The following is a 45,247-nucleotide window of genomic DNA, read 5'->3' on the forward strand; positions in this document are numbered from 1 at the left end:
GTCTTTCGCTAATTTTATCACCAATGCCTTGAGTGCTATCGCTGCTTACTGCTTTTTCCCAAAGAAACCGTCTATCTCTTTGGAGTTTGTGACAGATAACCAGCTAACTTTGTTCTGATTGCTTATATCGAACTCACGTTATTTATATTCATCAGGAAGATAGACCGCGAGTGCCATCTGCTTGTTTAGGTAGGTACTGTCGTATGAAATATGTCGAATTTCACTCATTTTTCCAACGCTTAACCATTAGATAATCATCTTCTCTTTCTTCCAATATCTCAAAACCGGCTTTAAGATACATGCCTACGGCATAATTGGATTTATCGACCGACAATGAGACTTTTCCATATCCTATTTTATGAATAGCATCCAATAAGGAAGAAAGAAGCCTTGTGCCGATGCCTTTGCCTCGGTATTCGGGATAAACGGAGATTGCCAATTCAGGCGTTGAGTCATCAACCTTGCCGTATGAACAGCCGAGCCTCGACCATGTCGCCCCGACAATCAGACCGTCAACAACAGCCACCAGACATATATCATCCGGCAATTTGCCGAAATCTTTTACATACGCCCATATCATGGGTTGTTGCAATACAGTGCGAGGCACTTTCTGAGTTCCTTCCGGCTGATATATGGCTTCATAAAGGAATTCGGTCAAGAGCATTGCTTCGTCGGATTTAATTATGCGTATTGTAATATTATTCTGGTATTCCATTTCAATACAATTCCATGTTTCACCAAGACATCTGTAACTCTCAGTTTCTTGCCTGCCAACACGATGGAATCCAACCGATTTATAACAACGTATTGCAGCCGGATTGTTTTCAAACACGCCCAATGACACTTTTGTGGCTTCGAGTTTGCAGAATGCATAATCAACCGCCATGCTGACAAGAGTTTTTCCCAATCCTTTGCCACGCTTTGAGTCATCAACAATAACAAAACCAAGACGTTGTTCGGATAAATCATCTGCCGGAGTGCGTAGAGTAATATACCCGACAATCTCTTCACCGTCAACCATAGTCAGAGCAATAGAGTTATGTCCGTCAATGTATTGCTGATGATATGAGTTCATATTTTCCGGCGTGACAGGAAACCTCTCATATCGGTCAGCGCACCATTGGCGCATAAGATATTCGCTTTTAAGCCAAGTGGCGATTACGTTGGCATCCGTGGGCTGATATGGTCTGAGGATAAGGCTCATGGCTTGTGGTTGCGTTTGATTTCATCTATTGACTTGCCGCCTATACCAAAGTTCTCATCCGGCAATTCCTTGATTGTGACCGTGAAGAACTGTGCCGGAATATTGGTTATCTTGGAGGCAGTCGCTGTCAATCGCTCGATAAGTTCTTTCTTTTGTTCGGAGGTTAATGCTCCGCTTTCAACTGATATGTAGGGCATAATTCCAATTTATAAAGTACATGAGGCTTCAATTTATGACCTTCAGGCAATGAGGGATGAGTGAAAAAGCACACTCGACTCATTCCGATTTTCTGCATCACTCGTTCCGAGCGATGGTTGCCTACCGTCGTGAATGAATAAATTTCATTGAACAAATGATTTATCCGCGCATAATCAAGACAGGCTTTTGCGGCTTCGGTAGCGTAACCTTGATTCCAATATTCTTTAGCAAGTCTCCAACCAATCTCAACCCCGGGAGAAAACCCCGCATCAAAATCAAAATGATGGAATCCGACATAACCGATAAAGAGGCCATCGCTTTTTGTTTCCACCGCATAAAGTCCGTAGCCAAACCTATCATGCTCGGCAACTATACGATTATAAAACTGCACCGTTTCTTCCAAAGAAAGACATTTGGGCAGATATTCCATAACCTCCTCGTCACTGTTGATTGCAGAAAATGGAAGTATATCATCCTTCAGCCAAGGGCGCAGAATAAGTCGCTCAGTTTCAATCATAGTAACATCGACTTTAACTCCTCCGTTATAAACATCGTCGGAGTAAACTCCACAATCTGATAATCGGCAATGCCGTTTATGTGAAACGGATCTTCGGCGATGATAGCATCGACCGCTTCACGGCTTTCTGCTTTCATCATTATCACGCCACCGACACGCGGATTCTGCGGGCCTGATGCGATGAAATCTCCGTCGGCATAGTGGTTGGCGAGATATTCACGGTGCGCCTGAAGAAATTGGTCAACTTCGTCCAGCGGCTTTTTGTATGTGAGAATTGCAATAAACATAACGAGTCTATTTTTTCCAGCGTTTAAGGTGAGGGAAGAATTGACGCATCATGTCTTTAGCCTGTTCCTGTGTCAAGTTCTGTCCTGACTGCTTGTTTATCTCATCAGTGAATTGGGCGCAGTGGTCAATCATCTGCTCCATAGTCATATCCTGCGCAAACTTGCCATCTTTGTAGCAGTAGATGCAATAATCTTCATTGAGTGTGCCATCGGTATTCGTACCGAGGATTTCGTTTGTTAGCGGCATACCACAGCTTTGACAGAATTTTTGTTCCATATCGTTTTTCTTTTTGCCCATCAGTCCAACAGGGCAGGTTATTAAAATACAAAAGCGCGGACTGCAATGCCACTTCTTTATTCGGAGGTCGTAGGAAACCTTGCATACAGATGTAGTAATAGCAGCCCACGCTATATGCGTGAGAACCACTATGCCATCTGAGTATGCAATTTGAAAATTTCCTACGTTTCCAAATACTTGATGAGCATAACGCTTCTTTTTCTTATGTCTTGGAAAAAGTTGCCCCTATCCGAATGCAAAATTAGTTATTTTATTGATATTTTGCATTATATAGAGCGGAATTATAACTTGAATCCTCTACTTTTTCTTGGCTCTTCCGCTGATTGTCGTAAACCTTGCCGAAGTTTCTCCCATTGCTCTTTGAACCATTCGCCTATTGGTTGCCTGTTTATTGTAAGCACCAATTTATTATTATCAACCGAACTTTTCTCAATCTTGAAAATATCGTTCTTTATGTCAAACTTTCGTCTATGCTCTTCGGAATAGATTTTCCCATTGCATCTGATTGCTTCCTTTTTTGTCAAAAGACTGTTTATCATATCTTTGGTAAATCCGATGGCATAGCAGAGTTTTTCCATTCTCAACATCTCTTTGAGTAAAGGGAACCAGTTGAACGCTTTTTCAAGAATGGTGTTCAATCGGGATATTTCCTTGTCTTTGGTTTCAAGCTCTTGATTATGTATTCCTTGTAGGTTCCGAATCTGCTTGCCGTGCTGTTCCTGCATTTGTTGCATCTTGGCTTTTAATTCATCAATACCCTTGTCACGCTTGGCAATTTCATGACGTAAATTCTCATTGGTTTGTTCCAAATCTTTCAATTTTCCGCTTCCGAAAAGAGAACCGACACCGCTTGCTATGGCTGTGGCTGCATCGGTAGCTACACTTTTGAGTTTGTCGGTGCGTATTTCCGATTTTACTTGTTTGAGTTCCTGCTCGGCAAGGCTTACTTGTTGTTCCTTGTGTCGCTTGGTTTCCTCTATACGTTGTAGTTCGGCTTTCTGCTTCTCAATGATGAAGTCATTTCGTTCCAAATGCTCCTTACCAGTAACATTTTTTGATTGCCCACGTTCCATCATTAGAATGTCTGATGCCAAAGTCTGCATTTTTGCCATATCCTCGTCATTGAGTTTACGGCTCTTTCCTGTATCGTGGTTCATCCAGTCAAAAACAATATGGGCATGATAATTCGGCTTAAACCATTTTTCACCCACTTGAAAACTCTCTTTGTCTTCTGCGTCAGGTTTTTCACCCAGCCAATGTCCTTCGTCCTTATGCAGGAATATTTGGAGTGGCGTGATGCCCCAGCGTCTTTGGCACTCTTCGCCAAATTCACGCACATCAGCCAGTGTGGTTTCCGGTCTGATGAGCAGTACACCCTCACGAATGGGGGAACATCCTGCCACCTTGATTATTTTACCATTTTTTCCTTTGCGTTCCCGCTCTTTTTCCTGCATGGCACGTCCGGTCTTTTCCTTGACCATCCGTTTGATATTGTCGTAGTGCGTTTGCAGTTCGGGAGTGCCGAAGTTCGGGTTTATCCATTGTTCGTTGTCGGCAGAAAGTTCGGACACAACATAGATTTTGGACATCCCGATGTTTCGTATATACTCGGCAGTCCTTCGGTTGTGTGCCTCGCTCGATGCGATGTTGCAAGGCTTGATATGTATGCTTGATTTTGTTGCCATAGTTTTTTTGTTTACATTAGATTGCTTTGTTCGCTTCCGCAGTGGGGTTCTTAGGGGTGCAACCCATAAGCGGTGATTGCAAAGAGAGGGTCACTCTTTGCTCGGGGTTCTCAGGGGTGAACGCCCTGAGTGGGTTATTAGGGCAAAGCCCTAATCCCCTCGGGAGAGCCCACAACTACGAAAGTGGAGCGTGTAGTTATAGTGGGCTATAACCGAAAGCCGTTCTTCTTTTTCGGTGGCTGGGTGTGCGTCTCTCTTACGGACTGGATTTGCCTGTTTCTTTCAGCCTGTTTTTGTAGGTATTCGTTCAAGTCCTTGCATCCGCTGTAGGTCTGCGAAGCGTCACGGATGTATAAATCCCTGCCGTATTCCATACGAATTTGCCGGAGTGCTTCCATCCCTGCACGGTCATTGTCAAAGAAACAATGTATGCGCTCGTAGCTACCCAACGGATAGAGAGCCTTGCTCACATTCGATACGGAGTTCAATACAATGTAGTCCTGTCCCTCCAACTCCGGATAATTCGGGCAGCTCTCCTGTCTCAATGTCAGAAAGGAGAGGTAGTCCATAAATCCCTCGAACACATAACACGTTTCCCTCGCTTTTCCCGCCTGTCTGATGTGGGAGATTTCCTTAGGGGCAATACAGCCCTTGAAATAGCGGTTGCGAATCTCATAGCCGCCCGATACATTAGGAAAGGCAATGGCGAAATACCGCCTGCCGTTGTTGGTGAAATGAGCTTCTCTGCATTCTCTTTTTGCCAGTTCCGTATTTATTCCCCTTTCCTGCAAATAGGAGAGCAGGGCAGGAGAAGAGAGCGGTACAATCTCCAGTTGCTGGAAACTTGGCTCGGAAAATGATTGCTTGCCAAAAGAGAAAGACACTGGGCGGATGTGTGGTGTCTGTTCCTCAATTTTCTGTAAGATGTAGGAAATGCAGGTGGAACAATAAAGCTCCTGTGCCAGTTCGATGATGCCGCCACCTTTGCCGAGTGCAAAATCATACCATTGGTTACGCTCGGTATTTACCTTGAACGAGGCTTCGGTTTCTTCCCTTAGCGGTGATTTATACCACAGGTTGATACCCTGCCGTCTGACGGGAGAATATCCCAAGCTGTGCAGATAATCCGCTATCTTGATTTGTTTCGCTGTCTGTATATCCATAAAATGATTGTTTGAGTAGTTGGTGAATTGGTTTGTTTTTCTTTTCGCCCGTACCATTTTAAGAAGTACGGTTTGTATAACCACTTCACTAAATTGTCGTATATATAGAGTACGGCAATAAAGTGAAGCGGTTTTGTTACATTCCGCAACCACTTCGCTTTATCCTTAATATATAGACCCTCGGAATAAAGTGAAGCGATTGCAAGGTGTGGCTAATAGTGGAAGTCGGGCATGAATGTGTATTTTCTGCCGTTCTCCTGCACTATCATCCGTTTGTTGCGAAGCATGGTGATGAGCGGTACCGCCTTTTGATGGTTCATCTTTACACCTACTGACGTATAGCCCTTGATTAAAGCATCTTCCAGCTCCTTGTAACCGTATCTCTCTTTCAGCCCGAAAACGGCTTCCAATGCGATGCGGTGCTGTTGTTCGGTGATATGCCTGTAAGGGTCGAACTTCTCTTCTTCCGGTCTTCCCGGTTTTTTGACTTCGGGTTTGTAGCCCTCTATAAGTTCGGGCAAGGCATTTTCATTGATGCGAAAGGCAAACGGTTCAAGATCCATTGCACGTATGTGCATGGCTGAAACACTGCTTATATCACCGTTGCCCTTGTCCTTTTCCACCAGCAGGACGGTTTCCGCTTTATTGTTCAACTCCGTGCCGATATGCCCTCTTGCATTCTCATCCCCTTTGTTTTGGTGCAGTATCGTATGGATGTGTATCTGCCTTTCATCCGTCCATTGCATCAGTTTGGAAATTATGCGTGTCGATTCACCGGGGCTGTTGATGTCATATACCATGTCACGGATGCCGTCTATGATGACAAGACCAATGTCGGGCGTATTACAGATAGCCTGTTCGACAATCTTTATGCGCTGCTCGGGCGTGTATTTCCTCAAGGCGAGAAATTCAAGGTTCTCACTGTCCCTGTCATCAGGCAAACCGGCCATCCGCAAAATGCGTTTCATGACTTTCAGACAATGGTAAGGGCTTTGTTCCGTATCTACATAAAGCACTTTCCGTTTCTCTTCGGGGAGTTCCGCCACATACCGCAACACTGTACCGTTTTTCAATGCTGCGGCTACGATAGCCGACACATTGAATGTCTTTTTACTTTTTGCTTTGCCGATGGATGCGCTGAAATTGCCCAATGTCCCAATGACAGAACCATGCACTTTGAGGATTTCAGGTGCTTTCTCATAACTTTTCGACAGGCTCAAACGTGAGGCTTGCCAAAGGATTACGGCTTCTTCTGCCGATATGTCCTTAAATTCTTTCATATAGTCCATAGCTATTCCTCCCATTATTTCCGTCTTCCGGTTTTCTTTCCTGCCAGTTCAAGGGCAAGCTCCACATCCACGATAATCTTGCGTCCTATCTGGGTGATGGCTTTGTCAATCTTTCCGCTTTTCTTGATGCGGTTGGCGGTTGGCAGGCTGCACCCGAACAGTTTGGCTATGCCCAGTATTCCGTACACATACTTTCTTTCTGTGTCCGTAACGGGTCGTGGTTGCACTTCCGTTTGACCGGAAGCGTGTTTGCTCAGGAATATGAACTCTTCGCCTGTCATCTGCCAGACGGGTTTTAATAATAACTCTTGAAGATTTGTCATCGTTCAATCTATTTAGCCGTTAAACAATCAGCCCTGCGCACTGGCTGTTATCTCTGTTCTCGAACGATGCAAAATTAGGTAGGGGAGTGAGTGGTAAGGATGTGGTTGGCGTAAATAGAATATTTTATTATTTCTCTGAATATCAGACAATAAAAATACCACTCAAAAATTAATTTGAGTGGTAAAAGTGGTAATTTCGTAAAATATCAGGGCATATCACGGATTATCGGAATATTGCGTCCATTTCTTTGGCGAACTTCTGGTTACTGTCACTTGGAAAATCGGAAACCGGCTCTTTGTACTTTGACTTGTAGTAGTTCTCGTCAATATCCAGCTGTTTCAGGATTGTATTCTTCCATTTGTCCCTGTCCTTTTTGGGCAGTCTTTCACTCATCAGGAATATCAGGTAACACACCCGTACCTTTTCCCTTGCCTTTATTTTTAGTTCCTTTTCACCGGGGTACAGGTTCATGTTGGCATAGAAGTCCTGCGTTGCAATATCTTCAAACTGTTCCCCCACACAGACTTTATGAATAAGCGAAAGTAATTCTGCATCGAAAAATTCGGATTGCTCCTTTGGCGCATCCTGCTGTTTCTCTTGCTTGCTCGGTTCATCCGGCTTGTCTTTTGCAACGGGAATATATTTTGCCAGTATTTCCATAAAATGGAAACTCAGTTTATAAATATCTCCGCAACAGTTTTCAATATATTGGAAAGCTTCCTTCCTTGCCTGCCGTTCCAATTCATAAAGCCTGTCCAGTTCTTCTTTTTCCTTCTCATATTCAGCCTTGCAGCGTTCATACTCCTTCTCGGCTTGCTTTTCTTCTGCTGCCGTATGTTCCCTGTAGCCAATGGAATCATACCTGTTATACGCTTCATTCAAAGGCTTGCTTAATTTTTGTGTAACCTCCAATTGTGCCTTTATATCAGTGTCATATCTGCCAGCGAAGTTGTAACACACACGAGAAATTATCTCATCATCAAACAATGGATGTTTTTCGTAAATCAATATGTTTTTCTCTATCTCGCTTCTCAGGCTGTTGAGGACCAGAGTATATTGTTCTTTCGGTTTGTCAAGCACCAGTTCAAGGATGGCGGCTTCAAAAGATTTTGTGTCATTGTATTGCTTGTAGAAGTCCGTGATGAATTTCTGCCTTTCAAAAGAGAAAGCATGGCTGATTATAAAGTCGCTGTATATCCGGTTGAGTTCGCCATATTGGGGAATCATAATCAGTATTTCTCCTGCCATATATCTTGGGTTTATGGATTTTTGTCTTTATCAAGAAAGGAAGCCAGTTCTTCTTCTACTTCTTCTATACTTGGCAGAGCCGATTTTAAGTTTTCAGGTATAGCCTTGCTCAACTGGTAATCGCTGATGCCTATCGGCTGGTCATAGCCTGTCAATGCGTATTGTGCTACAACTTCGTCTTTTCCCTTGCACAGCAACAACCCGATAGTCTTGTTGTCATTCTCTCCCCTCAGTTTGTCATCCACCACATTGATGTAGAAGTTCAGTTGTCCCGCATACTCCGGTTTGAATGGGGTAGCCTTTAATTCTACTACAATGTATGCGTGTAAGGGAATGGAATACAGAATCAAGTCTGCATAGAAATCGCTGTTACCAATTTGAAAATGCTTCTGTCGGGCAACGAAAGCAAAGCCATTTCCCATTTCCAGCAAGTAACGTGTGACGTGCTTAACCAGTTGTTCTTCTATGTCCCTTTCGTCCGCCTTTTCCTTAGTTCCAGCCAAGTCAAAGATGTATGGGTCTTTTAGAAGGTAATTGGCAAGGTCGCTTTGCGGTGCAGGAAGCGTGGCAGTGAAATTATTAACCTTGTTGTTGCTGATTTGTCTGCTATACAGATTGGTTTCAATTTGTATTTTAAGAACATTGCTGCTCCAGCCCATTTCCACGGACTGTTTCATGTACCAATAGCTTACACCCAATGGAAGCGAACTGTTAAGCATAATCACATGGCTCGCCCAATTGGTTCTTGCAACAGGTGATGCCATAAATATGTTTTCTATATCCTTAATTTCCATACGGTAAATGTCGGATACGGTTTTGGCAACATTATGAATTTGTGCAAGAGGTTCTTGCGTGATTATAATTTCTTTGTTATCAACGGATTGAATTTGCGCAAGAGGCTCTTGCGTAAATTGCGAATCATTTAAGTAGTGTACTTCATCTTCAATTTTCTTCACGCTTGGAGCTATCAGCTTTGCATCCGTATCAATGAAATTCTGCAATGCTCTCAATGGATATGTTCTTGCAAACTGACACATATAGGTAAGGTTGCGTTCCGAATAACCTTTCTTTTCGGGATAATTGAATCGGATAGCCTTTGCCAGTTGCTTGATGATTTTACTTCCCCATCCATATAAGTTTTGATAATAGAGGATATAGTTGCCCATTTTCCAATAATGGAACAACATTTGCGCATTGGCTGCGGTAATCAGCCGGACTTGCGCCTGTTGTATTTCCGAACCGACAGCATTTATAAATGCGTCAAAGGTCGTCTTTTCTATGTTATGTCCGTTGTTGCTCATCTTATGATATTTTCAGAATACAAATATACTTCAATGGTGGTAATTCATGAAACTAATTGATACTTTTATAGTTGATTAAACTTGTTCATGGCGTTTGCTCTGATGTCATCCGCTATGTCAATATAGGGTTTCATGGCTTTGTAATCGCTGTGTCCCGTCCATTTCATGACCACCGGTGCCGGAATTCCGAGTGCCAACGCATTACAGATGAAAGTCTTTCTTCCGGCATGGGTACTTAACAATGCGTATTTGGGGGTGACTTCATCTATGCGCTCATTTCCCTTGTAATAGGTTTCCCGTACAGGCTCGTTGATTTCCGCCAGTTCACCCAGTTCTTTCAGATAATCGTTCATCTTCTGATTGCTGATGACGGGCAATGCCATGTGGTTCTCGAAATGAACATCCTTGTATTTTTCAAGAATGGCTTTGCTGTGGTCGTTCAGTTCGATTATCAGGCTGTCCGCAGTCTTGACTGTGGTGACTTCAATGTGGTCGGGCTTAATATCACTTCTTTTAAGGTTACGGACATCCGAATATCGTAAGCTCGTGAAGCAACAGAACAGAAAGACATCCCTGACACGTTCCAAATACTGTTTGTCATGCGGTATCTGATAATCTTTCAGCTTGTTCAGTTCATCCCATGTCAGGAATATTACCTTTTTAGGAGTTGTTTTCAATTTGGGTTTGAATGCGTCGTATGCAATGTTCTGATGATACCCTTTTTTGAAGCTCCAGCGCAGGAACCATTTGAGAAACCCCATTTGTTTACTGATGGTGCTGTTTCTCATGTCCTTTTTGTCACGCAGGAAATTGACATACTCGTTCAGCCCGAACTCGTTGAAGTATTCAAAGGTTACATCTTCCTTGAACTCTTTGAGGTGATTTCTTACCGCTGCAAATTTCTCGTATGTGGATGCCGTCCAATTATTCTGGTTGCCACACTCTTTTACAAACTCATCAAACACTTCCCAAAAACTTATCTGCGCTTCTTCCTGCTGTTCTTCACTGCTGTCTTTCATCCGCAGATTGAACGCATCCTTTAGCTGTTGGGTGGTGGGCATGATTTCCTGTACCTCAAACTCCTTGAACACGTTTTGCATATCGGCATAGTATTTCAGCAAGTCCGCGTTGATTTCGGATGCGCTTTGTTTCAGCTTGTTGGTGCATCCGTTCTTTACCCGTTGTTTGTCGGCATCCCATTTGGCTACGTCAATCCGGTAGCCTGTTGTAAACTCGATGCGTTGGCTTGCGTATATGACACGCATACGGATAGGCACGTTCTCCACGATTGGCACACCGTTTTTCTTCCGGCTCTCCAATGCAAAAATGATGTTACGTTTGATATTCATAATTGGGTGCGTTTGAAATTCTACACCCAAATATACACCCAAAAATTGAAATAGCAAAAGGCATTTAGAAAGATTTAGATTTACTCTGCATTGTAGATAGTATATGATTATCAGTGATTTGCAATTTTATGATATTTTCTGAAAGCGTAGGTTCGGGAGCCTCTCTCTCTCTCCGCTTTTAACATTGAAAATCAATGTTTTAGCGAATAAGTATCCGAAAAAGTACCCAAAAACGGACTTTTGAGGGTACTTTTCTTTTATCCGGGGCCAATATAAAGCCGGAAGCCCCGCCCGGCTCCCGGCTCTATTAGGGGGCAGCGGATTTTTCGGGTCGGCGGATTTTTCCGGTGGGTACAAGGGGATGTCAAGAATATAGTGTGGCCAGTCTGAACATGAAGAATTTGATGTCGCCGACACCCCGGAACTGTGTTCTGAACGCCTTGATTTTGGCATTGAAATAGTTGATTATTGTGGTGTTGTGGTTCTCGAAGGTCTCCAGGACCTTGTTGAATTCATTATTCCCGAAGGCCTCCACTTCGTTGTACCATCTGGCGAGATTCAGTCTGGCAACTTCTGCAGAAATCTTCTCGTTAAATATGTCCACAAGCTTTAGAAACAGCCTGTATGCACAACATACCGTCTGACGACACCCGGCTGCGTGGCTTCCTCGCCGATAAGAATATTGTGCTTATTAACAGGTAGTTTGAGATGGTTTTGCCTTTTTGGCTTACTTTTTATACATGAAATACATTGAGAAGAGTCATTCACATTTCACTGAAATATCTGACGGCATGAGTCCGTCGCCGGAAACGGTGAGAGTCACAGGACCTTTGCCGCCGTCGGATTGCAGCAATATCTGGGCAAGGCAATTGAATGTGCTGACCTCATACGAGCGGGCTCCGCGCTCCGACGGACGCTCTGAAGCCTGATAGGCCGGATCACCGTTGCCTACGCCAAGTATTCTCGCCGGTCCGTCCACCGAAATAGAAAGACCGACATTGGCATCGGGCACAAACCGGCCCTTTCTGTCGACCAGTCTCACAGTGACGACTGCCACGTCGCGATTGTCGGAAGCTATCGCATTGCGGTCACATTCAAGTTGCAGTTTCTCAGCCTTGCCGGTTGTCTCCACTACCTTTGTGAGAATTTTCCGGCCGTTTTTATATCCGACCGCCTTCAGTTTGCCCGGACGATACACCGTCTGCCATTCAAGATGTCCGTTTTTAGGCATGACTTTTCGTCCGACACTTTTCCCGTTGACAAACAGTTCTACTTCATCGGCGTTGCTGTAGGCCCATACGCTGACATCCTCCCCTTCATGACCGGCAAGATTCCAGTGAGGGAATATGTGCAGTGTAGGCTCGTCGGTCCACCATGATTTCAGATAATAAACCTCGTCTTTCGGGAAACCGCAGTAGTCGAGAATGCCGAACTGCGAGCCTGTCGCGGGAAATTTCATAGGATTAGGCTCTCCGCGGTAGTCAAAGCCGGTCCAGTAGAACACTCCTCCGAGCCAGGGACGCTCGTCATAGAATTTCCATCCGCGCTCAATGACGTTGTATGTGCTGTCACGATGGTCTTTGCCTCGGTTGAGGGCCACCATGTGTCCGCGGTCATGAGCGGGATAATATATTCCGCGGGTTCCGCAGCCCGAAGTCTCCTCGCTCCCGACGGCCTTGCGGTCAGGATAATTCAGGCGGTGCTCTTCCACCGGATTCTGCATGATGTAGTTGTAGCCGGCCACATCGACGGGGACAACGACGTTAGGGCCGCCGCTCGTAGCCGCACTCATCATTCTCGTGGGGTCGATGCGGTGGCAGTATTCACGCATGGCTTCCGCGATGAGGTTGCCCTTCTCATTCCATTCGATGCCCCACTCTTCGTTGCCGACACTCCAGAGGATTATCGACGGATGGTTGCGGTCGCGCTCGATCATCGTGCGCAGTTGACGTATATGTTCGTCATTGACCCCCATCAGACGGTTTTCTTCGATGACGAGTATCCCGAGGCTGTCACATGCATCGAGCATTTCGGGAGTCATAGGATTGTGACTTGCCCGATAGGCATTTACACCCATCTTCTTAAGCTCGCGAAGTCTGAAAGCCTGCAGAGCGTCAGGTATGGCCGCTCCGACTCCGGGATGGTCCTGGTGCATGTTGACACCTTTGAGCTTCACCCTGCGTCCGTTGAGCACAAATCCGCTGTCGGCATCAAATTTCACATCCCGCAGACCGACCGTAGTCGAGTATTCATCCACCGTCTTGCCGTTGACAAAGACTGAGGTGTTGACTTTATAAAGACGGGGATTTTCAGTATCCCAAAGTTCCGGATTGGTTACGGTCACACTGCCTGACGCGACCCGGCCCTCTTTAGGCAGCAACGCGCCTTCGGGCAAAGCGACCTCGGCCACAGTCTCACCCGAGGGAGACACCATCTTGTGAAGCAGGCTGTAGGAGGCCGGAGTCACCCCTTTGTTGTCGACCTTACACTCGATGTCAATACGGGCCTCCGACATGTCGGGCGTCAGAGTGGAGGAGACAAATGTCCCGAAAGGAGCCACATGCACCGGGTCGGTCTTGTCAAGCCACACATGGCGATATATGCCTGCTCCTTCATAAAACCAGCCCTCCTCGAGAGTGGCGTCGGCTCTGACTGCCACCACATTGTCGCCGTCATAATTCAGATATTCCGAAATGTCATAGACCTGAGGGATATATCCGCTCGGCTCGTTGCCGAGATAGAAGCCGTTGACCCAGATGCGGGCATCGCGGAAAATTCCGTCAAACTGCAGCGATATATGCCGCCCCTTGTCCTCGGGCGACATTTTAAAAGTCTTGCGATACCATCCGACACTCGTCTCGGGATACTTATAACCCACAGTCTTGTATCCGTGGCTGTGGCTTGCTTCGTTTGCAAAAGGCAGATCCACCACCCAGTCATGCGGCAGGGTTACGGACTTCCATTCCGCGTCCCATTTCGACTTGTCGAAAGCAAGACTGTAGGGGCCTTCGTTGTGTTGTGAAGCAGCTTTTGTCAGATAGTTGAAGTATTCTGTGCCACATCCGAAATCCTTAGCGGGATTAGAGGCGTTGCCAAAGGCAAATTCCCAATTGTCGTCAAACAGTATATGCTCGCGGGTCTGAGCGTAAAGGCCTGAAAAAGCTGTAGCAAATAGCAATGCGAATAATTTATATCTCATATAATTTAGGCTTGAAGAATTGAATGCAAATTCACCATTTCATTCCTTTTGTTGCAAGAAAATTAGTTGTAAAAATGGTCAAAAATAATCATGTATATTTTGAAGCAAAATCGTGATATGTCGATTATTCTTCGTATATTCGCGGTATTACCTTAATACCATTATAGAGACCATATGACAGCTAAGATATTATTGGCTATTCCCGCGCTGATGTTCGGAGTCGCCGCAGCCGATGCTATGCCGGCTGCTGTGTGCGTGGCCGACAATACGGCCAATGTCCGCACCGACAGATACTCAGCCACGCTACGGCCCGCGCAAAACGATCGTCTTTTCGCCAGCAAAGCCGTGGAGAGGGAGATAAAACGTGTCAAGGGCATGCTGAAGAACCCTAAACTCGCATGGATGTTTGAAAACTGTTTTCCCAACACCATCGACACCACCGTCCACCACCGCATCGGTGATGATGGCAAGCCCGACACGTTTGTATATACGGGCGACATACACGCCATGTGGCTCCGCGACTCCGGAGCACAGGTATGGCCCTATGTACGGCTTGCTGAGAACGATGCCGAATTGCGGGCTATGGTCGAGGGGGTGATACGCCGTCAGTTCAAATGCATACTCCTTGACCCGTATGCCAATGCGTTTAATGACGGACCGGTCGGTGGGGAATGGCAGTCTGATTATACCGACATGATACCCGAAGTGCATGAGCGTAAATGGGAAATCGACTCGCTGTGTTATCCCATACGTCTTGCTTATGAATACTGGAAGATGACAGGCGACGACAGCATCTTTGACGACGTGTGGCTTCAGGCCATCGTCCGTATTCTTGACACCTTTCTCGCCCAGCAGCGCAAGGATGGCAACGGGCCTTACAAGTTTCAGCGTAGGACCGAACGTCCCTTCGATACTCTCAGCAACGACGGATATGGAGCACCCGTCAAGGGATGCGGACTCATCGTATCGTCGTTTCGTCCGTCTGATGACGCCACTGTGCTGCAGTTTCTTGTGCCCTCCAATTTCTTTGCCGTGACCTCGCTGCGCAAGGCGGCCGAGATACTCCGTGAAGTCAACGGGGATACCGCCCTTGCCGCCCGATGCTCGTCACTGGCCGATGAAGTGGAGGATGCCTTGAAGCGATATGCCACATACGAGCATCCCGAGTATGGCACGGTTTATGCCTTTGAGGTGGACGGTTTCGGCAATCATCTGTTGATGGACGACGCCAATGTTCCGAGTCTCCTGGCTATGCCTTATCTGGGAGATGTGGATGTCAATGACCCCGTCTATCAGAACACCCGCCGCCTTGTGTGGAGCGACAGCAATCCTTACTTCTTTAAAGGCAAGGCAGGCGAAGGCATCGGCGGCCCGCATATCGGCTACCAGATGGCATGGCCTATGAGCATAATGATGAAAGCATTCACCTCGCAGGACGATAACGAGATCAGGACGTGCCTCAAAATGCTTCTCGACACTGACAACGACACCGGTTTCATGCACGAGTCATTTGATGTCGACGACCCGTCACACTTTACCCGCGAATGGTTTGCCTGGCAGAACACACTTTTCGGCGAACTCATATTGAAGCTGGTCAACGAAGGTAAAATCGACCTCCTTAATTCGATATAAACCAATACCCAATGATGTGATGCCGTCGCCGACGACATCACATCATTGGATTATATTTTATGGCGTATTGACGATTTTTGCGTAGATTGTTGTGGCAAGGAAAGAGGAGTTCTGCAACACCCTCATTTCGGGTCAAGCCGAAATGGCGGTGCATGGATTTTGAGAAAAGTGTTAAATTTGCGGTATGAAAACCGCAGATGCAATATGGATGTGCCTGCCCGAGGGCATGGACGAACTATTTGAGATGGTGCGCTTCGAGCGCACGGAACAGTCCTATGACATATGGCTTGACGAAAAGAAGAAACTGTCTGATGAAGACTATCGTAATCCGCATATCGTAGCGCGAGGCTATACGGATTACGTTACGATACAGGACTATCCGATGCGAGGACGGCCTGTGTTTCTTCACATGCGCAAGAACAAGTGGTGGGACAAGCAGACCAACGAAATCTTCAGCTACAACCTCGAGCTTCCCAACGAGGAAAGGACACGACTCAGTGCCGAGTTCGTGGCTTTTTTAAAAGATGAAGGTGGAGACGACAGCCCTGTCGATTAAGCATATAGCGCAGATGTACTGCGTCAACGGCAAACATTTTGCCGACTTGTACCGCAATAAGATAAGCGGTTACGCCGACTGGTGCGAACAGGAGCTTGGCTGTGGGTTCTATTTCAACGCCGCTAATATCGGCCCTTACATGAGCCTTGACGAGACGTGTCTGAGCAACGGCGAGGTATGGACGTTCCTGACCAACAAGGACGGCCACGGNTTTGAACAGTATGTTGACGCGATGGCACTGTATTTCAGTCCATTTGTTCTGCGACATCATCAGAGTGTGTTTGCTGCGGGCCAGTATCTGGCGCATGGTCTCTCCGTTGGAGTACGTTACCGGCGGTTCGGACTTGTCGCGGTTGTTTTCCTCTGCGATGAGCTGTCGGCGAATGTCGATGCGGATTTCGTCAACGGCCTCATTATAGACCTGTTGTACATGAAAACGGTCATTGACCACATGGGCGTTATAGAATACTTCACCTGCTATCAGCATCATTGACGGCGACAGATTGCAGGTAACCTCTTTTACTTTGCGCCTGACTGACTTACTCATAGGTGCTATGGGGAAATCAATCAGACGCAGGGTCAGGGAAGTGACCTGCGATCTTTCGCCATCAATGATGCTCATAGCCGCGGAAGTGTTCTATAACGCCCATGTTGTCAACGACCGTTTTCATGTCCAGCAGGTCTATAATGAGGCCGTTGACGAAATCCGTATCGACATACGCCGTCAGCTCATTGCCGAGGAAAACAACCGCGACAAGTCCGAACCGCCGGTAACGTACTCCAACGGAGAGACCATGCGGCAGATACTCGCCCGCAGTAAGCACACCCTGATGATGTCGCAGAACAAATGGACAGACATTCAGCGTCATCGCGTCAATATCCTGTTCAAGTACCATCCGATTCTAAAAAGTGCCTATACTCTTGCGATGGAGCTGCGCAAGATTTTCAACGCTAAAATCTCACCGACAAAAGCCATGGGGCGGATGAACAGGTGGTATGAAAAGGTAATGGCTCTTGGTAACAACAACTTCCGCTCGGTAATCAAAACATTCAAGAACCACGCTCCAACTATCCTGAACTACTTCCGCCGTCGTGCGACCAATGCCTCCGCCGAGGCATTCAACTCTAAAGTCAAAATATTTCGCTCACAAATGCGCGGGGTTCGGGACCGAGACTTCTTCATATTCCGACTGGTCAAACTCTACGCCTAAAAATTTAACACTTCTAACTGCCAAATTTAACATATGCACCGCCATTTCGGCTTGACCCGATATTCTTATCTTTGATTAAAGCAGGAAAGAGTATCTCAACATATGCCTTCATTCCAATGGCTTTGATAAGGCACGTTAATTCATCGTTATCGATAGGTGTCATAAATTTAATTACGTTATATTTGTTATTTGCTTATGCAAATTGCAAGGAAAGTTGCGCGGAATATTTGAATTTTGCCTGTAATTTGCCTGTAGAAAATAAAAGAAGCGACTTAACTTAGTGATTATCACTTTGTTAAATCGCTTTTGGGGTGCCCAGAACAGGAGCATTAACTATGAACTGTATTGAATAGTGCTTATTTTTGAGTGAATGTCGATATTTGCGTAAAATGCTGTATTTCAATCACAATGAATTGAATTAAATCGGTTCAAATTTCAATCAGACTCGAACTCGATTTGTTAAAATTCAACCTTCGCTGACAATTTGCTGACAAAAATTGTTGTATCTTTGTAGTGGCTTTAGAGCCTAAATATCAGTGAAGTAAACAAAGTTGAATTTAAACGAAACTCTCCAATGGCGACAATTAAACGCGCTTTATCGGCGAAGACAAATCCTTCGGGCAGGGCTGAAATCATGCTCCGAGTGTCCGTTTCCCATAGTGTATCACACCGTATCAAGAGCGGTCTCTTCATCAAGAAAGAGCTGTTCAAGGATAACAAATTCTCTAATCCTCGTGATCCGGAATTGAAGAAGGAAGTCCGCGATATTCAAGACCGTCTTGACGAAATCGAGAAGTTCCTTATTCGTATCTGTGAGGACACGCCTCTCAATAAAGTGACGAAGGACTTTCTTCTCACGCAGCTGGACTTGTTCCTTAATCCCCCTGTGGAGGACGCGCCAGTTGCGCCCGAAGTGACCTTCTTTGACATCTTCGAGGACTACATCACAAAGAAGAATATCTCTGAATGGAGAATCAAGCATCTGCGCGTTCTCAAGCGTGCGCTGATGCGATATGAACTCTATGTGCGCGCCAACGGCAACCGCCGGTATAAAATCAAGCTCGATGACTTCACGGTTGATGACGTGAATGACTTCGAGAAGTTCCTCCGCAACGAACATAAGTTCTATAAAAAGTATCCGAAAATCTACGAAGCTGTACCGGCGGATACGCACTCTCAGCGCAAAAAGCCGAAGCCACACCCCAAGGGCGATAATACCATCGTCGGACTCTTCGGTTTGATGAGAGCTTTCTATCGCTGGTGCAGAGACCAGGAACTAACGACCAACGATCCCTTTGCCAAATATAACGGAACGACAACAGAGGTGTATGGCACTCCCTACTACATCTCCCTTGAAGAGCGCGACAAGATTGCCGACTATGACCTTTCGGCAAATCCATCGCTGGAGGCACAGCGTGACATCTTCATCTTTCAGTGCTTGATCGGTTGCCGTGTGTCCGACCTTATGGCTATGACTCCGGCAAGCATCATTAACGGAGCCATAGAATATATGCCGCAAAAGACCAAAGGAGAGCGTCCTCAGGTTGTCCGTGTACCGCTCAATGCACGTGCGAAGGCTCTGGTAGAGAAATACGCGGGGCGCGATGATTTGAAAGGTAAACTGTTCCCGTTTATCAGTTCGCAGAAATACAACGTGGCTATCAAGAAGTTTTTCACCGTATGTGGAGTGGACCGTATGGTGACTGTTCTCAACCCAACGACCGGTGCGGAAGAGAAACGCCCCCTCAACGAAATCGCAAGCAGTCACCTCGCTCGACGCACCTTCATTGGCAATCTCTACAAGAAAGTCAAAGACCCCAATCTCGTCGGCTCCCTCAGCGGTCATAAGGAAGGCAGTAAAGCCTTCGCCCGTTACCGCGACATCGACGAGGACATGAAGAAGGAACTTGTTGATTTACTTGATTAAACAGTTGAAAGTTACTGATAATCGAAGAATAATGTGTAAATTTGTATTATGACACAGGATTTGACACTCTCTCAGAATAAAGAGTACCGTAGCTGGGTTAAGGAACTTAAGCAACGGTACCTTTCCGCCCGTCTTAAAGCATCCGTAGATGCCAACCGCACATTGTTGGAATACTATTGGAGCGTGGGGCGCGACATAGAAGACAAACAGTATGCCAACACATACGGCTCCAAATTTTATGAGACATTGAGCCATGATATGAGGTCTGAAATGTCCGGAGAGAAAGGCTTTTCAGAAGGTAACATACGGTATATGTATCGCTTCTACCAGCTGTATAATCAATTAATTGTAAAACTTCCGCAGAGTGCGGAAGATTTCAGCCAGACAAATCTTCTACAGGGTGTAGACGATTCAGACATAGCAAATCTTCCGCAGCTTGCGGAAAGATTATACAATGAGGTCTGCTCTATCCCCTGGGACCATCAACGAAGGATAATTGATAAGTGTAAAGGTGATGCGAAAAAGGCTCTTTTCTTTGTCCGTAAGGTTATAGAGAATAGCTGGGGCCGCGATGTGTTGCTGAATTTCCTCGGCACCGACCTGTACGAGCGTCAGGCGAAAGCCCTCACCAATTTCAGCAAAACGCTTCCAGCACCACAAAGCGATCTTGCCCAGCAAACCACCAAAGACCCATACGTATTCAACTTTCTGGCGATGACGGAGGACTATAACGAGCGGGAACTTGAAGACGCTCTTGTCGCCAACGTGACGAAATTCCTTGTGGAGTTGGGCACCGGATTCGCTTACATGGGAAGACAGTATCGACTGCAAGTAGGCGAAAAAGAAATCTTCATCGACCTTCTGTTTTACAACACCCGCATACACGCGTATTGCTGCGTGGAATTGAAGACTGGCTCATTCGAGGCATCCCATCTTGGACAGTTGGGTCTGTATGTTACGGCAGTCAATCATCAGCTGAAGACTGAATACGACAATCCAACCATCGGATTGTTGATTTGCAAGGACAAAGACAATATCGAGGCTCAGTATTCATTGGAGGCATACAATCTTCCTCTTGGAATATCTCAGTATGAGCTGTCCAAACTTATTCCCAAAGAGATAAAGAGTTCTCTGCCCTCTATCGAGCAGATAGAATCAACGTTGGAGCAATTATCGGAGAATGACGAGGAGTGATATTTTCAACTCCAACCTACATTTTAGAATTTGATAGTCCCGATTCATCACGAGTCGGGACTATAAGTATGTGTCTGCCCCTAATTGAGAGATCAGATTTCCATTCTATGCCCTTTGGATTAAAAATGGTGCTAAAACGGTGCTAAAAATGGTGCTAAAGCATCCTACATAAGGCAAGCTGAGAAAAGCGAAAGTTGATGTCGGTAAAAATGTCGCTAAAAAAGTGTCTTTGACCCAGATGAAGGTAGAAATGAGGGTAAAAATGAGGGTAAAAAGAGGATTCAACTGTAAATTCAGCGGTAATTGTTCCTTAAACTGTAATCTATTTACACTTCGATGAAGGCGTCGTTTCGGAAGGTCGTATGCTCATTGTTGAAAACATACCCGAGCTGATTGGAAATACAGAGAGTGTTCCCAATCCTAATATCCACATTATAATGGGAATGACCATATATCCAATATTCTATATCACTGTCTTTTATAAAGTCTTCTAATTCGACAATGAACGCTCCATTCGCCTTACTGTCCTTGAACTTCGGGCACTGCATTCTGAATGAGGGGACATGGTGGCTCACCACAATCTTATGTCCGGCATTACTGGCGGCTACTGCTGATCTTACAAAATCAAGACACTTCCTGTGCTCTCTGTTGAAATCCGCGAATGTCAATAAATCCGCCCCATACATTATGCGTCGGAAATCGGAGACTACCCGCTCTGTGAAAGCAGCTTCTTCCCGGGAAATTTCCGACCAGAGAGTCGATACTATGATGTCGGTGTCTTCTATGGAAATGACACTGTTATAGTACGCTGCGACATTATGGCGTATTTGATGTATGTATCCATTGTCCAGTGTCGTAATATCAAAATATTTGTAGAACTCATGGTTGCCCATCGCAACTATGACCTGTCTGTAATTCTCGGATGCCCAGTCCCAAAAAGGATGTTGGCTGTAGTTCTGATCTCCTAAATATCCTATATCCCCGGCAAGGATAAGAATATCACCCACTACTTTGAGCGGATTATGTTTGAGATAACTTGCATTCTCGGCAAATTCAAGATGCAGGTCTGATGCGTATTGTATCTTCATTATTCCTCCACAAATAGAACTTCCAACTGTTCGAGCAGTTGCCCGACAAGCACAGGCTCTGCATCGAGAGCTTTTGCCAACGCCGGAGCGAGATTATCATAATCGCTTCTGATCGCTGCAACAAACTCCCTTACACATTGCACAACGGACGAGGGCGCAGAAACACTGCCATCTTCCACTATGACCATGCTTTTCATTACGTCAGAGCGATGTTTCTTGATATTGCGTGTATTCACATGCAGTCCCCGCGCTTTGTCCGAAAGCAGGTTCAGATACGCCTTGGTTTTTAACGCAATCAAGGCTACGGGAGATGCGTGTCTGATTCCATCTGTGAGCGTACTGTTGGCTACTGTGAAATTATAGAAATCATCATCCATTATGATTGCGCTTAGGCTCGATATGTCACCGTCTATCGGCAGCGGTTCAATCACCAGACCGTGAGGTTCACCAAGCACGTCGGGATGTCGTGAAAGAAGTTCTATCATCTCAGGATAATCAGGCTTGCCTTCGACAAAACGATACAGCTCGTATTTTGTCGGTTCTCCGGCTTCCGACCTGCGTCGTTCCGGACGATAACCGGCTTCCTTGATAAAATTCCAGAATCTTTGACCAAATTCGGGAGTCATGTTCTCAACGACAACAATCATGTCGATGTCGTGAGTGGCACGGGGCCTGACCACCGTGCCGGTCATGGCTATGTCGCAGGCGGTGCCGCCTATAATCACATAGTTTTCCGAAAATTCGGCAAACGCCTCTTTGAATTTGTCTAATCCGACCATTTCACTTGCTTAATCAGTTGTTCTACTTCTTCCTCTACTCTCGGATCCTCGTCATGGTTCAGCGACAACGCCAGCGACAGTCTATCCACATATATTTCGGAATCGCCTTTGCGACATACCGGCGGATATTTCCATATCTCAATTATTATATTGCCGTCGAACTCATTGGGGTTTACCACCGAGCCGTCAGTATCCATCTCTTTGAACTCTTTGCCTGTCATCATAACCCATTGCTCCGCATCCGGGTTAAGAGCGGTATAATGAGCCAGTGCGTTAATACCGCAGACCGGAAACTTCCTTTCAGTGTTCAAGGCATCACAATAAATTCGTCGGTCAACAGGATTGACAACATACTTTCCAGCCGCCTCCCATAATTCTTTTCCACTGTGCTTGAAACTGACAGTTTTGCTTCTGGAATCCAGTGCTGCCTTAACGCATAATCCCAAATCTGACAGGCAAGTAAGACCAAGAGATACACTTTCGTATGAATACGGCATCAGTGATGCAATGGCTTTAGTCGATTTGCCCGCGATGCTCTCTACCTGAAGATGATACAGAAGCAGGTATTGTGCCACAGGTGTAAGCTGAGAGGGAATCTTCCTTGACGATACCTTCTCCATAGCCACCAACATCGGAAGATTAGCATATTTTTCAGACATCACGAAATAGACATCCTTCTCCATAAGACGTTGACGCTCATAAGTCATTGCCGGAGCAAGGATAAAGACAACAGGCATTCCGAACAACTGTGTCAGCCGTTCGGAAATGATTGCACATTTGCGAGGCGTAGGGTTGGCGCCTTTTGGCTTTACGAACAATAGCCGGGCATCTCTGAATGTCCCGTCATAAAAGTCATACGAGAGTTTCTCTCCCATATTAAGACCGCTCAACTCATCTGCGGAACGCTTGACGAGCTGAATCCTCTGTCCGATTATGTCGAGTTGAATATCCTGCATTGTTTTTGCTACATTTTAATAGTATATTAAAACGATGCAAAAATAGCGATAATTTATGGAACTGCAAAATTATATGCCTCAAAATGGTTTATAACAACATGATGAAAGCGGCAAGAGGCTGGGCGGTCTGCATTGTTGGCGGCGGTTATGCCGTCAAAAGGTGACGGTGCGGAGCACTGACACCTTTCGACCGCATCGCGCCTACGGGCAACTGCGGAACACCGAGAATCGGCAACGCCTCCGAGGATTGGCAACGGCTTCGCTGATGCCACCTCTGAGACTTATTGCCGTTCCTCCGTGTTCTTTATCGCCGTTGCCTGATAAGGACTTTTACGACCGCCCCGCCACTTGACGCTTGTTTCAGCAGTCCACGGGTCGAGACAGTGATAATCCGCCTTCCTGTGTTGCCGGCTTATCACAGACTCGCCCTGCCGGGACTGGTCAGTTCCATTTTTTTCAGTGCATTATTGTTTTTCCAGATAAATCATGTCACATAATGTTACCCCTTCCTCAATAATAGGAGTGGGGTAATTATCTGTGAAGAAATTTGGAATACGATGAGAATAGGAATAGCCACAAGATTTATAGAACCTCAATGTTGAGGGTGTTTCTCCAGTTCCAAGAATGATCTTTTTATTTGAATGTTGTGATTCGGCATATTCAAGCATCCGATGACCGTATCCATGCCGCCTGTATTTTTCTTCAACGGCAAGATTTTTTATTTCGACAGTATTAGGGTCAAGATTTAAGGTTACGCAAACGGCTATCGGCTTACCATTAAATAAGCCGACATAAAGTGTTCCCGAATCAAGATAACGATCAATCATTATCTCTGATTCATCTCCAATTAGAAGTAGAGGAAGATATTGTTTTTTGTTTTTATCGACCTTGGTGATTATAAAGTTGTCATCAGTTGCCATATTACAAAATTAGCAATTTTTCACGGGATTTCGGTGCCAATATGCTGTCATTCGTTTTCACCGTCACGGAGTCTTAGCTCCAGATCATGCGATACTATCAACTCAGGAAGCCTTGCTTGCTCGGATTCAGAAACGTGCGGAGCAGGGCTATTCTTTTGCCTTTTGGCTGAAAAATCTCCACACTTACAGGTAGTATTTTTAACCCAAAGGGCGAACAGCCCTTCTTTGCCTCCGCACGCGGCCGTGTCAACGAGCAAGCAAAACTTCGATAGTCGATAGACGCATAAAAAAATGTCGCACGATGAAAACGAACAACAACATATCAAACAGACGAGGCAGAGCATCCATCTCCAGTCTCAACCGCATAAAAAGGGTTCTCCTCTGGGCGGTGGGGATAATCGGGGCAATACTCGGATTGGTGTTGTGGGTGTTTCTCCGACCGATATTCCGAGGCGTAGGCTGGGTCATCAGTCTTATATCTGCCCTAATGATAATCTATTGGTTACTTACCCTTTAACAAATTACTGATATGGCTACTATGAAATCAAACAATGCTGCAATCGCAGCTATGCAGCAGATGCTCCAAGAGCGTTGCATCGCAGAACCCACATTCGCTATCAAAATGGCGAACCCGAATAAGAGTATGGAAGGAGCTATAAACTATCTGTGCTCACAAATCCAAAAGAGCGGAATGTGTTGCGTGGACGACACTACCGTGATGAACATATTGGTCCACTACTTCGACGAGAACGAGATTGAGGACTGCGGAAAGGTCAACTGCAACATCGTAGTATCGAAGCCGGAACTCTCTGATGAGGACAAAGCCGAACTCAAGGAGCAGGCTATGGAGCAGTACAAGCAGGAGCAACTCAGAGAAATCAGACGGCAGTCAGCTCCGAAGGCTCAACCCAAGCCTACCACGGCACCCAAAGCCGGAGAAGAAATCAATGTTCAACCCAGTCTATTCGACTTCTAAAATCCCAGTAAGATGAAACCGAGAAACAAGAAACAACAGCATATAGTGGAACTGAGTGGGCGACTCCGCCCGCTCACCACCGCCCAAAAGAAGTGGGCATTCAGTCACACCATCGACCATTATGCCTATCGTCTCAAATCGGGCAAGGCGGTCTGTATGGACTGCGGTCATGAATGGCAGGAGGTGGGCTTCGGCATCTATCGTTGTCCCAACTGCGGAGAGAGGGTCGAGATACGCAATACCAAAGAGCGTGTACGCCGAGACAAATCCTATTTCAACGTAATTACCACTATGGAAGGCTATCAGGTAATCCGTATGTTCCTGATGATAGTGGAAATGCGCAAAGGAATGAAGGCGAAACCCGCCTATCTTGAAATCGGTCAGTATTGGATTGACCCCAAGGGACACGCAACAGTAGTAGGTCTTCAGCGCACACTCGGCTATTACATTGACTCCTTTGCTTTCGGCTCTCCGTTGGAGATAAGGGTCGACAACGATGCCTTCCGCCACATCGCAGGGCAATGGGTATATCCACGCATCAAGGCAACCGACACCATAAAGCGCAACGGGTTCAAGGGTTGTTGCCACGCAATGCACCCCGTGACACTCTTTCAGCAGTTGCTCACCAATCCCAAAGCCGAGACACTGATGAAATCCGGAGACATCGAAATGCTACGCTATCTCTGCCAGCATCCGCAGGAGGTTGACAAGTATTGGAACTCCATCAAGGTAGCCAAGAGAGCCGGATATACATTCAAGGCACCGAGTATGTGGTTCGACTACATCAAGATGTTGGAGCGTATGGGCAGAGACCTCCATTCCCCGTCATTGGTCGCCCCCAAAGACCTCAAACACGCCCACGATGAATATGTGGAGAAGGTCAACCGACAGAGAGTGAAGGAGCAGAGGGAAGCCAACCGCAGGAAAGCGGAAGCCGACCAAGCCAAGTTTGAGGAACTCAAAGGTCGCTTCATCGGACTGACGATGACAGACGGAACAATCCGGCTCCATACCCTCGACAGCATAGCCGACTACTATGAAGAAGGCACCAAACAGCATATATGCGTAGGTTCAGCGGGCTACTACCTCAAAGACGACACGTTGGTGTTCACAGCCACAATGGGAGGCAAAACCATCGCCACCGTTGAAATCTCGTTGAAGGACTATTCAATAGTTCAATGCCGAGCCTTCGCAAATAAGGTATGTGAATATACCGAGCAGATAGCCGGCATCATCAAAGCCAACAAGAAGATGATTGCCGAGCGCAAGAGAGCATAAGTTTAACACGACCACCGCCAACTCCGGCGGTGGTCACAACACCCCACAAGACCATGACACGTATGACCCAAAACGGAATATCAACCACCCAAGCCGGACAGGAACAGTACGAGACCTTTTACTCAGCCCGCCGAGGAAAGAAGATTAGCAGAGTAATGTACGACTACCGCACCCATGACGGAGACCTCTTTTCGGTAGTCGCTCCGACCGTCAGAGAGTGCCGTCACAAACGTGACGAGTGGCTCGCCAAACGAAACAAGTAACCATAGCCATATCAGTGAAGAAGGCGGTGAAGCGTGATGCTCCATCGCCTTCGATTTGCCAAAAATTTCGGCCGCCACTGGCGGCGTTTGGAGAGATCCTCATACGGTGTAAATATTATCGTCACTCGATTTATTTCTGATTCTCTCTTTTAAGAATTTTATTGATTGTCACAATCATTGTATCGTGAAGAACGACTTTTAGACTGTTGTCATCTTTCAAAGCTATCTCTCCCCGATCTATGAATATATCAAGAAGTTCCCTCTTTATTTTAGAGTATGGTTCACCAAATGGTATCAGTCGTTCATCTTCCCAATATCTGATTACAATATCAATCCACAATTCTTTCAATGCCGCCTTTTCCTCCTTGTTGAGTTTATCGTATTTCTTGTGCTCCGGCTCGATGGGAGGCATAATATCAATATCCGGATTGAACATGTCGTATTCTATTTCACCTAACACATCTTCATCATCTATGACCGGGATTTCGGGGTCGAATTCGACCCCTTTCTTTTTACGGGACATACAATCCTTGCATACATGGAGTGCGTGTCCCTTGCCACTGAATTTCTCATTGGCTTTGTATTCACCGCATATTCGGCAGTAATGTCCTTGTTGCTTCTTTTTCTTTGCCATATGCAAAATTAACAATTTATTAGAATACCGCCAGTCGCTATGTGTCCGGAAATATTCACAACTGCGAGATCCATCATATAGTGGTTCTCGCAGTTGTGTGAAACTGAGACAGTCTTGTTCAGACTGCAATGTCTATATGCTGTGGATTTTTGATAGTGCTTCTTGATACACGGAATACCTCTGGATTCTCAAATTCCACATCATCGGGAGAATAATGTAACCCGATAGCTGTTGATTCTCCGCAATGAGCGCAACGGCCTATTACGATCCCTGAGGCTATTTGCTCCATTTCATCTTCGGTATTTGGGAAGTCGAACTCGATTCCTTTATCAGATCCACACTCGGCGCACTTACTTTTCTGAGAGTAATACTTGGCTTTGCCAAGGTGAAAAACAGTGAGAGAGATGAGGGACACTTTGTACTGAAGCTCCTCATCGTGGTTTGAGGCTGGCTCTGTCTTATTTTTAGGGTCAGTCATTTTTAGTTTTTTATTGTGTTAATAGTATATCTCGCTTATGCCGACAATCCCGGCCTGAGCAACAGGTTGTGTCTGCTCGCAGACGCTCCATTCACCAAAATAGGCATTCCCGGTGATGTTTTCACGGATATTATTACAGATATTCAGAATAATATGGGAGTATGGGAAGTATGTCAGCATAGAAATTTTTTATTTTTGTTAAACATTCGATATTCCAAACACACGTTTCCTATATAAGGTTCAGAGGAGTATCGAAATTTTTTATTACCTTTGTAATCTAAATTTCCACCATATAAAACTGATAACAATTATGACTAAAGCAGAAATAGCGACCGAAATCGCAAAGACTACCGGCATCGACAAAGCCGCAGTTCTCTCGGTAGTTGAGCAGTTCATGGCTGTTGTAAAAGACAGTCTCGCCCATGGTGAAAACGTCTATCTTCGTGGTTTTGGCTCATTTATCGTCAAAACCCGCGCCGAAAAGACGGCTCGAAACATCAGCAAGAACACAACCCTCATAATTCCGGCTCACAATATTCCGGCATTCAAACCCGCCAACACCTTCAAAGAAGAAGTTGCAAAATAAGATGGATAACAAATATAATGAAAATGGCGATAATCCCGTTGATGATATGACGGTTGATTACGACTATCATGTCAATACAGGGGATTTGCCCGAATTGTTTGATGAGGCATCCATAGATGACTTTATCGCCAATCTCAATTACTGGGATTGAAACGCTGATTCTCATAAACAAGAATACTAATACCATCGGAAGACATGACCCATAAAGAAATAACAGAGCAATCGCGAAAACTTTTGTTGCTGGCCGGAATTAAACTATTCGGTTCCAAAGGCTATGATGCGACATCTATTGCCGATATAGAAACCGAACTACATCAGACTCGCGGAGCCATAACGTATCATTACAAGTCGAAACTCGGCATGTTTGAGGCAACGGTCAACAAATACTATCTCAATCGTGTCATGCCGTCTTCCGTTTCAGAAGAATACCGTAACAGTCTCAAAGACTTTTATATCAAATATGTCTCGATGCTGGAGGAAGAATGTCTGGAACTGACGAATGCCGGAGTTTGTAATGTTGCAGGGACATTCCTCAATCTTGAAACAGATGCACTGAGAAGTATCCCTGATTTCAGAGACAAGTGTGCGGAGCTTAATGAGAGACAAATATTAGTTCTTGAACTTGTGATAAGGCGGGCCATTCAGAGTGGAGAGATTAAGGCAAATATTATTCCGGCAGTAATCGCTGAAATGTTTATGAACGCGGTCTTGGGTCAGACACACCGTTCTAATGTCGAAGGGTTCTTGTACTACACAGATGGAATGTTACGCCAGTTCAACAGCCTTTATCGGTTGATTTCCAATAATTAGCCTGCAAATATTATGTCAGACAATACGACCATTATAAGCTGGAATATCAACAGCATTGGCAGACGTTTCGACGAGCTGAAACAACTCGTTGAAAAATATAACCCTGACTATATTTGCCTGCAAAAAGTCAGGAACAAGACCTCCCTTGACAAATTCACGATTCCGGGTTATCACTCGTTGTTCACATTTGATGATTATGGTTCGATGAGCGGGGTCTTGCTATACACAAGAATAATAGACGGTATCGATTCTATTCTTCAACTTGACTCAATGCCTAAACGCATACAGACTCCCGCTTTGAGTGCCGAGGGACACTTGCAAGTCTATAACTGTGGAAAGTTCATTCTTGCAAATGCCTATGTGCCCTTTGCCAATCCACAACTTGAAGGTTCTATAGAGTACCGCAAGGCATGGGACGAACAATTCCGCAAACTTATAGTGGGACTGTCGGATGAATTGCCGGTCATCATTTGTGGCGATCTGAATATTGTGCATACAGACAAAGATGCCTGTGAAGAGAAACATATCCAGAACCGACCATGTTTCTCGACATGGGAACGAGCTGATTTTGATTCATTGTTATCAGAGGCGAATCTTGTAGATGCTTTCCGCCACCTGCATCCGGAAGAAAAGAAACCGTCATTCTACGGCAATTTCAGATTCTTGGGAATCGGCAACCGCATAGATTATTTTCTCGTCAGTCGCTCTCTGCTACCTGAATTGATTGATTCCGATGTGTTGACTGACTTCGGAACAGGGCAGAGCGCACCCATAATACTTACTCTCAGGGATAATGGTTAATCTACGGTGCGTCGTCGAGCATATCACTTACCAGAATCAGGAAAACGGCTGGTCGGTGATGAAAGTCAAGGTCAAGGGATATGACAATCTCGTGACCCTGACCGGTTCTTTGCTTGACGTGCCAGTAGGGAGTGTTCTTCTAGTTGACGGAGACTGGCGTGTTGACCCGAAATATGGTCAGCAGTTTGTGGCTCAGTCTTGGACCGAGGTAATGCCTGCCACTCTTTATGGAATTGAGAAATACCTCGGCAGCGGTCTGGTGAAGGGTATCGGACCGGCATACGCAAAGGCGATAGTCAGTCGTTTCGGTCTTGAGACTATCGACGTGATAGAAAACGACATCGAGAGATTGCTTGAAGTTCCACGTCTCGGGAAGAAACGCATGGAGAAAATCCGCGAGAGCTGGGAGAAACAGAAAGACATCAAGGAGGTGATGGTATTCCTGCAAGGTCATGGAGTCAGTACGGCTTTCGCCGCGAAGATTTATCGTAAGTACGAAAAAGAGTCTATCGCCAAGGTAAAGGAGAATCCGTATCAGCTTGCGGATGACATCTGGGGCATAGGGTTTAAGACCGCAGACAGCATTGCCTCCAAGATGGGTTATGTGAAGAATGATCCCCGCCGGTGCCGCAGCGGAATACTTTATACCCTCAACGAACTGGCGGAAGACGGTCATGTTTATGCCGAGCCGGAACAGTTGGTAGAAGCCGCTGTCAAACTGTTGGATGCAGAGGAAAATCCCGTGCGTCAGGCTCTCTCCTCGATGATGGAAGCGAAAGATGTTATCGCTGACAACGACGTGATATATCTGCCTCCCTTCTATTATGCCGAGAACGGTTCCGCAAAGAGGTTGCAGACTCTCCTTTCTGATACATCGTTATTCAATTCCGATGTTGCTGCGGAACCGGAAGCAGAGTATGGCTCTAAAGCCGATGGTATTGTCTATGACGAGGTGCAGCAGGCAGCAATTCAGAAAGCCCTCGATTCTAAAGTTATGGTGCTGACCGGCGGACCCGGTACGGGCAAGACTACCACCACACAGGGAATAATCGCTGCTTTCAAAGCCCGTCACATGAGTATTCTTCTCGCCGCCCCCACAGGTCGCGCCGCCAAGCGAATGTCGGAGGCAACGGGTATGGAGGCTAAGACAATACACCGTCTTCTGGAATATAATCCGATGGACGGATATAAGCGCAATGACGAAAATCCATTGGAGGGAGACGCTCTGATTGTGGATGAATGTTCGATGATTGACATTCTGCTGTTCTACAACCTGATGAAAGCAATCCCATCGAATATGCGTCTGATACTCGTCGGCGACATTGACCAGCTGCCGAGCGTCGGTGCGGGAAATGTATTGCGGGACATAATCGACTCCCGGCAGATTCCGGTGGTAAGGCTGACGCGCATTTTCCGTCAGGCACAGTCGAGCCGTATCGTTATGAACGCCCATGCCATAAACGCCGGGCAGTTCCCGAATATCAGGAACGGTCTTGACACCGATTTCTTCTTCATAAATCAGGAGGATGCCGATGAAATGGTAAAACTCATCATCGGACTTGTGCGCGACCGGTTGCCGAAGAAATACGGCTATCCGCCGAAAGAAGTGCAGGTGCTGACGCCGATGCAGCGTGGCACGGTCGGAGCAGGCAACCTCAACATCGAATTGCAGAATGCCCTAAACCCAACGGGCCCGTCACTGGCTCGTGGCGGCTATACTTTCCGTCTGGGCGACAAGGTAATGCAGATTCGCAACAACTACGACAAAAATGTCTTCAACGGCGATATCGGCTATATAACTGCGGTTGATACGAATGAGCGGACACTGACCGTTACTTTTGATAGTCGCCTTGTCGAATACGACATAACGGAACTTGACGAGATTGTGCTGGCATACGCCATTACAATCCACAAGAGCCAAGGATCAGAATTTCCGGTGGTTGTGATGCCAGTGACGATGAAACATTTCGTCATGCTCCAGCGCAACCTCATCTACACCGGCATAACCCGCGCCAAGAAAATCTGCGTACTCGTCGGCACCACCAAGGCCCTCGCATACGCCATAAAAAACCAGACCGTTTCTAAACGCAATACCAAGCTTAAGGAGCGGCTAAACGAAAAATTATGAAAGCATCTATGATGTATAATATTATAGCAACGTTATCTATCGCTTTGATTGCCTGCTCAACAAATCATCGGGATAATGGTTGGTACCCTGTTGATAATTCCAATATTATAGAAGGGGACGCAATCGCCACGACAGCAGACTTTGAGGTAGTTTCTCTTGATACGGTTATGACTCCGGGGGTTGCATTTATTCAAGGGAAATTGAAACAGGACAAAGTTGATAGCTGGACAGATGCTACCGAACGAAGAATAGGCAAACGCATTGGATTTGTATTCAATGATTCTGTGATTATGGCACCAACAGTCAACTGCCGTATAGAAAGCGGTAGTTTTTCAATCAACAGCGCAGACAAGAAACTGATTCTTGAAATCTACAATTCTTTGGACTGTGAGAAAAAGGAGGTTCCCGACATAAAATCTCAGAAAAGCTATGCGACTGCGGATGGAATGACTATGAGAATTGTAAGTCCTGACCCGATTACAGTTCCGGTTGATTCTCTTATCGTGGAATTTATAAACAGCCGCAATGTGGACGGAACGATCGGAGAATGGTTCAGAATCGATAAACAATCGGCTGACGGGAATTGGAATGAAGCACCTTACTCAGGAAAATATCTTGAACTAAAGGCAAAAGGGACTGAAGTCTGTTTCAATGACATTGGATATGTCGTGCGGCCTGATGGCGCGTTCAAGATGACAGTAAAGCCGTGGATCTATGACCTTAGAGATAAATCCGCTAAATATCGACTTGTGAAAACGTTTAGCTATCCGCCATATCCAACCCATAAAAGCGACACGGCTTATGTCGAATTCCAAATCAGATAAATCGTTGTTTATGCTGCAAATTGGTAAATATAAAATTGGATTCGCACCGGCATCAGTGATTATAGTTTTCATTGTTTTGTCGGCATGTGCTGTCATAGCCGCTTTTCATCAGGCAAAACCGGAGTATCCGATTCCGTTGTCAAGACTCATCGTAATCAACGAGGGGATGGCATTGCTGGCTACACTTGTATATGGAATTTTCGTCCACTTCGCTATCGCAATCATCAATCGACTGAAGAAATGAACATCGAGGAATTGAGAGAGTATTGTCTTTCGATGGAGAGCGTGACCGAAAAGATCCCTTTCGGGAAGTTTGCGCGTCGCTTTGACTCGGTTCTCGTGTTCTATGTGCTCGATCACATGTTTTGCATGACCGATATGGACGATTTTACTTCCGTGAATGTCAAGGCCGATCCGGAAGTGATTGAAGAACTGAAGATGACTCGTTTATCGGTCGGAAGCCATCGCAACATGAGCGAACGCCACTGGATTCAGCTCAATCTCAACGGCGACATTCCTGACGGGGAAATCTATGACCTTGTCAGGCGGTCGTATGAAATCGTCAAAGCGAAATATACCAAGAAACTGAGGCGCTAAATCAATCTGGAAATATTGCCACTTTGATTACGCCGTCGTGATGGTTCTCAAAGAGGTCGTAAGCTTCGGCGATGCGCGAGAGAGGATAGCGATGGGTAATGAGTGGTGTCGTGTCGATTTTTCCTTGCTCGATGAGCGATAGAATTTCCGCGCAGTCGCAACCGTCGACACCACCGGTCTTGAATGTGAGGTTCTTGCCATACATATCGGGCAATGGTAAAATTTGCGGTTTGTCATACATCGCCACAACAGTGACTACCGCATTCGGACGGGCCATTTCCCATGCCATGCGGAACGTGTCATCGGCACCCGCCACTTCAATCACGCGGTCGGCGCCCCGGCCATGAGTCAACTGGCGAACAACGGCTGAACATTCCTCCGGCGATACAACAATGGCCTCGGGATAATGTCGGAGGACAAAATCGCGCCGCCCGGCATCTTTCTCGCAGATAATGATATGTTGTGGATCTTTCAGCAGAACACAAGCGAGGGTGCATAGTCCGGTCGGTCCGGCACCGATAATAAGCACAGTATCGTCGGGTGATATTTCCGAAATCCTTGTAGCCCAGAAACCAGTGGCGAGAATGTCACCGACAAAGAGTGCTTGTCCATCGCTGACGGTATCCGGAATGCGGTTCAGGCCCTGGTTGGCCATAGGAACGCGTACATATTCCGTCTGGCCGCCGTCTATACGGCAGCCGAGCGCCCAACCGCCTTCGGGCGACTGGCAGTTGTTGACGTAGCCATGTTTACAGAAGAAGCACTCTCCGCAATAGGTCTCGACATTCACCGTCACGCGGTCACCGGGCTTTACAGCAGTGACAGCGTTTCCGACTTCCTCGACAACGCCCACCATCTCGTGTCCGACGGTGATACCGAGCATAGCTCTTGGCACCGACCCATGCTTGATGTGCAAATCGCTTGTGCAGATGCTTCCCAGCGTCACCCGCACAATAGCATCCGTCGGTTCCACAATCTGCGGCTTCGGCTTCTCAATCAGCTCAAACTGACCTTGTTTGATATATGTATATGCTTTCATTGTTGTCGTTTGTTATATTTCTGAGATTTCGGCGAAACGTGGAAATGTACGACCGTTACGGGTTATACGCTCAAAGAACATCTTCTCGGGGCGCACCCAGTAGCCGTGGTCTCTATAAAGAGCCTGATATACGACCATGCGCTGAAGCGTCTCGGAATCCTTAGCGATGTGCCATAGTCGATATTTGCCTCCTTTGAAATGCCGGAAGTACCGTTCTCTTATCGGCTTGACTTCATCGAGCATGGCTCGAATGGCCGGCACGAGGTCACGGCGTACATTGTCAGCTGTCATAGTATGCGGTCCGTCGTAATCTATGGCGGTTGAATAATATTCCAGGAACAATTCTCTGAAATGTGCCAGCGTATCCTGCGAGCCGAACATTCCCCAAACGCGGTCGCGGTTGAACTCATCGTAGCAGTCGAACTGATGCCTTTGCAATTCGGCAAACTCCTCAATCAGCTCCTGTGTAACCTCAAACCGCTGTTGCCTGTCGGCGCGAGGCGACTTGTATTCTTGCCAGCCTTTGCGAGGCTCCAGAAACTCAGTCATTTTGAGAAAAGGACTGACAAGAATTGCTGGAATTCCTGTAAGTCTGACAAGCTGTTGACCGTAAAATGACCCGCAACTCGAACCCACAATCAGATCGAACTGCTGGACACAGCACAAATCCTGAAGCATATCCATGGCCTCGCCGGGATGCAACGGCAAATCCGGAGCCATTATTTCAGCTACTCCGTTCATTTCCACTTTTAATGTGTTGGCAATTTCACAGTCTCCGCTGGAGGTAAAACCGTGAAGAAACAATATCCTTTTCATGATTGGTTTCTGTTTCGGATTCCGTATATTATAATTATGGCAAGATGCAGTATGATTCCAGATACAAGCGTGACAAGCAATGCCAGTCCTTCGTTTATGAAAATCAGGTCTCTAAGGGGCATCGGCCATTCGAGACGAGCATGGTGTAGTGCCATAACAATGGTGCAGACACTTAGGAGGATGAAAACTATAATCATCGACAACGGGGCTATCCCGAATTTATATCTTCCAATCTGTATCATTGTTCAGTCGTTCTTTCAGTTTAGTGTTGCGTTTGGAAACAGTCTGGTTGAGTACAGTGTAGGCCAGAGCCTTCATCGTTCCGACCAGCTGTTCTCTTGATTCTTGTAAGTAATATTCTCGCCCACGACACACCGCAGCTTAATCATTACCAATTTATTTAGAGTTTTGGTTTCCATATGGCAGAAGCAGAAAATATGAACAATCTCTTAGAAGCTCTAGTCAATGCCACGTAAAGGTTGTTAACATCTTCTATCTTATGAGCATCTATTATTATTACATCTTCAAACTCCAATCCTTTTGTTAAAAGTGTAGTACCAATACAATTCCCTTCAACCTTATGACCAATTACCCGAATCCTATTTCGATGAATAATCATGTTATCATACATAGAGACACCACCTTTCATCCTCATAATTGCAAATATAGCAGAAAGCAACTCTTGCCGCTTAGGATAAAAATGCAATTCATATCTAAGGTATTTTAATAAAGCTTCAATGCTCTCAACTGAATAGTTGGAAAGTTCAATGCTCTTCAAAAGCAATTGAATCTTCTGTGCACTAATACTTTTGTCCCAATCTGTTTTCCGTTTAACACCTTTAGCATTAAACCATTCATCAATATCACCTTTCCTTAGAGACACTGAGTTCAGTAACCTAATGAAAGACTCAAAAAAGAGTTCTTTTGATTGCGAAGATATGCATCTGTCAAGGATTTTAGCACATTGATAGAACGTTTTGTCATCAATTGACTCTAGTAAGGTAAATTGATGTGATAAGTCAAATTGTGTTTTTCTCTGCGCACGTGTATTTATTTGATATTCGAACCCATTTGGGAACAAAATCAATAAATTTTTACTTGAAGTCTCTGAAATAAGTTTACGTAATTTTATCCAAAAATCGCTTTCTGAGGATTCTCCTATAAAGAACGTTGCGCCGGATATCTTATCCAAAGACAACGTAGTCTTACTCCTTAATGTTGCTCTTAACCAGTTCAAACTATCACCCAGCAGTCGATTATTGTCTTCTTGATACCACCGCCATGGTGTATTCAAAAAATTATAACAATTGAATTTTGAAAAATCAGTTTCAAAATTAACCATCCTTTCTTGATTAAATCCAAATATCGCTTGTAAGGGATCCGCCATAATATGCAATGGAATAGCGAAAGCACATAGTCTAATAAAGACGTGTTGCATGTATGAGCAATCTTGATGCTCATCTGCAATAATGTGACTATAGGTTTTACTTAATATCAGGCGTGGCTTTTTAAGCTTCATTATCTCACAGGCACGCTTTAATATCTTATCAAAATTCGGTCTTCCGTCTGCTTTTGCACATGGTAGATGACCATCGAATGTCAATACTATTTTCTGACAGAAACCTGAAATGGTTGTAATTTCTACTTTTGAACCTAAATTTATATGAGCACACTTTTTCTTGATTGATGCCACTCCTGCATGTGTATGAGTTAACACTAAAATAGAAGTAGATACAATCGGACACAGATATTCCAACGCTTCTGCTAGAAATGTTGTCTTTCCATATCCTGCAGGCGCTATTAAAAGACTATTCTTTTCACTTAGGAAATTTATGCTCCTTGGATCCATTTTGTAAGATTATCGAGCTGCTTATAAAGTCCAGATTCAGGCAAAATCATACCATTTACAAAATCCCCATATACAATTTCTGATAATTTTTCCCCCTTATCAATGTTCTTAAACCAACTCCCCTTTTTAGCAAATAAGCCAATTTTAGTTCGATTTGATATAGTATCATTTGCTATATTCGAAATTGTCTCAGGAGAAAGCCCAATTTGGGAATAACAGGCAGCCTTTGGATCTAACTCTTGTGCTAAGTTGACCAGTTTTACCAGAGTCTCCCAACATACATCTTTAAATATCTGTTGCTCTAAACTAAGACCATCTTCCCATCTTACAATTTTACAACCTGCTTCTTCTGCCTCTTTATGTTTCTTTTCGATATCTTTTGCGTCATGATCGCAGAAAACACAAATATCCACATTATATGTTCGTAAGGAAATCGCAACTTTATAAAATTTATCACCACCTTTACAATTCGCGACACTAACACCATGAAGGCTGAAACCATCCCCCTTCTCTCTCATAATAGAATCCATTTTCCGGAGAAATCCTTCCTCTGTTTTACCCTCACAGGCAATTACTTTCTTGGCAAAGAAAAGTTCGGGATAAGTTCTTAATACTGCTGCAAAATCTTCGTGATAATCCCATAATCCAGTATGATCGCTTTTTACGTGGAATAACTGGTTATAGGTGCTTTCACATACAACATAAGGAGAATGTGTTGTCAGTATCATTTGGCCACATTTATTCCCCTTAAACATTTTTATAATGTTTAGTATTCTATCTGGTTCTAAGCCTTGCTCTATTTCATCAACAAGTACAATTCCACCTAATTGAGTCAATTCAAGTTGAATCGCCATGGATATAAGTCTTCTTGACCCATTGCCAAGTAAGCGACATGGCTGATTATCTTTGTGCAATCCTACATTTCTTAAGGTAAAGGCGTTTTCTTTGAAATCCAACTGCGCATTGAAAGAAGAACTGGGGACACCCAATTTTGAAGCATATTCCTTTACCTTAAGGGCAGATTGGTCAAATTCCTCAAATGAAGATATATCCTTTCCATGTAAGAATGCACCACGTATAATGGCTGTCATCTTATGATTAAGACTTTCTCTTTCCTCCCGGGAATTTTGAGTCAGTGACGCTAATGGAGATTGTCTATGAAATGAAAAGTGAGATTCATTACTATCTTCAACAAAGAAGGATCTGAACAATTCTCTCTCTTTGCTGTGAATTTCTCTATCAGATACATCATCCCTACCTGATATAATATACCATTTAGGCTCGAGACTATCATCAACCACCAATCGGATAGTCAATGCTAATGTATCTCCATCTTCCTCATTAGATAAATCAGAAGAAATACTTCCATCACTTTTATGAAGCTTATAGTTAAAACCGATTGTATCTAACGAGGCAATCTCATCTGGTACATCTACAATATCTCCCTCTATTATTATTGGGTCTTCCACTTTACCACCGTAAAAATCCCAATCCGAAAAAGGGTAATTCCATTGTGGACTTAGAAGAGCATCAATAGCCTTAAGTATTGTTGATTTGCCAGAATCCCCACGTCCTATCAGAACAACGAAGCATTCGTCACCAAATGATGCCTCGAAATTCTCAAAGCACCTATAATTCTTTATTCTCAGATTCTTTATTCGAGCCATAATTATATATCATTAAATTTCAAGTGCTTGAATGCTATATCAATAGGTCGACTTTTTTATCAGGGATAAAATACAGTGTTGTCATGATATACATATTAATGGATATGAATAATTAATTCACCAGAAAAGGGTAATGGTTGATTTTCATCAACTATTTGCCATTTAATTATGTAATCTCCTTCTTTTATAGTTGAAATATACAACTCTTCTCGATTTGTTACTGTTTCACAAAAATAGTGAGTAAGAGCATCAGCTGTAATCATATAAGGATTACGGACTTTCAGTTGGGATTTATGATTCCAATGGTTTTCATATTTTCCACTACGTGCAGTCCCTTGGTACATGCCATAAGGAGATAAGGCAAGAGTGTTAAGTCCACCTTGAATCCGTTCATAAAGTCTCTTTTGAGCTTTCGTTTCTAATTTGGGCTCATATGGAGGTGTAACATCAACCTCACATAATGCTTCTTTAGTGTAAATCATTAATTCATCAGGGAAATATATACATATCCTCATTTCCCCAGATTTGATAGAGCCACTATTTTCGACTAATAAATTAAGCCGATTGATACTCCTGTCAAATATATTACAAGAAAGTTGAACTTTCTTTATGGCACACATTTCATCGATATATTCATCAACTTGCCGATTATAGTTCTCAACGTCATCTTCTTGGATTGCTTCATCGCCTAAGATTCGGGACAATGGCAAATTAGAACCACCAAAATATGAATTATAAGAACGATAGATACGGTGAGGAAATTCTTCTATAAGAGATTCTTTATATTTCTCTAATTCAGAATCAATATCCACTATTTCATACTTAGGAAATGAGATTTCATTTGAATGATTATCGAAACATAAATCTAATATAGGGGCAGCGTTAGTCAACAGTTCAATCTGTTTTTTTAACTGTTTTATTTCTGATTCCTCATTCGTTGGATCCATTGGGCATAAATATTTATCTGGCAAATCAAGGCACTCTATACCCAAATCCTGACATCTCAAGAAAAGGCCATTGTCATTGGAGATGATAACTTTCCTGTCTTGAGTATCAAAATCAACAGCCGAGTAAACTATCCAATCATCCTGCGACATCGAATTAAAATCATCCGATTCACATATTGTACGGGAAGGGTTCTTGCAAAATGTCAGAGGCACTTTACAATTACGCCTCTTGCGAATTATATCTGAGAGCTTTTTATTGATTTTCTTGGCGCGTTCTCTCCGCTTTCCGATGGAGGAATCCTTGTGTTTATTGATTTCATTAAGCACCATCGGACAAATCACAATTTCGTAGTCAGGATCTTTTACAATATCATTCCAATTGATATTTTCAAAATCCTGAAAATGCAGAAGAGAATTTGTATCTAAAAAAATATAGGTCATAGAATCAATTATCTAATGCCAAGTGCTTTGAAGGCTGCATCGACTGGGTCGGAATAGACCTCCAAACTGAATCGAGATATGAGGTCAGCCGGGACTTTTGCGTATTGCATCATGTCAGCGACCGGAAGAAGCACTTTCTTTGCTCCGGCATCTGCGGCAATCTGTAATGCTCCGGCGAGGTCGTTTGAAGGTATTATGGTTCCTCCGATGCTCATGGATCCAAGGACACACATTTGCGATTGTATCGGGCGCTGAGTGAGGCCTGACACCATTGACACAAATGCTGCCAATTCGAGACCCTGCAATGTTCCAAGACCATTTATGTCAGTAGCCTTTAGGTGAAGTTCATTTTCGGCATATTTGACGCTTTGCGTTACGCGGCTCAGGTTTGACCGACAGTAGTTAACCGCCTCCTTCAGCTCGTCACTGATAGCGCTTCCGCTTCCAAATCCCGTATGAGTGAACTTGCCGTTTCCGGGCATCACCTGCAAATCGAGCCTGACAAGACCGAGATTGCCGTCACCGGGTGTATGTGCAACGCAGAACAGCGATCCCGGTTGCATTTCACCCTCCGGAATCAATGCCGAACCTCCATTTTCAGGTGTGCTTACATATTTTTCCTCGCCGGTTTCAAGGTCGATATAACTGAAATGGGTGTCGTAGAACTCAAGTCCGCCAATTTTCTTCAATTGCTCTTTGATACGTCGACGTCCGACAAGTGCATATTCCAAACATACACGGACATCCTCCTTATCATACTTTTCATCGGGGAAAAGAAGTTTCAAGAGTCCGCTGACTGTCTTTTTTACTGCTATGGTATCTCGCTGGTTAAGGTCCTTACCAAGACGGAAATACTTCTGTATAGCATCGCTGAAACTACGTTTACGCATTTCGCGCAGACACTCCGAGAAATAATCCGAAATGAAACCATAGGAATCAGTGAAGAATTCGGGTCTCATCTTCGGTATTTCCCAGCCGGGAAGATAATGATGGAATCTGTCGAAGAAGGCGGTGTCAATCATATCTTTCGGAAATGGTGCCAACAGATGGCTTACTTTAACCAGATTTTCGATGCTGCCGTTAATATTTCCTACAAACACCATCGAGGCATTGGCGTTAATGCTTTCTTTGCCGCGGCTGAAAGATCCATTGGCCATGTATCCCTTCATGATCTGAATACCATCCTTGTCTTTCATGTTGATGCCTGCGACCTCATCGAAGGCTACAACATCCCATGTACCGACAAGGCCCACAGTGTGCCGCCCCATATTATAGAAGAGATTTGCGACCGTGGTTTGTCCTCCGGAAATCAGGATTGAGTAAGGCGACAATTCGTCATATACATACGATTTGCCAGTGCCTCTCGGTCCAAGTTCGCAAATATTGTAGTTGTTTTCTACAAACGGAATCATACGGGCCACGAGATGCCATCGCGTCTGTGGATCAAGATTTGTCGGTTCCATTCCGACACTGCGGCATATTACCTCAATCCACTCTTCGAGTGTAAAATTATGGCGGTTCTCAATATATTCCTCCAGATCGGTAGCTGGCATTTGAATAGGCTTCAGCGTAAGGATGCGGAAAGGCGAACCCTTTTCGTTCTCATCATAATTATATTCGAGGTCGATGATGCACCAGATGCCGCCGCACAACAGCTTCTCGTACTGCTTTATATATCCGTCATCTACGATTACCTTGTTAATGTTGATATTGAAGATAGTGCCCTCGTAGTTGTCCGTTTTCTCGTTGAGTTTGGCCGATACCTTGTCGATTATCTTGTAATGTCCGCGTTCACGGATCTTGGCTTTAACCTTTTCCGCTTCATCAGGACGCACAAAGTTGTCTGCCAATACATGCTTTACGGTCTGAACACCTTCTTTTATATCATCTTCATTGTCTGTGGCGCAGTACATGCCGAGCAAATATTCCAAAACATAACTCGGAACATTCGCACCCTCTTTTATAGCTTTGGTAAGGTCTTTGCGGACAACTTTACCACCATAACAATCATTGAGTTTCTGATCTAACGTATCCATATTGGCCTATTCAGAATTCATTAGCAAACATCACGTTGACACGATATTTCTCCTCCTTATAGGGTACGAACTGGTCGGTGTTCGGCACCTGTCGTTCCAATTTCAGAGTTATGTCCCTGCCATTTAACCGTGAGAGCTGGTTTTGGAATATAAATACATGTTTCTGTTCGCGCTGAGTGCTGTCTTCACTCTGCGTTGCGAATGTAAGAATCGGGGAATCGGACAACAAGTTCCCGGCATCGTCATAGAAACCTATGCGTAGTGTAATCGGTGTAACTTTTTCAGTTACAGATTCGGTCTGATAGAATCCGATAGTCTGCTTATTGGTGGTGATTCTGGCGCGATGGCTCAATACGTCAACATCAACCTGACTGATATTGGTAGACTTCTTAATATTGACATGAAGGACAGGCACAACAATCTCCTGCAACATACTTCCGCCATGAACGAATCGGCTTCCGGAGCCCTGTTTCCTCATTCGTGTCATGCCTTTGGCAATTTGTATCTCGCGACCGGGAAGAAGACCGACATCCTCGCTGTTCCATGTCTTTAATACGTCGCCTCGTTTCAAGTTGTTGCCTATGATGAAACGGCGAGTATCAGTAATCAAATCGCCCTCGGCCTTGAAATCGGAGAATTCACTCTCATCCAAAACCTCATTCTGATAGATATATCCATGATCTGAGGTGATAAGGATATTTGTTCCGTTGCCATTGCGAATAAGCTCTACTATTTTCACAATCTGATCAAACTCCTCTTCCGTTGCCTTAAAAACGTCACCTTCGGTATCACGCTTATCTCCCGTGAAGTCAATACGATTGCTATAAATATATATCAAGTCATATTCTTTGAAAGCTGTTTTCGGAAAGGTAATCTCAAGAAAGACCTTGGCAGAGATGGCTCGGCTTTTGGTAACATACTGCTGAAGAATTTTTTGCCGCGCATCTGTACCCTTACTACTCATGCCGTCTACAAAAGCCTCATCCTGAGGCTTATTGTAAGAAAGTTCCCGATGAGGAAGAAGAGATGCCATGCCGAGTTGGGTGTATGACGGTAAAGTCGATACCATGGCCGGTCGCATTTTTGTCTCGGTTCTATTGAGTGCTTCAATGCGTTGTTGCAGTTCAACCATTGTCTCGTAGCGCATGGCATCGCTTATTATGACGAAAAGTCTCTTTTTCTGGTCGATAAAGGGATGAACATGTATTCTATAAAAATCTTGCTGCGAGGTAATGCCGTCAAACTTCCATTTTCTCATGTTGTCAACCAGCGGTTGCCATTTACGGGCAATCTCATCGAGATAAGAGGTAGTATAGACTCTTTGCACGAGTTCTGCAACCGGTGCAATCAATCTGGTGCTTTCAGCCTGCTTAGCTTCCCGAAAGAACCTGCGGTAATGAAAATCTATTTCATATAATTGGGATGTGTAGAGTTTAAACGCTTCCTCCACACTATTAAGAAAAAGTCCGGGGATATATCGCCTCACAAGTTCGATTACCCTGCGCGCTTCAAGTAGAGCCTTGATGGTGTGAGCTGCTACTTTCCAAAATACCTTAAACTCGCGGTCTCTGACTACGCTTTCAATCTGTTCTACGTTCATTGTGTCATTAAGTACCGCATGCTGGAGATGTGACGCGATTAATTTATCGACACAAGGGAATGTTTCTATTTCTACAAGTTCATCTAGGGTGAAAGACTGCAATTCAGTCGGAATGCTGAGTTCATGTTCAAACGAGGTTGCCAGCTCATGGTAGGTCTCTCCGAATTTGCGGCTGTCACGCCAGTCTCGCATAAAGATATGAGCAGCATTTGAAAGTTTCGGCTGCATGTGGAACCTGTCCATATCATCCCTGAATAACACGATCATGAGATCCTTGACAGATTCTTGACCGGCGTAGCCAAATAATACCTTTATCTCCTCCCAGAAAAATTTGGAAAAGCCATACTCTTCAAATTTGTCTATGATAGTGGTAACATCACTCACCGACTCTCCGGCCATTGACAGAAGCATCTGCTCAATAGTAGAATCCACGTTTGCGGTGACGCCCATCATTTCAAGAAGAATCGACCTTTCGCTCATCCCAGGAGTAATGCGGCGAATGAGATTACGACGGTTGGCTTCCACATTAAAAAATCGGGTATACGGGTCAACAAGACGATGTTTCAACTCCATAGGAATACCACATTCAGCCGCATAAAGCGACCCCATGTCTGCCGAAAAAACAGCACCCGAAACTTCCAGATCGAGAAGCCAGTTTTCATCATCTTCCGGATGTGGCTCTTTGCTGTATATCAGGAATCCACGTTCCGGTTGCATTCCCGTAAGAATATGGTATTTAATGGAAAACGGATTCTCTTCAAGAGTTAGTTTTTCCACACCGGGAAGTTCAATGGATTCTGCGACAGCGGACATTCCACCACCTTCGTCATACCAAAAGACAACTCTATTTTTGTCAATTAAATCATCAAGAACTGTCTCAATTTTTTTCTTACTCGACTCTGCCATTTTAAAATGAGATTGTCTTAGTTTTATCGTTTTTTGAGGTATCTAACTCTCCATCCAAATTAGCCTCTCCTAAATGTTTTCCTTTACTATCAAACACTTCATAGTGATAGTTGTGAAAATTATCCCAATACCACTACTGTCCACTAAAAATGGACGGGGTTAAAAATTAAATAAATTCGGTTCACTTGAACCATAGAGAACATTGACATTTTTGAAATTCGATTTGTCGAAGAGGTCTCCCAGATG

Annotated in this window: 42 protein-coding genes and 2 pseudogenes; 16 read left to right on the forward strand and 28 right to left on the reverse strand. The window is 44.9% G+C overall.

Annotated elements, in window-relative coordinates:
• Nucleotides 1-118, forward strand: a pseudogene (locus tag QGT73_RS07870) (IS982 family transposase); the annotation flags it as partial.
• A gap of 102 nt (nt 119-220) precedes the next feature.
• Here the strand turns inward: QGT73_RS07870 and QGT73_RS07875 are convergent.
• From QGT73_RS07875 to galA, 14 genes and pseudogenes are all read right to left on the reverse strand, one after another.
• A complete protein-coding gene (locus QGT73_RS07875; protein ID WP_084273927.1) occupies nt 221-1,204 on the reverse strand; it encodes a GNAT family N-acetyltransferase in 984 nt (327 codons plus the stop codon).
• The gene (gene dmpI / locus QGT73_RS07880) at nt 1,201-1,401 is read right to left on the reverse strand and encodes a 4-oxalocrotonate tautomerase DmpI (protein ID WP_068960004.1); all 201 of its coding nucleotides are present in this window, start codon (nt 1,399-1,401) and stop codon (nt 1,201-1,203) included. Before dmpI ends, QGT73_RS07875 begins: the two co-directional genes overlap by 4 nt.
• Entirely contained in the window at nt 1,368-1,919 is a 552-nt protein-coding gene (locus QGT73_RS07885) for a GNAT family N-acetyltransferase (RefSeq protein ID WP_008774220.1), read from the reverse strand. Before QGT73_RS07885 ends, dmpI begins: the two co-directional genes overlap by 34 nt.
• Nucleotides 1,916-2,206 carry a YciI family protein gene (locus tag QGT73_RS07890; RefSeq protein ID WP_068960003.1) on the reverse strand — a complete coding sequence of 97 codons (291 nt, stop codon included), beginning with the start codon at nt 2,204-2,206 and terminating at the stop codon, nt 1,916-1,918. The genes QGT73_RS07885 and QGT73_RS07890 overlap by 4 nt, the downstream gene beginning before the upstream one ends.
• A gap of 7 nt (nt 2,207-2,213) precedes the next feature.
• Nucleotides 2,214-2,483, reverse strand: coding sequence for a zinc ribbon domain-containing protein (locus tag QGT73_RS07895; protein ID WP_008664964.1), 270 nt, complete (start codon nt 2,481-2,483; stop codon nt 2,214-2,216).
• A 302-nt stretch (nt 2,484-2,785) separates the two neighbouring features.
• Nucleotides 2,786-4,189 (reverse strand): coiled-coil domain-containing protein, encoded by a 1,404-nt coding sequence (locus tag QGT73_RS07900; RefSeq protein WP_068960002.1) that lies wholly within the window; start codon nt 4,187-4,189, stop codon nt 2,786-2,788.
• 206 nt (nt 4,190-4,395) lie between these two features.
• A complete protein-coding gene (locus QGT73_RS07905; protein ID WP_280122094.1) occupies nt 4,396-5,352 on the reverse strand; it encodes a toprim domain-containing protein in 957 nt (318 codons plus the stop codon).
• Between the two features lie 212 nt (nt 5,353-5,564).
• The gene (locus QGT73_RS07910) at nt 5,565-6,641 is read right to left on the reverse strand and encodes an AAA family ATPase (protein ID WP_280122095.1); all 1,077 of its coding nucleotides are present in this window, start codon (nt 6,639-6,641) and stop codon (nt 5,565-5,567) included.
• A gap of 14 nt (nt 6,642-6,655) precedes the next feature.
• Nucleotides 6,656-6,964, reverse strand: coding sequence for a DUF3853 family protein (locus QGT73_RS07915; RefSeq protein ID WP_280122096.1), 309 nt, complete (start codon nt 6,962-6,964; stop codon nt 6,656-6,658).
• 223 nt (nt 6,965-7,187) lie between these two features.
• Nucleotides 7,188-8,213, reverse strand: coding sequence for a hypothetical protein (locus QGT73_RS07920; protein ID WP_280122097.1), 1,026 nt, complete (start codon nt 8,211-8,213; stop codon nt 7,188-7,190).
• A gap of 11 nt (nt 8,214-8,224) precedes the next feature.
• Nucleotides 8,225-9,514: a PDDEXK nuclease domain-containing protein gene (locus QGT73_RS07925; protein ID WP_280122098.1), complete on the reverse strand. Its 1,290-nt coding sequence runs from the start codon at nt 9,512-9,514 to the stop codon at nt 8,225-8,227.
• 65 nt (nt 9,515-9,579) lie between these two features.
• Nucleotides 9,580-10,863: a site-specific integrase gene (locus QGT73_RS07930; RefSeq protein ID WP_280122099.1), complete on the reverse strand. Its 1,284-nt coding sequence runs from the start codon at nt 10,861-10,863 to the stop codon at nt 9,580-9,582.
• A 364-nt stretch (nt 10,864-11,227) separates the two neighbouring features.
• Nucleotides 11,228-11,509: pseudogene (locus QGT73_RS07935) on the reverse strand (transposase); the annotation flags it as partial.
• Between the two features lie 114 nt (nt 11,510-11,623).
• Nucleotides 11,624-14,062, reverse strand: coding sequence for a beta-galactosidase GalA (gene galA, locus QGT73_RS07940; RefSeq protein ID WP_280122100.1), 2,439 nt, complete (start codon nt 14,060-14,062; stop codon nt 11,624-11,626).
• Nucleotides 14,063-14,236: 174 nt separating this feature from the next.
• Here galA and QGT73_RS07945 point away from each other — a divergent pair, with 174 nt between their 5' ends.
• Together QGT73_RS07945 and QGT73_RS07950 are read left to right on the forward strand one after the other, a co-directional pair.
• Nucleotides 14,237-15,694 carry a glycoside hydrolase family 125 protein gene (locus QGT73_RS07945; RefSeq protein WP_425278392.1) on the forward strand — a complete coding sequence of 486 codons (1,458 nt, stop codon included), beginning with the start codon at nt 14,237-14,239 and terminating at the stop codon, nt 15,692-15,694.
• Nucleotides 15,695-15,878: 184 nt separating this feature from the next.
• Complete coding sequence (locus QGT73_RS07950; RefSeq protein ID WP_280122101.1) at nt 15,879-16,250, forward strand: ISAon1 family transposase N-terminal region protein; 372 nt, start codon at nt 15,879-15,881, stop codon at nt 16,248-16,250.
• On the opposite strand, the gene QGT73_RS17505 is transcribed toward QGT73_RS07950, so the two are convergent.
• Nucleotides 16,189-16,872, reverse strand: coding sequence for a transposase (locus tag QGT73_RS17505; protein WP_425278393.1), 684 nt, complete (start codon nt 16,870-16,872; stop codon nt 16,189-16,191). The two genes, QGT73_RS07950 and QGT73_RS17505, sit on opposite strands and share 62 nt — an antisense overlap.
• On the opposite strand from QGT73_RS17505, the gene QGT73_RS07955 reads away from it, so the two are divergent.
• The 3 genes from QGT73_RS07955 to QGT73_RS07965 all read left to right on the forward strand — a co-directional run bounded on the left by QGT73_RS07955 (nt 16,805) and on the right by QGT73_RS07965 (nt 20,582).
• The gene (locus QGT73_RS07955) at nt 16,805-17,461 is read left to right on the forward strand and encodes a transposase (RefSeq protein WP_280122102.1); all 657 of its coding nucleotides are present in this window, start codon (nt 16,805-16,807) and stop codon (nt 17,459-17,461) included. The genes QGT73_RS17505 and QGT73_RS07955 overlap by 68 nt on opposite strands.
• Nucleotides 17,462-18,035: 574 nt before the next feature.
• Nucleotides 18,036-19,388 carry a site-specific integrase gene (locus QGT73_RS07960; RefSeq protein WP_280120831.1) on the forward strand — a complete coding sequence of 451 codons (1,353 nt, stop codon included), beginning with the start codon at nt 18,036-18,038 and terminating at the stop codon, nt 19,386-19,388.
• A 48-nt stretch (nt 19,389-19,436) separates the two neighbouring features.
• The gene (locus tag QGT73_RS07965) at nt 19,437-20,582 is read left to right on the forward strand and encodes a PDDEXK nuclease domain-containing protein (protein ID WP_280120832.1); all 1,146 of its coding nucleotides are present in this window, start codon (nt 19,437-19,439) and stop codon (nt 20,580-20,582) included.
• A gap of 326 nt (nt 20,583-20,908) precedes the next feature.
• Here the strand turns inward: QGT73_RS07965 and QGT73_RS07970 are convergent, their stop codons facing one another.
• The 4 genes from QGT73_RS07970 to QGT73_RS07985 form a co-directional block, all read right to left on the reverse strand.
• Entirely contained in the window at nt 20,909-21,670 is a 762-nt protein-coding gene (locus QGT73_RS07970) for a metallophosphoesterase (RefSeq protein WP_280120833.1), read from the reverse strand.
• On the reverse strand, nt 21,670-22,449 hold the full coding sequence (locus tag QGT73_RS07975) for a hypothetical protein (protein WP_280120834.1): 780 nt from the start codon (nt 22,447-22,449) through the stop codon (nt 21,670-21,672). Before QGT73_RS07975 ends, QGT73_RS07970 begins: the two co-directional genes overlap by 1 nt.
• On the reverse strand, nt 22,437-23,405 hold the full coding sequence (locus QGT73_RS07980; protein WP_280120835.1) for a hypothetical protein: 969 nt from the start codon (nt 23,403-23,405) through the stop codon (nt 22,437-22,439). The genes QGT73_RS07975 and QGT73_RS07980 overlap by 13 nt, the downstream gene beginning before the upstream one ends.
• Nucleotides 23,406-23,869: 464 nt before the next feature.
• Nucleotides 23,870-24,325 carry a GNAT family N-acetyltransferase gene (locus QGT73_RS07985; RefSeq protein WP_280120836.1) on the reverse strand — a complete coding sequence of 152 codons (456 nt, stop codon included), beginning with the start codon at nt 24,323-24,325 and terminating at the stop codon, nt 23,870-23,872.
• A gap of 529 nt (nt 24,326-24,854) precedes the next feature.
• Between QGT73_RS07985 and QGT73_RS07990 the strand changes: the two genes are divergently transcribed.
• The 3 genes from QGT73_RS07990 to QGT73_RS08000 are packed head-to-tail and all read left to right on the forward strand — an operon-like array spanning nt 24,855 to nt 26,842.
• Nucleotides 24,855-25,301: a PcfK-like family protein gene (locus QGT73_RS07990; RefSeq protein ID WP_280122103.1), complete on the forward strand. Its 447-nt coding sequence runs from the start codon at nt 24,855-24,857 to the stop codon at nt 25,299-25,301.
• 12 nt (nt 25,302-25,313) lie between these two features.
• Complete coding sequence (locus tag QGT73_RS07995; protein WP_280122104.1) at nt 25,314-26,579, forward strand: PcfJ domain-containing protein; 1,266 nt, start codon at nt 25,314-25,316, stop codon at nt 26,577-26,579.
• Nucleotides 26,580-26,632: 53 nt separating this feature from the next.
• Nucleotides 26,633-26,842 (forward strand): DUF3873 family protein, encoded by a 210-nt coding sequence (locus tag QGT73_RS08000; RefSeq protein WP_280120704.1) that lies wholly within the window; start codon nt 26,633-26,635, stop codon nt 26,840-26,842.
• A gap of 130 nt (nt 26,843-26,972) precedes the next feature.
• Here QGT73_RS08000 and QGT73_RS08005 read toward each other — a convergent pair whose 3' ends face one another.
• Together QGT73_RS08005 and QGT73_RS08010 are read right to left on the reverse strand one after the other, a co-directional pair.
• The gene (locus QGT73_RS08005) at nt 26,973-27,476 is read right to left on the reverse strand and encodes a hypothetical protein (RefSeq protein ID WP_280120703.1); all 504 of its coding nucleotides are present in this window, start codon (nt 27,474-27,476) and stop codon (nt 26,973-26,975) included.
• A gap of 118 nt (nt 27,477-27,594) precedes the next feature.
• Nucleotides 27,595-27,954, reverse strand: coding sequence for a hypothetical protein (locus QGT73_RS08010; protein ID WP_280120702.1), 360 nt, complete (start codon nt 27,952-27,954; stop codon nt 27,595-27,597).
• 310 nt (nt 27,955-28,264) lie between these two features.
• On the opposite strand from QGT73_RS08010, the gene QGT73_RS08015 reads away from it, so the two are divergent.
• From QGT73_RS08015 to QGT73_RS08045, 7 genes are all read left to right on the forward strand, one after another.
• Nucleotides 28,265-28,540 (forward strand): HU family DNA-binding protein, encoded by a 276-nt coding sequence (locus tag QGT73_RS08015; RefSeq protein ID WP_280120700.1) that lies wholly within the window; start codon nt 28,265-28,267, stop codon nt 28,538-28,540.
• Nucleotide 28,541: 1 nt separating this feature from the next.
• A complete protein-coding gene (locus tag QGT73_RS08020; protein ID WP_280120699.1) occupies nt 28,542-28,691 on the forward strand; it encodes a hypothetical protein in 150 nt (49 codons plus the stop codon).
• Between the two features lie 44 nt (nt 28,692-28,735).
• Complete coding sequence (locus QGT73_RS08025) at nt 28,736-29,350, forward strand: TetR/AcrR family transcriptional regulator (protein WP_280120698.1); 615 nt, start codon at nt 28,736-28,738, stop codon at nt 29,348-29,350.
• Between the two features lie 12 nt (nt 29,351-29,362).
• The gene (locus QGT73_RS08030) at nt 29,363-30,151 is read left to right on the forward strand and encodes an exodeoxyribonuclease III (protein WP_280120697.1); all 789 of its coding nucleotides are present in this window, start codon (nt 29,363-29,365) and stop codon (nt 30,149-30,151) included.
• Nucleotides 30,144-32,279: an SF1B family DNA helicase RecD2 gene (gene recD2, locus QGT73_RS08035; protein ID WP_280120696.1), complete on the forward strand. Its 2,136-nt coding sequence runs from the start codon at nt 30,144-30,146 to the stop codon at nt 32,277-32,279. The genes QGT73_RS08030 and recD2 overlap by 8 nt, the downstream gene beginning before the upstream one ends.
• Complete coding sequence (locus QGT73_RS08040; protein WP_280120695.1) at nt 32,276-33,103, forward strand: immunoglobulin-like domain-containing protein; 828 nt, start codon at nt 32,276-32,278, stop codon at nt 33,101-33,103. The genes recD2 and QGT73_RS08040 overlap by 4 nt, the downstream gene beginning before the upstream one ends.
• A 240-nt stretch (nt 33,104-33,343) precedes the next feature.
• Nucleotides 33,344-33,700 carry an MmcQ/YjbR family DNA-binding protein gene (locus QGT73_RS08045; RefSeq protein WP_280120693.1) on the forward strand — a complete coding sequence of 119 codons (357 nt, stop codon included), beginning with the start codon at nt 33,344-33,346 and terminating at the stop codon, nt 33,698-33,700.
• Nucleotide 33,701: 1 nt separating this feature from the next.
• Here QGT73_RS08045 and QGT73_RS08050 read toward each other — a convergent pair whose 3' ends face one another.
• The 7 genes from QGT73_RS08050 to pglZ all read right to left on the reverse strand — a co-directional run bounded on the left by QGT73_RS08050 (nt 33,702) and on the right by pglZ (nt 45,001).
• Nucleotides 33,702-34,739: an alcohol dehydrogenase gene (locus QGT73_RS08050; protein WP_280120692.1), complete on the reverse strand. Its 1,038-nt coding sequence runs from the start codon at nt 34,737-34,739 to the stop codon at nt 33,702-33,704.
• Between the two features lie 12 nt (nt 34,740-34,751).
• Nucleotides 34,752-35,555 (reverse strand): YqiA/YcfP family alpha/beta fold hydrolase, encoded by an 804-nt coding sequence (locus tag QGT73_RS08055; RefSeq protein WP_280120691.1) that lies wholly within the window; start codon nt 35,553-35,555, stop codon nt 34,752-34,754.
• Between the two features lie 400 nt (nt 35,556-35,955).
• Complete coding sequence (locus QGT73_RS08060; RefSeq protein ID WP_280120689.1) at nt 35,956-37,404, reverse strand: UvrD-helicase domain-containing protein; 1,449 nt, start codon at nt 37,402-37,404, stop codon at nt 35,956-35,958.
• A complete protein-coding gene (locus QGT73_RS08065; protein ID WP_280120688.1) occupies nt 37,386-39,071 on the reverse strand; it encodes an ATP-dependent nuclease in 1,686 nt (561 codons plus the stop codon). Before QGT73_RS08065 ends, QGT73_RS08060 begins: the two co-directional genes overlap by 19 nt.
• Before the next feature lie 95 nt (nt 39,072-39,166).
• Nucleotides 39,167-40,459 carry a PIN domain-containing protein gene (locus tag QGT73_RS08070; protein WP_280120687.1) on the reverse strand — a complete coding sequence of 431 codons (1,293 nt, stop codon included), beginning with the start codon at nt 40,457-40,459 and terminating at the stop codon, nt 39,167-39,169.
• 8 nt (nt 40,460-40,467) lie between these two features.
• Complete coding sequence (gene brxL, locus QGT73_RS08075; protein WP_280120686.1) at nt 40,468-42,495, reverse strand: protease Lon-related BREX system protein BrxL; 2,028 nt, start codon at nt 42,493-42,495, stop codon at nt 40,468-40,470.
• A 10-nt stretch (nt 42,496-42,505) separates the two neighbouring features.
• Nucleotides 42,506-45,001: a BREX-1 system phosphatase PglZ type A gene (gene pglZ, locus QGT73_RS08080; protein WP_280120685.1), complete on the reverse strand. Its 2,496-nt coding sequence runs from the start codon at nt 44,999-45,001 to the stop codon at nt 42,506-42,508.
• Nucleotides 45,002-45,247: the final 246 nt, after the last annotated feature.

Source organism: Duncaniella muricolitica, assembly GCF_910574735.1.
GTDB lineage: Bacteria > Bacteroidota > Bacteroidia > Bacteroidales > Muribaculaceae > Duncaniella > Duncaniella muricolitica.

Bases quoted from the DNA above. Each gene is read 5' to 3' on its own strand.
- QGT73_RS08030 (WP_280120697.1), top strand. From the start codon at position 29,363: ATGTCAGACAATACGACCATTATAAGCTGGAATATCAACAGCATTGGC.
- QGT73_RS08020 (WP_280120699.1), top strand. From the start codon at position 28,542: ATGGATAACAAATATAATGAAAATGGCGATAATCCCGTTGATGATATG.
- QGT73_RS08055 (WP_280120691.1), bottom strand. From the start codon at position 35,555: ATGAAAAGGATATTGTTTCTTCACGGTTTTACCTCCAGCGGAGACTGT.
- QGT73_RS08070 (WP_280120687.1), bottom strand. From the start codon at position 40,459: ATGACCTATATTTTTTTAGATACAAATTCTCTTCTGCATTTTCAGGAT.
- QGT73_RS07920 (WP_280122097.1), bottom strand. From the start codon at position 8,213: ATGGCAGGAGAAATACTGATTATGATTCCCCAATATGGCGAACTCAAC.
- QGT73_RS07945 (WP_425278392.1), top strand. From the start codon at position 14,237: ATGACAGCTAAGATATTATTGGCTATTCCCGCGCTGATGTTCGGAGTC.
- QGT73_RS07885 (WP_008774220.1), bottom strand. From the start codon at position 1,919: ATGATTGAAACTGAGCGACTTATTCTGCGCCCTTGGCTGAAGGATGAT.
- QGT73_RS07910 (WP_280122095.1), bottom strand. From the start codon at position 6,641: ATGGACTATATGAAAGAATTTAAGGACATATCGGCAGAAGAAGCCGTA.
- QGT73_RS07990 (WP_280122103.1), top strand. From the start codon at position 24,855: ATGGCTACTATGAAATCAAACAATGCTGCAATCGCAGCTATGCAGCAG.
- QGT73_RS07875 (WP_084273927.1), bottom strand. From the start codon at position 1,204: ATGAGCCTTATCCTCAGACCATATCAGCCCACGGATGCCAACGTAATC.
- QGT73_RS08065 (WP_280120688.1), bottom strand. From the start codon at position 39,071: ATGGCTCGAATAAAGAATCTGAGAATAAAGAATTATAGGTGCTTTGAG.
- QGT73_RS07905 (WP_280122094.1), bottom strand. From the start codon at position 5,352: ATGGATATACAGACAGCGAAACAAATCAAGATAGCGGATTATCTGCAC.
- pglZ (WP_280120685.1), bottom strand. From the start codon at position 45,001: ATGGCAGAGTCGAGTAAGAAAAAAATTGAGACAGTTCTTGATGATTTA.
- QGT73_RS07900 (WP_068960002.1), bottom strand. From the start codon at position 4,189: ATGGCAACAAAATCAAGCATACATATCAAGCCTTGCAACATCGCATCG.
- QGT73_RS07890 (WP_068960003.1), bottom strand. From the start codon at position 2,206: ATGTTTATTGCAATTCTCACATACAAAAAGCCGCTGGACGAAGTTGAC.
- QGT73_RS07950 (WP_280122101.1), top strand. From the start codon at position 15,879: ATGAAAACCGCAGATGCAATATGGATGTGCCTGCCCGAGGGCATGGAC.
- QGT73_RS08010 (WP_280120702.1), bottom strand. From the start codon at position 27,954: ATGACTGACCCTAAAAATAAGACAGAGCCAGCCTCAAACCACGATGAG.
- QGT73_RS08005 (WP_280120703.1), bottom strand. From the start codon at position 27,476: ATGGCAAAGAAAAAGAAGCAACAAGGACATTACTGCCGAATATGCGGT.
- QGT73_RS07960 (WP_280120831.1), top strand. From the start codon at position 18,036: ATGGCGACAATTAAACGCGCTTTATCGGCGAAGACAAATCCTTCGGGC.
- QGT73_RS07925 (WP_280122098.1), bottom strand. From the start codon at position 9,514: ATGAGCAACAACGGACATAACATAGAAAAGACGACCTTTGACGCATTT.
- galA (WP_280122100.1), bottom strand. From the start codon at position 14,062: ATGAGATATAAATTATTCGCATTGCTATTTGCTACAGCTTTTTCAGGC.
- QGT73_RS07955 (WP_280122102.1), top strand. From the start codon at position 16,805: ATGGGGAAATCAATCAGACGCAGGGTCAGGGAAGTGACCTGCGATCTT.
- QGT73_RS07930 (WP_280122099.1), bottom strand. From the start codon at position 10,863: ATGAATATCAAACGTAACATCATTTTTGCATTGGAGAGCCGGAAGAAA.
- dmpI (WP_068960004.1), bottom strand. From the start codon at position 1,401: ATGCCCTACATATCAGTTGAAAGCGGAGCATTAACCTCCGAACAAAAG.
- QGT73_RS08015 (WP_280120700.1), top strand. From the start codon at position 28,265: ATGACTAAAGCAGAAATAGCGACCGAAATCGCAAAGACTACCGGCATC.
- QGT73_RS08045 (WP_280120693.1), top strand. From the start codon at position 33,344: ATGAACATCGAGGAATTGAGAGAGTATTGTCTTTCGATGGAGAGCGTG.
- QGT73_RS07895 (WP_008664964.1), bottom strand. From the start codon at position 2,483: ATGGAACAAAAATTCTGTCAAAGCTGTGGTATGCCGCTAACAAACGAA.
- QGT73_RS07985 (WP_280120836.1), bottom strand. From the start codon at position 24,325: ATGGCAACTGATGACAACTTTATAATCACCAAGGTCGATAAAAACAAA.
- QGT73_RS08025 (WP_280120698.1), top strand. From the start codon at position 28,736: ATGACCCATAAAGAAATAACAGAGCAATCGCGAAAACTTTTGTTGCTG.
- QGT73_RS07970 (WP_280120833.1), bottom strand. From the start codon at position 21,670: ATGAAGATACAATACGCATCAGACCTGCATCTTGAATTTGCCGAGAAT.
- QGT73_RS07975 (WP_280120834.1), bottom strand. From the start codon at position 22,449: ATGGTCGGATTAGACAAATTCAAAGAGGCGTTTGCCGAATTTTCGGAA.
- brxL (WP_280120686.1), bottom strand. From the start codon at position 42,495: ATGGATACGTTAGATCAGAAACTCAATGATTGTTATGGTGGTAAAGTT.
- QGT73_RS08060 (WP_280120689.1), bottom strand. From the start codon at position 37,404: ATGGATCCAAGGAGCATAAATTTCCTAAGTGAAAAGAATAGTCTTTTA.
- QGT73_RS08040 (WP_280120695.1), top strand. From the start codon at position 32,276: ATGAAAGCATCTATGATGTATAATATTATAGCAACGTTATCTATCGCT.
- QGT73_RS07915 (WP_280122096.1), bottom strand. From the start codon at position 6,964: ATGACAAATCTTCAAGAGTTATTATTAAAACCCGTCTGGCAGATGACA.
- recD2 (WP_280120696.1), top strand. From the start codon at position 30,144: ATGGTTAATCTACGGTGCGTCGTCGAGCATATCACTTACCAGAATCAG.
- QGT73_RS07980 (WP_280120835.1), bottom strand. From the start codon at position 23,405: ATGCAGGATATTCAACTCGACATAATCGGACAGAGGATTCAGCTCGTC.
- QGT73_RS08000 (WP_280120704.1), top strand. From the start codon at position 26,633: ATGACACGTATGACCCAAAACGGAATATCAACCACCCAAGCCGGACAG.
- QGT73_RS07995 (WP_280122104.1), top strand. From the start codon at position 25,314: ATGAAACCGAGAAACAAGAAACAACAGCATATAGTGGAACTGAGTGGG.
- QGT73_RS07965 (WP_280120832.1), top strand. From the start codon at position 19,437: ATGACACAGGATTTGACACTCTCTCAGAATAAAGAGTACCGTAGCTGG.
- QGT73_RS08050 (WP_280120692.1), bottom strand. From the start codon at position 34,739: ATGAAAGCATATACATATATCAAACAAGGTCAGTTTGAGCTGATTGAG.